The organism is Neobacillus drentensis (genome assembly GCF_021560175.1).
In the GTDB taxonomy this organism is placed as follows: domain Bacteria; phylum Bacillota; class Bacilli; order Bacillales; family Cytobacillaceae; genus Neobacillus; species Neobacillus drentensis_A.
On sequence record NZ_CP091110.1, the window covers coordinates 4,563,130 to 4,620,622 of the forward strand.

Sequence of the window (57,493 nt, forward strand, 5' to 3'; positions counted from 1 at the left end):
CTTTACCTTTTGTAATGATGTGCACAATCTCTGCTTTAGAATACTTGCTGCCGACACCTTTTAATGTTGGCCCTACTACCCCTTGATACTGATCCCCATGACAGCCAATACAGGTTTGCTTATAAATGTCTTCTGGCTTTGTTGCTGCAACCTCTGTAGTCTCGCTGCCGCTTCCTTTTCCATTCTCTTTGGCGACTTCTTTCATGTCTCCCAGGCCTTTGAAGGAAAGAATAAACACTAATACGATCCCAAAAACCATGACAAGAATGTAAGGAATAACCGGATTCCGTTTCATGATCTTACCTCCCTTATGTACGAACGCATCTTAAAAATAAATAGTCTACAAACAACTACTATTTTACTTGAAAAATAACAGAAGGAAAAGCCCTAAACTTATTTTATCACTATAATCTTTTTAATATAGAAAAAAGAGACTGAAGAATTTGACCAATTATCTCTACAGTCTCTCCATTTAGCCCTTCATTTATTAGCAGCCGATGAGGCGGGATATGACCATTCTTTGTACTTCGGAGGTGCCTTCCCCAATCTCAAGGAGCTTTGCGTCGCGCATCATTCTTTCTACCTGGTACTCCTTCATATAACCGTAACCACCATGGATTTGCACGGCCTGGTCTGTCACTTCCATACACATTTCGGATGCATATAACTTACACATGGCTGCTTCCTTGGAAAACAGCCTGCCTTGGTCTTTTAACCAGGCAGCTTTATAGACCATATTTCGTGCTAATTCAATTTTCATGGCCATATCGGCTAGTTTAAATTGGATAGCCTGAAAGGAAGAAATGGATTTACCAAATTGTTTTCTCTCCTTTGCATAGGCTAACGCCTTCTCATAAGCGCCTTGAGCAATCCCTACAGCCATTGCCCCAATTCCAATACGTCCACCATCTAATGTGATTAAAAACTGTCTAAAGCCCTCTCCACGCTTCCCAAGTAGATTATCAACTGATACCTTTACATTTTCTAATACTAGTTCCGTTGTATTGGAGGCGTTCAAACCCATCTTTTCATAATTATCCATGATGGTAAACCCCTCAGCGTTTGTAGGAACGATAATAGCACTAATCTCCTTTTGTCCATTCTTCTCCCCAGTTACAGCGGTTAAAGCTAAATGGTGCGCATAACTGGCATTGGTAATAAAGCACTTATTTCCATTTATAATAAATTCACCATTTTCTTCTTTGGCCGATGTCCTTGTTCCCCCCGCGTCTGAGCCGGCATTAGGTTCTGTTAGACCAAATGCGCCCAATGATTCTCCCTTACAAATTGGAATTAAATAGTTACGTTTTTGCTCCTCCGTTCCAAACAAATGAATTGGTGCACCGCCTAAAGATATATGTGCAGAGTATGTGATCCCAGTCGAGCCGCATCCCCTGCTTAACTCTTCGACCACTATGGCAAAACTGATTGTATCTGCTCCTCCGCCGCCGTATTTTTCAGGAAAAGGAAGCCCCATCATCCCCAAACTACTTAGCTTTTTAAATATCTCTACTGGAAACTGCTTTGTTCGATCACGCTCTAAGGCCCCTGGTGCCACTTCTTCATCTACAAATTGTTTGATCATATGTTTAATCATTTGTTGTTCAGATGTTAAGTCAAAATTCATTTTCATCCCTCCAAAACAACATTGTATACGCTTTCTTTTTTATTATATAAGGAATCACGATTAATTCATAACATTTAAAATTTTAAAATATATTATATTATTGAAATATATAAATGGGATTTTTCAAATTGGGGGATGGAATGAATAGGATTACCGCTAAGCTTGCTGTTGCTTAAGATGATGTAGTAGCCATTTTTCCTTTTGTAAGAAAGTAAAGAAATATAAAAAACGCAACAGATGTTGAAAAGCCTATTTGCAAAATGAGAGACAATTCAGTAAAATAACAATACAGAAAGTGCTTACATTCATTAAAAGATTTGTGTTTGGAACAAAAAAATAGTCTACCTCTGATTAAGAAGTAAACTATAATTGGCAACACATTCAGTTATTCTAAGAAGTCTTTTAAACGTTTACTGCGGCTTGGATGACGTAACTTTCGCAGTGCTTTTGCTTCAATTTGACGAATACGTTCACGAGTGACACCGAATACCTTTCCAACTTCTTCAAGTGTACGGGTCCGGCCATCGTCCAATCCAAAACGCAATCTGAGGACATTTTCTTCTCGGTCAGTTAACGTATCGAGAACATCTTCTAATTGCTCTTTTAATAATTCATAGGCAGCATGCTCTGAAGGGGACGTTGCGTCCTGGTCTTCAATAAAATCACCTAAGTGTGAATCATCTTCTTCACCAATTGGAGTTTCGAGTGAGACTGGTTCTTGTGCTATTTTAAGGATTTCTCGCACCTTATCAGGGGTTAAATCCATATCTTCACCGATTTCTTCCGGTGTTGGTTCACGCCCAAGATCTTGAAGAAGCTGACGCTGAACGCGAATTAGCTTATTAATGGTTTCAACCATATGAACGGGAATCCGTATCGTTCTTGCTTGGTCAGCAATTGCACGGGTGATCGCTTGACGAATCCACCAAGTAGCATACGTACTGAATTTAAAGCCTTTTCGATAATCAAATTTTTCAACAGCTTTAATGAGGCCCATATTCCCTTCTTGAATTAAGTCAAGAAATAACATACCCCGGCCAACATAACGCTTTGCAATACTTACAACAAGCCGTAAATTTGCCTCAGCAAGACGACGTTTAGCTTCTTCGTCTCCTTCTTCAATCCGATTAGCAAGTTTAATTTCCTCTTCCCCAGAAAGTAAGTCAACACGGCCAATCTCTTTCAGATACATGCGGACTGGGTCATTAATCTTAACTCCTGGAGGTACACTTAAATCATTTAAATCGAATTCTTCATCATCTTCTTTTGCCAATTTTTTAACGTCTGGATCTTCTCCATCACTTTCGCCTACTAATTCAATTCCTTGCTCAGTTAAGGACTCATAAAATTCATCCATATGTTCGGAATCTACCTCAAAGTTAGCCATTTTCTCAGCAATATCATCATAGGCAAGGACACCGATTTTTTTACCCAGTTCAGTTAACTGGTCTTTTACTTGTTCAAGGGTTAATTCATTTTCAACCTCTTTTGAACGGGCTGATTTTTCAGCAGCCATATGTCCCCCTCCTTCCAAAAATCAAAACAATAAATTAGAATTTATAACAATTTACGCAAGTGATTCATTTCAGTAGCAATCGCTGCGGCCTTACTAAAGTTCTTTTCACGTTCAGCTTCTTTTAGTTCCACTTCTTTTTCTTTTATCTTTAACAACTTTTGATAATTCAACACCTGTTTGATATAATCAGTTAATTCCTGATTTGTCAGTTCATCATTTATAGCCATCATTTCAATGTCTGCAACTATTCTTCTAAGATTATCATCTTGAATATAGGTTAAAAATGCGCTGGTGTCAGGTTCTGCATGGTCCTCAAAAAATCCTAACAGATAGGTTATTATTGCCTGATGTTCATCCATATTAAACGTTTGTCCTGCAAGTAATTCCTGAACCTTATATGCCACATCTCGATCTTTAAGCATATGGGCAATTAACCGTCTCTCGGCTGTAAGATATGCCGGTTTAAGTCCTTCTGCCGGTTTAATAACTACCAAAGGCTTATGAGCTGGTTCTTTCGACCCGCTTGATTTTCTCTTTTCAGCAAAATATATTTGCTGCTGTTGCTGCTTTAATGCCTCGAGCGACAGGGAAAATTCAGCTGCCAGCTGTCTTAAGTAATGATCCCTTTCAACAGCCTTATCGAGTTTGCTGATCTCTTTGATTATTTGTTCGATGTAAGCGAACTGATCTCCTTCAAGCTGAAGATTTTTTCCGCGGCGAAAGTAAAGAAATTTAAAGGCCATCCAGGTTAAACTTGCGCCAATTACTTCATTACGGAACTTATCTGTACCATTCTTTTGAATATATTCATCAGGATCCAGACCATCTGCCATCATCGCGACCTTTAGTTGAAAGCCAGCTTCTTGAAGGTGATTCCCCGCCCGATATGCAGCCTCGATACCGGCCTTATCAGAATCATAGCAAATCGTTATTGTTTGAACATTTTGTCTTAACAGAGTGATATGCTCCTCTGTTAATGCTGTACCCATTGTGGCAATCCCATTTTCTACACCAGCCCGGTCGGCTGCAATGACATCGGCAAATCCCTCAAATAAAACAGCATATTGCAATTTTTTTATACTTGGTTTTGCCAAGTGATAATTATATAAAATTTTACTTTTATTAAAGATTGCTGTTTCGGGACTATTTAAATATTTTGGCTCATCAGCCCCAAGTGATCTCCCAGAAAAAGCAATCGTATTACCATGACGGTCAAATATAGGAAACATAATTCGATCCCTGAAACGATCGAAGTACGTTCCATCCCGCTCTCGTTTAATAATTAAACCGGCTTTTTCCATCCATTCAGGTGAAAAATCCCTTTTAGTCAGGAATTTATACACGAAGTCCCATGAATTTAATGAATACCCGATTTGAAACTTATCAATCGATTCCTGGGTAAAACCTCTGTTTAGTAAATACTCAAGTGCGTGTTGACCCTCTTTTGTATTTACCAAAAGATGGTGGTAAAATTTTCTTAAAAGCTCATGGGCATCAATCATTGCTTGAAGCTCTTTAGAAAGTTTTTTTCCGCCCAATGTTTGCGGCAAGTTTATACCTAATTCTATATTTACCTTAGCCGCTAGTTTAATGGCTGTCTCTTGGAATGATATTCCTTCAAGTTCCATTAAAAAAGAAAATACATTTCCTCCCGCCCCACAACCAAAACAATGAAAAATTTGTTTGTCAGGTGATACTGAAAATGATGGGGTGCTCTCTCCATGGAATGGACATAATCCGAAGTAATTTCGCCCCTGTTTTTTCAGTTGAACATAATCGCTTATTACCTCGACAATATCAACAGCCTGACGAATTTGGTCAATCTTTTCTTCGGCAATAAGGTCTGCCATGAAAACAACTCCATTTGTACTACAGGTATTCGGCAGGCAATAGTTAAATTCCTGCAAATTTCGACATTTTTTTTGTTAACTCCATCACAAATTTTGCTCGATCCTCAGATTAATAGGTCTTGGTCCTTTCGGTATTCTCCTCTTTGACAACAATATCTCCTTTAGTGGGATTGTTTACCAGATATAGGTCTGTTCTTCCTTACCTGAGTCAATGTGTATTTCCAGATTGCACATTATGTAATGTTTTTTCTTTCACAAGATGATCACAGGTAGCAGCAAAACAAAACGTCAACGGAAAATATGGCTGTGATTTTCGACAATTTCCTCTTTAACCGGGCAAAACTCTGCATCGACAAAATAGCCTATTTGCCTTTTCCATAAGTATAAATTCTACATCACTCCGCATATTCCTTCTTAAAGAAACAACTTTTATAAAAAGGATTTATGTCGAATTTTTTTAGGGGGGCTGCCTTGACATCTAACAATAAATAGTTTATTCGTTCCAATGCAACTCTAAACCTAAAAAGATATATTTTTATCACAATTTTTTATTATAGTATATTCGTTATCATTTTACCATAACTTTTTTTCATTTTTTTTGTTTAAAAAACACATAATCAATTGATTATGTGTTAGAATCTGCCCTTTTGAATATAATTTAAGATAACATTTGCTGTTTCTTCAACTGCTTTATTGGTCACATCAATCACTGGACACTTAATTTTCTTGACTATCTCTTCAAAGAAGGTTAATTCCTCTTTAATTCGTTCAATATTTGCATAACTTGCTTGATCGTTTAATCCCAAAGAAAGCAACCGTTCCCTTCGGATATTATTTAACTTTTCCGGACTTATTTTCAAACCAAAGCACTTTTCGATCGGAACCTTATATAGTTCTTCAGGAGGATCTACTTCCGGGACTAGCGGCACATTGGCCACCTTTAACCGTTTATGTGCCAAATACTGTGATAATGGTGTTTTAGAGGTTCTAGATACTCCAATTAAAACGATATCTGCCTTTAAAAGCCCTCTTGGGTCTCGTCCATCATCATATTTTACGGCAAATTCAATCGCTTCTACCTTTTTAAAGTAATCCTCATCAAGTTTCCTTACCAAACCTGGTTCACAAAGGGGTGTTTTCCCGCTGAAAATTTCAATTTGATCAATGATCGGCCCTATTAAATCTACTGCTTGTATACCGTCCTGATCGGCCCTCTCCTTCAAATATGTACGCATATCAGGTTTAACCAGGGTATAAGCAATCATCCCCTTATCATGGGAAACCAATGATAAAACTTCTTCGATATGTTCTTTGTCCTCCACATAAGGAAATCTCTTTAATGTCATACCTGACCCATTGAACTGGCTAATCGCTGCTTTCGTCACTAATTCAGCTGTCTCCCCAACTGAATCAGAGACCACATAAATGATTGGCGTACTCATTCTCCCCCATCAGCTCCATTTCCTATTTATCTTTCTTCATCACCTATCGCCAAAAAGGCTTTGGTAATGTTTGTTTTTGTGACTCTGCCAATAACCTCATAGCCTTGTTCTGATTTTTTAACGACAGGTAAGGCATCGATTTGTTTTTCAATTAATTTCTTAGCCACATCAATTAATAAATCTTCACGTTCGCATGTGGTTATGTTGGGCATCCTAGTCATAATGATATTGACAGGGATACTGGTAAGCTCTTGCTTGCCAATACTGGCCCTCAATAAGTCTTTCCTTGATAATACTCCGACTAGATTAGATAATTGATCGACTACAAATAATGTGCCCACATCTTCAAGGAACATTGTACAGATCGCATCATAAACTGAAACACTTTCACTTACTACTACTGGGATTGATTGATAATCCGATACATAAATTTTCTGCAGGTTCTCAGTCAATAACTGAGCTCCCGACTTTCCTGTATAAAAATAGCCAACCCTCGGCCTTGCATCTAAAAACCCGGCCATTGTTAGGATTGCCAAGTCTGGCCGTAATGTAGCACGGGTTAAACTCAATTGGTCCGCAATTTGTTCACCTGTAATTGGGCCATTCTCTTTAACGATTTGTAAAATATGCTCCTGGCGTTTAGTCAGTTCGATTGTCCTCACCACCTAAAAAAATACAATACGATTTGCCATAATTGATTAAGAAATATTATATACTACTTAGCGGCTATTTTAAATCATAATGGTTATAGATAAAAGGTGCGGATATCCGCACCTTTTTTCCCTAAAATACCATCTTATCTTGTAAAAAGCTAACTAATTCCGAGATAGGGAGGCGGGTCTGTTCCATTGTATCCCGGTCACGGACTGTAACCATGTTGTCTTCTTTTGAATCAAAATCATAAGTGATGCAAAATGGTGTACCGATTTCATCATGACGGCGGTACCGTTTACCGATCGATCCTGCTTCATCATAGTCAACGGTAAAGCGTTTAGATAGATCAGCAAATACCTCTCTGGCCTCTTCAGACAGTTTTTTCGATAATGGCAGCACTGCAGCTTTATAAGGGGCTAGTGCCGGGTGAAAATGCATGACGGTTCTAGAGGTACCATCTTCAAGCTGCTCTTCATCATACGCATCAATTAAGAAAGCTAGTGTTACCCTGTCAGCACCAAGCGATGGTTCAATACAGTATGGTACATACTTTTCATTTGTTTCCGGATCTAAATAATGGAAATCTTCGCCTGAAAATTCCATATGCTGTTTCAAGTCATAATCTGTTCTTGAAGCCACGCCCCACAATTCGCCCCAGCCAAACGGAAATTTAAATTCAAAATCAGTTGTCGCGTTACTATAATGGGAAAGCTCATCTTCTGAATGGTCACGAAGTCTGATATTTTCCTTTGTAAGACCTAGAGATGATAACCAGTTCTCAGCAAATTGCTTCCAATAATCAAACCATTTTAATTCCTCACCAGGTTTGCAGAAGAATTCAAGTTCCATTTGTTCAAATTCTCTGGTTCGGAAGGTAAAATTCCCAGGTGTAATTTCATTACGGAAGCTTTTACCGATTTGCGCAATACCAAACGGCAATTTCTTTCGCATTGTCCGCTGAACATTTTTAAAGTTAACAAAAATACCCTGAGCAGTTTCTGGACGCAGGAATATTTCATTTGTACTCGTTTCCGTTACGCCTTGGAACGTTTTAAACATTAAATTGAATTGACGGATACCCGTAAAATCGTGGCTGCCACAATCAGGACAAGCAATATTATGTTCCTTAATTAATTCTTCCATTTTTTCAAAAGGAAGACCATCTACTACCAACTCTATTCCTTTTTCATCGAGAGCATTTTCAATTAACTTATCAGCACGATGACGAGCTTTACAGTTTTTACAGTCAATCATTGGATCATTAAAATTACCAATATGACCTGACGCTTCCCAAGTTCTTGGGTTCATTAAAATACTTGCATCTAAGCCAACATTATAGGGAGACTCTTGAACAAACTTTTTCCACCAAGCTTGTTTGATATTATTTTTAAATTCAACACCCAATGGACCGTAATCCCAAGTGTTTGCTAAACCACCATAAATTTCTGATCCAGGAAAGATAAATCCTCTGTGCTTTGCATGTGAAACGATTTGTTCCATTGTTACCTTCATTGTTTTTTCGCTCCTTTTTTAAAAATAAAAAGTGGAATTTCGTCATAATACGGCAGCTAGACAATAAAAAACTCCCGTCCCTATGCTTGATTAAGCATAGGGACGAGAGTTACCCGCGGTTCCACCCTATTTGCTGCTATGAAAGCAGCCTCCTTAAATTGTGTTTCTTCAACACGATTGCTCAGGAATGCCTTCATTAGTGCTCTATACCCTAGCTTCCACCATCCTAGGTTCGCTTTTATAGAGAAATCTAATTACTACTTTCCGTCACCGCAAATATTTTTTATTAAAGAAATAGTAACGAAAACTTCTTACATTGTCAACAAGGCATTTATAACAGATTGCGAAAATGATCCATTGAATTAAGAAACTTTTTAGATTTAAGGTGGAGACCTGAATATTCATCATAATAGGCGGTGATTATTTTTTTCAATTCAGCCTTCGTTTCGTCTTTAACTGAAATATTTCCTAATCTGGAAAGATCAAAATAATAAAATAGCCGTAATAATTTAACAGTCGCTGGTAATAATGGAAAATGGTAAGGATCCTTTTCCTTACAGCGATGACAGATAAAACCGCCTTCCCGAATTGAAAATGAAAAATGACCGTCTGTACTGCCGCAGACAGAACACTTATCTAAAACCGGGTAGAGTCCCATGACATTTAACATCTTCATCTCGTAAATATTCATAAGAATATCGGGATCGAAACCTTCATTCAGATAATGAAGGGTCTGATTGAGTAATTCAAAATGATAGGGGTTTGGTTTTTTATCTTCCGTACATCTATCTGTTAATTCAACAATATAACTGGCATAAGCTGTTAAAAAAATATCTTCCCCAATCGAACGCAAGGAAGTAATGATTTCTCCCTGCTGCAAGCTCCCTAAACCAGTACCTATTTGCAGGAGAAAATATCCATGCGTAAAAAGCTGGGAAATGGAGGAAAGGCGGCTATTTGGCTTTTTGGCTCCGCGTGCCATTACGCCAATTTTACCACCTTCCCTAGTATATAACGTGACTATTTTATTTGTTTCTCCATAATCTGTGGTTCTAATGACAATGCCCTCATATTTCTGAAGCATTTTTTGCCACCTTCTATCATACGTGCGAAAACAAACTTATGAAACGGGAAAATCAATTTGTGCTAGATCTTCATTCTGATTTCCGGGTATTTCTTGGTTTTCCTTCTCAAGTTCTTTGAAGAGAAGATATGTGTCAATATTACCTGTTTGGAGGAATACTTTCCACGTAAAATCCATCATCGAAAACCCCACCTTTCATTATTTAGACTAGCCTAATGTTAAATCCCAAACCTTATCATTATCATAGCCTGCCTTAGCCAAAATATAAGACGAAATAATTGTTAATGTTGTCCATGCATAATCTTGTTTAAGAGTTAATATTTTAATTAGGGTTTACTTAATATTCATCTTCATTGAAGCCATAATCACGGAGTTGGGACATTTTATTACGCCAATCTTTCTGTACCTTAACCCAAAGCTCCAAAAATACTTTCGAGCCAAGGAGATTCTCAATATCTACTCTGGCGCGTTTACCGATTTCTTTAAGCATGCTCCCTTGCTTGCCAATAATAATACCCTTTTGTGAATCTCTTTCTACAATCACCGTAGCCATGACATGAATAATATCCTTATTTGGCTGGCGTTCCATTTTATCCATCACGACTGCCAAAGAGTGGGGAATTTCCTCCCTTGTTAAATGGAGTGCTTTTTCCCTAATTAATTCTGTAATAATAAACCGCTCCGGATGATCGGTTACTTGGTCTGCAGGGTAATATTGCGGCCCCTCAGGTAAGAATCCTTTAATTTGCTCTAATAATCGTTCAACATTATTTCCTTCCAATGCAGAGATTGGAACGATTTCTTTAAAGTCATATTTTTCTTTATATGATTCAATAATAGGCAGCAATTCATCAGGGTGAATTTGATCAATTTTATTAATTACGAGAAAGATAGGAGTATTGACAGTTTGGAATTTCTCAAGTATAAATTCTTCACCCCGGCCAAATCCTTCTTCAGCATTTACCATAAATAAGACTAAATCAACTTCTTTGAGTGTATTCTGTGCTACCTTCATCATGAAGTCGCCCAATTTGTGTTTCGGTTTGTGGATACCTGGTGTATCAATAAAGATCATTTGAGCATCAGGCAGGGATAACACCCCTTGAATTTTGTTTCTTGTTGTTTGCGGCTTATCACTCATAATGGCGATTTTCTGGCCAATTACCCGATTAAGAAAAGTTGATTTTCCGACATTTGGTCTTCCTATGATGGAGATAAATCCTGACTTGTATCCGTTTTCATTCCCTTTAGTTTGCATGTAAATCCTCCGGAGAAAAGGCACCAGGAAGTAACTCCGCTACCGTCAATTCTTTTACATCACCTTTTAGGTTGGTTAAAATGATTTTCATGTCACTTGGGCATAGCTCAGATATTACCTGCCTGCAAGCCCCGCATGGCGAACAAGGGCGGTCCGTATCAGCAACAACGGCCATCATATGATAATCCCGGTCACCTTCAGAATAAGCCTTAAAAAGGGCTGTACGTTCTGCACAATTACACATACTATAAGCGGCATTTTCAATATTGCAGCCATGATATACTTTTCCATCAGTCGTTAACAACGCTGCCCCCACTCCAAACTTAGAGTATGGAACATATGCTTTTTCTCTTGCTTTTTTTGCTTCTTCCATTAATTGTTCAATATTCACAAAAACGTCTTCCCTTCCAGCAGGAATCTGCTGTTTCTTTATTTTACCGCAAATTTTAGAGAAAATCATTACTTGTAGCGAAATAGTAATAAAAAATTTTAAAAAGTTAGAATTTTCTCATAATGTAACTTGTCTTTTTAAAACAAATTATTTTAGTTATTTTACCGAAATGATCCTTACATTTCAAATTGATTAAAATTAGGTTTATTTTTACCTCTTTCTAGAACTGTTTCAGGACATAGGGTAAATAGATAATGATACCCACAATAACCGCCAAAACCGCATAAACAAACACAGCTCCAGCAGCAATATCTTTGGCTTGTTTTGCAAGCGGGTGATATTCGGCGGTTACAAGATCTACTACCCGTTCAATGGCTGTATTCATTAATTCCAGGGCAAACATTCCCCCAATCGTGAAGAGAATGAGGAGCCACTCTATTTTAGAAATTGAAAAATAAAACGATAACCCTAGAACGAGTATCGAGCTTATCAAATGGAACCGCATATTTCTTTCCTTCTGAATCGCTGTGAGAACTCCTGCAATTGCAAACGAAAAGGAACTCACCGAGATAAACCGTTTCCTTTTATCGTGTGAGTCCATAATCGTTCAAAATTTCCTTTTGCAAAGTAAACATTTCTTTTTCATCTTTTTCTGTCATGTGATCATAGCCCAAGAGGTGGAGGAATCCATGAACAGCCAAAAATCCTAGCTCCCGCTCAAAAGAATGGCCATATTCTTCAGCTTGCTCTTTTGTTCTTGGAACCGAAATAATAATATCGCCTAAGATGCGCGGCATATCTATTCCAGATAGTTCCACCTCACCCTCACCAAGTTCTTCCATCGCAAAGGAAATAACATCTGTCGGGGCATCTTTATCACGATAATCACGGTTAATTTCATGAATCCGCTCATTTGAAACATAGCTTATCGATACCTCACTATGCTCTTCAATCTGCTGGGTTTTAGCTGCAAAATTGATTAATCTTTCTATTTCAAGCATTTGCTGCTCGGTCAATTCATTTGTTTCGTCAACACTGTCAATAAGTAAGGTCATGCTTGCTTCACCTGCTTTGTATTTGTTAATTCTGGATACTCAATCCTTGAGTGAAAGATCCCTTTTAATGTCTCACATAATGTGTGGGAGACCGTTTCAATTTCTTTCATCGTAATATCGCATTCGTTTAACTGCCCATCTTCAAGCCGTTCCGTAACTATTTTTTTTACAAACGTATCGATTAATTCCGGTGTAGGCTGTGATAAAGACCGTACAGCTGCTTCAAGACTGTCCGCAATACCAACAATCGCAGATTCCTTCGTTTGCGCTTTTGGGCCTGGATAGCGGAATTCCTCTTCTTTCATAGTTGATTGACCTTGAAGAGCTTTATGGTAAAAGAATTTTAGCAATGTGGTTCCATGATGCTGCTCGGCAATATCAATAATTTCTTTTGGCATGTGGTATTTCCTTAATATTTCCGCCCCATCTAAAACATGAGCTATAATAATAGTTGCGCTTTTTTCAGGAGGCAGCTTATCATGGGGATTTTCATGATTTATTTGGTTTTCTATAAAGAAGTTTGGCCTTTTGGTTTTCCCAATATCATGGTAATAACTCCCCACCCTTGCTAAAAGACCATTAGCTCCAATCGCTTCACATGCTGATTCTGCTAAATTAGCAACCATTACACTATGATGATAGGTTCCTGGTGCCTCCATTAGGATCTTCCTTAGGAGTGGATGATTTGGGTTAGACAATTCAATCAGCCTGATGGTTGAAAGTATTCCAAAGCTTGCTTCAAAGAAAGGTAATACCCCAACAGTCAACACAGCAGAAATGACCCCGGATACAAGTGCTGTAATTAGATAATAGCCGTACTCAATCCCAGAGTACTGTCCATTTGGAAGGAGCATTAACGCAGCAATCGTTAATATATTAATCAGTGATGCGATGATACCTGCTTGGAATATTCTTGAACGGCGATTTTGGCTGTTTAAAAACAGAATAGCCGCAATACTGCTAAAAAGGAAGTAAATTCCTACTGAAAAATTAAGTGTTCCAGTAATCCCTTCATTAAAAAGGATACTCCCGCAGACAGCCATAAGAACGGACATAAAAATGGCCAGCTTTTCATCAATTAATATTTTAATCAACATTCCGCTCATGGCGGCCGGAAAAATATAACCGATCCCATCAAAATTAAAAACCTGAAGCATACTAATAATTTTCATTATAAAAATCGAGAAAATGAAAATAATCCCATACAACAATAAGTAGGTCTGCCGCTTTTCAGGGAGCGATTTCATTTGATGAAAATAGTAATAAATAGCCGAAAGGGTAATGGAAATTAACAGGACTAAGCCAATCAAGGGCTTATATGAACGATCATTGTTAATCAGCCCTACCAATTTCAATCGCCGATAGATATCCTGATTAATTAATTCTCCTTCTTCGGCAATTATTTGTCCTTGAAGAATTTTTACAGGTTCCACATTTTCTGCAGCCTGTTGTCTTAGTTCTTCTGTTGCGTTAGAGTCATAAAATTCGTTTTGGATAACAGCATATCTTCCTAATTCAATCGCTGCTAATTTTAATTCATCATTTAAGGTAGTGTATTTTAATTCTTCTTCTACCCTTTTCTTAGCATTTTCCACCTCATCAGCAGAAATTCTTTTGGTCATCACATTATTGATGGCGGTGACCGTTAAATCTTTTGCGATCGCTAGTTCATCATTATTGGCGTGAATTAAGGCGGCAAAAACCTGATTAGAAAGCTCTTTCGATACACTAGATGTTAATTTTGCTTTTAATTGTGACTCTTTATCAGAATCACTGGGCTCCTCATTGGTGGTTGATTCATCAGAACCTGCTTCTTCCTGTTTTTTCATTGCTTCCTTAATTTCATTATTAACCTCGTTTGCTGCTTGGAAGATAGACGTGATTAAATCCACCCGATTTTGCGTATACTCATTTTTCAAAGCGTATACAGGCTGTACCTGATTAATGGCCTCTTTGCGCTTGGTTTCGGTACTTTCCTTATCTTCTACTGTTGCAGGTGAACGAATCGTATTTTCTGCGACTGAGAACAAGCTTAACTCTAGTTTTTCGGGTTTCACATGGTTGTAAAGCGCCCCGACTAAAACAATTCCTAGTACAATAAAAAATAAAATGCGAAAAAAAGTAAAGTCAAGTAATTTTCGTATCCGTATGAAGTTCTGCTGTAGTTTATCCAACTAAATCCCCCCAACCACGGCCCATCGATCATTGTTATAGTAAAAGACTAACAAAAATACTACTAGAAAATGCGCTTTATGTAAAATCATATCAGTTTTGCAGGAAATTTTCACCTTTAAAAGAAAAATTTGTTTAAATATGGAAAAAGGATAAACCCATAAGGTTTATCCCAACTTCTTTTTTTAGTGCTGATTACCCTTTTTTTCGTACGCTTCAATGATCCTGCCGACAAGGGGATGCCGAACAACATCACTTTGTTCTAAAAAGATAAAGGAAATCCCTTTTACATTTTGCAAAATCTCTTCTGCTACAATTAAGCCGGATTTGGCGCCTTTAGGTAAATCGACTTGCGTTTGGTCACCGGTAATCACCATTTTTGACCCAAAACCCAACCTAGTCAAGAACATTTTCATTTGTGCCTGAGTCGTATTTTGTGCCTCATCTAAGATAACGAAAGCATCATCTAATGTACGGCCACGCATGTAGGCAAGAGGAGCAATTTCAATTGTTCCCCGTTCAATAAGCCTTTGGGTATGTTCTGCCCCTAAAACATCGTTTAACGCATCGTAGAGAGGTCTTAAATAAGGGTCCACTTTCTCCTTTAAATCACCTGGCAGGAAACCGAGGCTTTCCCCTGCTTCCACAGCAGGTCTTGTTAAAATGATTCGATTTACTTGCCCTGATTTTAGAGCATTCACGGCCATGACAACTGCAAGATACGTTTTTCCGGTCCCGGCTGGTCCAATTCCAAACACCAAATCATTTTTCTTTATGGCTGTGACATAGTGTCTTTGTCCAAGCGTCTTAATTCGAATTGTTTTCCCTTTAACATTTTTGCCGATTTCTTCTTCATATAAATTCACAAAATAATCCAAAGTACCTTTCTGTGCCATTTGAATGGCATATAGGACATCTCGTTGACTTATATTTATACCTTTCCGGATTACAAAAATTAACCTGTCGATTATTTCGCCTGCTAAAGTGACTTGCTCTTCATCACCAGATAAACTGACAGATTCTCCTCTTGTAATAATCGATACATTGAGCGCTTCTTCAATTGTTTTTAGGTTTAGGTCAGAATTTCCGAGCAGCGTTATAGCTTCTGCCGGATTTTCTAACTGCACATTAATGGTTGTTAATTTCTCTGTCATCAGGAGTCTCCTTGGAAATCGGTTGTCCGACTGCAATGTTTTCAATTATCTTAAAATGGATATCTAGTATAACTTTACCATTTTCTATTGCTTTGTGTAAAATTTTTTCATCTTTTATCATAGCATCCTCATCTAGACTGCTTTTTATTTGTTTTTTTGCAAGTTCTACTGCCATTTTTTCAGCCTCGCTAGTAGAATAACTCCGTTCGTACACTTCTCGCTCTCGGATTGTTTTATTCACATAAGAAATAGGCAAATCCCAATTTAAAAAACGAATTTTATGCACATTCTTTTCTGTCTCATAATGCTTATACTCAGGTTTCCCAAAACCCCAAATAGGTACTTCTAACTTCCCTAATAAAAGGGAATGTTTTTGTTCTTCCTTCCCATTATAGACGTTAAATTTGGTGACGAGCGGAAGCTCAACATGACTTTTATACCATGTTTCTCCCCAAACTTCACCTTTAGCAGCAGTAATTTCAGGTTGATCTTCTTTTCCAAATGCACCAGAAACGAGTAACTGGCCTTTTTCAACATGATCATGAATATCAACCATCTTTTGCCCGCTTTCCACAAACATTTTTACAATGATGGCCTTCTTTTTTGCAATAAGATTTTGTGGCGAAGATTGCTCAGGTTTTTTAGGTTCATTTTTTTCTACTACTTGCAGATGGTAGGTTGTCCCCTTTAATTCCACACCAACCCATGTTAAGGCGCCAATATTATTGGTCAATTGTCTTTGGATTCCCTCAACGTTGGCAACAAGAAATTGGACTTTTCCAATTTTAACGCCCATCTTGTCCAATTCTTTACGAATTTGATACTCAGTTGCTGGTTTTGCCCCCTTAATTTCAATTCCCCAAATCATATTAGACAGGAGCAAAATAATAAATAAAAAGGCGGCGGCTCCCAACATAAAGCCGCTGTTTTTCAACAACCTTTTAAGTAGAAATGGGGCACCGCTACGCTGTAAAAAAGTAATTTTGCATTCACTTTTCCTTGCAAACCTTCTTATCTTAAGGGCATCTTGAACCCGCATCTTGAATGTAATGGTCTCAGTGCCATGCCGTTTGACATGCCAAATATGTAAACCGTTTCTTGTTAAAACATTTAAAAAACGTTCGAGCCCTTTGCCAGATACTCTTACGGTAACTCTGCCATAGAGAAATTCAATCCACTGGTTTTTCATTTTGTGCCTCCCGCATCTTCATTTATATAAATGACCTGATCTATCTTTCCTTGCAATAAAATTTCTTCAGGCAGAATGGTTTTTATGACAAACCCCTTACCTTTTATTAACAATTGGCCCTGTTTTAACAACAAACGGAGTTCTTTATCAGTAAAAGACAGCAGGCCGCGGTGATTTTCTACATATATATGGATATGTCCAATCATTGTAATTCGTGGCAGGTCCATCATGACATCTTGAGGAAGATCCATTTTATTAGCCATCCAATTTCGAACACGCTGGCCCCATTTTTTTGCCATAAAAAAGAACCCCCTTTCATCTCATATTTATGAAATGAAAGAGGGTTCTAGCACCTTTTTTATAATAAAACTCCCAACCTAGCCGGCTATTATAGGCTGCGTAAAAAGGGGGCGCGGGATTTTCCCGCAGCCGCTGTGTCAGAATAGCCTCAAAGGTGTTGAAAATACAATTTTATTTACACCTGATAGTTGATTATTGTATATTTTATAATCCACACTATTTATCACTGTTTTCATATATCTTCCCTAGAAAGAATCCATTTACTTCAGTGAGTTTACCTCTCCAGAGTATGTCCCCCTTTGAAGGTGTCGGTTTGCTGTCTCCACAGTATACCTTGGTTTCTTTCATATGGATGAAGTTCGCTTCCGAGTCGATATCAGATTGGGTTGATTTTCCGGCATTACTAAGCTGTTCGCTTAACATTATCGCAATATCATCACCATCTTTAAATATTTCACTCAATGTGTCAAAATATTCCTTGGCTGATATTATAGTTCCGGTAATAACCGACCCATTTACATTTAGGGTAATATCTAAGGAGAAATTATGTTTATTCGCTGCTTGTACGAAAAACTCAAGAATGTTGTCTTTTGTTGGACCAGAACCAATACTCATTATTAGCTCTCCTTTCTCAATCCATTTAGGAGAAGATAGGTATCCTCATCCTCGTTAAGAACTGTGTAACTATCCTTGTCCGCATTGGCTGGCTTAGTGGATTTTGATCCTTTGTTACCTGAGTTACCTTTATTGTTTTTGCTGGATTTAGTATTCTTCTTACTATTATTTGGATTTTCATCCTGTTTACTTTCTTCTTGATTTTTATCGTTTAGTTTTTTTTTACCTTCATATTCGCTTTGGTCCTGGCTTACTTCCTCATCATCAGAGTCAGCGTCGTCTTCAGAGTCAATATTTTCGCTGTCCTCTTGATCTTCTGCGTGAGAGTTTTCTCCGCTGGAACCTTTTTGTTGTGAATCTTTTTTGAGTTCATCTTCATTTCCTTCATTTGAAGATTCTTCGTTTTTACTTTTACCTTCTTTATCTGGGTTTCCGTCTTCCTCATCTTGGTCAGATTCTTGGCTTGCTGAGTTCTTTGTACTATTACTCTGGCCTATTGCTAGGGTACTGTTCGTCTCGTTATCTCTATTACTCTTTTTTTGGCCCGCTTGAGAATGATCTTTGTTTTCTAAGTGATCAAGTTGGCCATTCTGTGTGCCTGCCTCGGTTTCTCCTTTACTTTGACCTTCCTGTGTAACCTCTGCCTTTTCTGAACCTTCTTTTTTTTGGCTTTGTTGGGAACCTTCTTGGTTTTCTTTCTCATTAGCGGTTAGCTGTCCTTGTGCTTCTGAGTTTTCTTCTGTTTCATTCGAATTTCCTTTATTTCTATCAGGCTTTTGCGTGCCACCCTGTTTTTCTTCAAGCATTTTAGCCAGCAACTCTTCAATTTTGCCTAATCGACCCTGTAATTGTTCATTTTCTTTCTTTACAGCTTCATAATCACTGTTTTTTGGTTCATCTTCGTTACTGGACTCACCTTGGCCTTTAACTTGGGTTTGTCCACCACCTTCACTTTTTGCTAGGCCCTCGGATTGAGATTGCTCTTTTTCGCTATCCATTGGGCTCTCGGACTGTGATTGAGATTCCTCACTTTCCTTCTGGGCCTTTGATTGAATCTGTGTTCCCTGTCTATCCCCTTTGGTACCTTCTAACTTAGATTGAGATCCTTCACTATCCTGACCGCCGGATTGAAATACCGTCTCATGTCTTTTCAAAGGTCCCTGTAAATGAGATTCTGATTCCTTGCCACTCTCTTTGCTTGCAGACTGATTTTGAGATCCTTGATTACTCTTTAATTGTTCAGATTCCTCACTATCCTTCTGACCCTTTGTTTCAGATTTCCCCTTGCCGCTGCCCACCTGGTCTTGTTGTGTACCTTCCTGTTTTGTGCTCATTACATTTGATAAGGAAGACCCTTTTCCTGATTCGCTGTTTTTCTCTTCCTTCATTTGGACTTGGCTCTGGCCATTTCCATCCATTAGCTTCATCAGCATTCCTTCTAATCTATCAAGTCTGTCATTAAGACTGCCGCTTTCTTGATTGGATTTCTGTTCATTCTTATTCGAAGACTTATTTTCAGCCCCCGCTGACATTCCATTGCCGTTGGTTTCCTCTATTGAATCCCCATCTTGTTTGCCAAACAGTTTTGAAGTTGAATTTTTAATGGTAACAACGGCATTCTTTGATTTCTCCTTCACTGCCTGTCCAATCCCGGATCCGGAGCTTTTTAATTTATCCACAGAAATCGTTTCCCTAACCTTTTTGCCGTTCTCAGGGGTTGCCAAATATCCAACAGCTGCACCAATCATACCGCCTGCGATTGAACGTTTAAGCGTGCCGCTGTTTGAGCTGTTTGTGTTTTGTGTTTCCTCTGCTTCATTTTGAGTGTTGTTTGTTTCATCTGTTTGGTTTTCCATTTTTTTAGTTTCTGCCATTTAAAAAACCCTCCAATTTTAGTTTGATATATATATAGAAAAAAATCTTACAAGCCTGGGCGTTACCTATGCTGATTTCTGGCCTACTTTTTGTTCAATCAGCTTCGAAAGCAATTCTTCTAAGCGATCTAACCTTTCATTGACGTTTTCATTGCCTTCCTTTCGAGACGATTTCTTTGATTGTTTCGCACTTTTCTTAACACCGGACTCAACACTTGTTTCATTTTCAGCCGTTCCATCCTGTACTTGGGAGTATCCTTCTACTAAAACATCATCTTTTTTATGAAATAGCTTGCCGATAGAGCCGACTGCTTTTTTTGATTTTTCCTTTACGGCCTGTCCGATGTCAGAGCCAGTGCTTTTTAATTTATCCGTTGGTACCATCTCCAGCAGTTTTTTTCCATTCTCAGGAGTCGCCAAATATCCGACTGTTGCTCCAATCAAGCCGCCTGCTAAAGAACGTTTGATCTGGCTGCCGTTTGTTCCTTTCTCGTTTTTGGTTTCATCTGTCTTGTTTTGTTGGTTGTCTGTTTCGTCAGTTTGGTTTTCGTGGTTTTTGGTTTGTTCCATGATAAAATCCTCCTTATTAATAATTGAAGTCTGGTGAATTTAAGCGGTTCGTGGAGATACTTTTTTCAAGAGATTCAACCCGTTCCAGAAGCCTCTTATTCTCTTCCTCAAGCACTTTGTTTGTGTGTTCTGAGGCTTTAGAGGTTAAATATGGATCGGTTTCCCACCAGTCCATGCCAATTTCTTTTGCCTTATCAACAGAAGCTACAATCAGGCGGATTTTAATGGTAAGCAGTTCGATATCCGCAATCCCTACTGTAATATCACCAGCAATGACAACACCCTTGTCCAGTATTTTTTCAAGTACGTCTACAATAGTACTTGATTGCATGGAATGTTCCATTTAAAATTCCTCCTTTCCTGGTTTAAAGTAAGCTTCCTAAAGGACCCAAATCGATGTTCAAATCTTTATCATCAAGGCCAAAAATTTCTTTTAATTCTTCCATTTTTTCTTCAAGATTCATTAAAGCGACACCCAGGTTTTCAATTTGCTCATCTGTCAGCGTCCCGCCTTCAACCCTTCTAATGGCATGCCGTTCTACAATTTGCCGCAGCAGCTCAATGACAGTTAACACTAACTGTGCTAATCCATGTTCTGCATTATCCGGATCCAGATTAATCTTTCCATTTGGTGTTTGGCTGGCCGGTTGCATCAATCAATGCCTCCCTCTGTGTATCAAATTCTTCTGAGGATACAGTTTTACGGTTTTGAGCTTGAACCAAAGATTCAACCGACGCAATTAGGAGCCGCAAATCCAGGTAAACAAGATCAATCCCGGCAATAGAGATAACTAAATCTGCTTTTATCGCTACACCCTTATCAAGAATGACATCCAAAATATCAATTAACGCGATATCCTTGTTTTCAATTGATTCCATTACAGACATATGCTTGGCCTCACTTATGAAACGCTGGAAAAATGGTAAGCAGGCCATGGCCCCGTTGCCACAAACAGCCATCCTCTTTCCTGCATAAAATTTTGATATTGTTGGATTTTTTCCCTGAATGGCTCCACTTGCGATTTAGTAACAAGATAGACACCGTTCCATGGCATCTTCTCTTGCCTGCCTGTCACCTGGCTGCTCCAAGCTCTTTTCACATTAGCTTTTAGCGCCAACTTAGCTAAATCCGAGTGGACTTGCTCACTCACCTTGTTTTTCTCTTCCTCAAGCTGCAAATCTACCAATTTTTCAAGCTTTTTCTTTTCGAAAAATTGCCGTCCTTTTGGCAGCTTGCTGATTTCTTCCCGTTTCGCCTCTATCACGGTGTTGCTTTCACTTACTTGTTTTTTTAGGAGTTCATCCTGACAGTAAATTTTCAAATTCCATTCTTCATTTCCGGAAATTCTGTCAAACGTCTCCAGTATTTTGGGTTCATTCGCCTTTACCGTCGTCTCCAAATTGGCTTTATTTTTATAAAGAGTACAAAACTTCAATGGGATCACCGTGATCATCGTTGATAGATGCATTAACGTTTCATGATGATGAAAGGCCTTTTCCTGCAGCCATTCCATATCACTGTTGATCAGGTCTTGAATACTGTCTTCCGAGTATTGTCCCGATTCAAGGTTACAAACAATTGCGGTAATTTCGTCTAACTGAATCGTGTATAAATTACTGGTACCATCAAAGCCTTTTAAAAATGATATCGAGTTCTTAACTGCTTCGGCGGTGGGAATTAATCCATATAAATAAATTAGACCGTCCATCTTCTTTGCCTCACTTTTTCTTTGTCATCTGTTCCCATTGTTCCATTTCCCTTCGTTTAGCTACTTCGTATCTTATTAACAGCTCTTCTTCCTTTGCTTTATAGGCATCTTCTGGAATATCACCAAGTTCAAACATCATTTGAAGTTGAATCAGCTTTTGTTGAATGGTGGGAAGGTGGTACAATTCTTTATCAGCCTCTTCTTTCACCTTTTCCGCGATTTTGATCACGAGGTTAATCGGTGCAGAAACTAACTTGTGAAGCATCAGGCATCGACGGTTAATCTGATATTCACAAAGTTATATGCAGGCCATGGGCCGCTATAGCTGAATTCAACTTTATCGTCCCATTTGTCATGTGCTTCATTTACTTTTTGGTCAAACAAAGCTTCTTTGTCCCGATCTACCAAAAAGGACGCATTTAACAGCATCTTCTCACTTGTTGGCTCAGTGGTTTTGGCTGCAACTGCCAGTTCCTTTAAAGGCTCGAACACCTTCTGTGCTGCATCCTGCCTTAGCGAGGCGACAATTTTCTGGGCAGCTCCTCCTAATTGCACCCGCTCGTAGTAGCTAGCGGCTTCTGATTTGCCCTGAACCGCCTTCGTCAATTTTTCAATCTGTGTATTTCCGTTCACCTGTGATTCCAGCCATTCTTTTTTTCCAATTACTTTTAATCCAAGTTCTACCTTCCCTTTGATTTCAGGAAACAGTGTTTCAAATTGCGGATACAAGTTTTCGAGCAGCACCCCTACATCTTCTTTCGAATGAAATACATTCCCAAAGCTGACCGGGATAACCGTGTCATTTCGTTTCATTACGTGCGAAACCGCATTTTGGTGCATCAATAAATTATCTTTGTTAGGGTGATAGATTTTCATTGGCACTTCGGCTGCCACCATTGCGGAGTCTTTATAGCGAATCGTAAACAGTTCTCTTTTTTCACCTTCGATTTCAATTTCTCCGAAGTTCTCATCCGAAGCTGTCTGTATTCCGCAAAAGATATAAATTCCCACTTTTTCCTCTTGGCTCATGGTAAAACTCTCCTTTACTCCATGTTTTGGCAAGCTTTAATAATCAATTGTTCAGCTTCTTTAACAGGATCTTCCCCTTCAATACAGCGGCTGATCTGGTGACCTAATATATCGAGGCAGAGACGCTGAAAAGCAGGGTCTGACCCCTCTATTGGAATTTGCTGCTGAATAGCCAATTGGGCAATCATTAACGATGCCCGGAGACTCGGTCCGCTGTCACCTTTACATACCTTGCGAAGCTCGGCCACAAGGGAGGTAATCGCAGCAGCTTGCCCCTTATCAATTTCGGCCTGGTTCGAGACGATCGCCGCCTCTCGGTCACTGTCTTTATGGTCAACAAAGATGGTAATCAACCGATCTAATAAGGCATCCTGGGTTTGATAAACACCGGCATATTCCTCAGGGTTGCTGGTGAAAACCACAGCAAATTCGGGATGAACCCGGACAAATGGTTCTGTCATTTTGGTCCCATATAAAGGAAGGATTCCTTCTTCTAATATTGATAAAAAGATATTGTTGGTGGTGGGTTTGGAACGGGTGAATTCATCATAGACCAGTGTATAGCCATTTTTGACTGCTTCGAGCAGCCGCCCGTTACGCCAGATCTCAGTGACGTTTTCTTCCTGTTTATAAACTGAGCGGACGTAATTATCGACCACCTTTTTACTCGTATATCCGGTAAAATCACCAATCAAATCTTTATTATTTAACTCGTGATTACCGTGGATGAGCATGGCCGGTTTCTTTCTTCTTTTTGCAAGCTCCAAGGCCAGTGAGGTTTTCCCCGCGCCTGAAGGGCCTGTGAAATGAATAGGATAGCCGGCTTTTAGGTATTGTAAGGAGCGGGAAAGTAAATCTTCTGTTTTCTCATCTTCTACTATTGTTTTAGAATTCCTGTTGATCTTACTCTTTAAGACCGTCACACTGTTTTCCTCCTACTCCCACATCACTCTTATCCAATCGAACTCCTATAACGAAAATCCATTCTTTTATAGGAGGTTACTACTTTTTGTTCGTTTAAAAATACTTCGTACACACCAATCATTTCGTCTTTGGCATACTTTTTCATATATTCCTTTTCCTCAATTACTTCTACCGTGAGCTTCCAGCCACCATTTTCTCCTTCTTCTACTGAGGTAATTTTATGTACTGGAGCCACGAATTCATTGAAGAAATCAGTCACATTGGCAATAATTTCTTTAATTTCCATACTTGCCTCCCGCTATTAAGGTGGCAGGCCAGGGTTGTGGAACCCCGGCTCTGAACCTTCTTTCCTCTAGAAACTAAATCGTGCACTGTTTTGTTCATTTGATTGGGTTGGAAGTCCATTTTCTTCCACCGCATCAGTAAGCAATCCGACCGCTTCTGCATAACGCAGCCAGGTATCTACACTTGCGATAACGACCCTTGCTTCGACTGTTAAAATTTCAATCCCGACGACTGAGACCCTAACAAAGGCATCAATTACAATCCCTTTGTCCAAAATTCGGTCGATAACCTCCGCCAGGCTGGAACTATCTGCTGTTTTTTGAACTGCCATGTTACATTCTCCTTTCGTCATGCCATTTAAGAATTGATTATCTTAATGTCATTTGAGGATTTAATTTTTTTATAGCTTTTGATTTTAGTCGCACCTTTAATGTCCTTAGATGTTTTAATATTGCTAACATGCTTTATATGATTGGCACCCTTTATCTTTTGTTGATCATCATGTTTATGTGATGACGAAATGTTCTCTTGAAGTTCCTGACCAGCTTCTACTACTTTGCTAAGTTTATCTCTGGCTGTCTCCAGCACCTTCTGGGTCTTTTCTTTTGCCTCGCCCGCTTTATCTTGGATTTTGTCAGAAAATTCTCCCTGGCCCTTCTGAAGCTTATCAGTAAACATCTCAGCCTTATCATGAACATGCTCCACTAGTTTTTCTTTGGCTTTGTCGAACACCCAATCCTTTGCCTTTTCCTTTATTGGCTCTGGCGTGTGTTCAATCGCCTCTTTGGCAATTTTTCCAACTGCCTTTTTTATCGGTTTATTCATAAGGTCGGGTCGCCCCTCCTGTCTTACTTCGTGTTAACTAAGTCATTAAGCATTTTTTCAATGCGTTCAAGGCGTTCATTCATATTTTTGTTGTCCTCCTTGATTTTTTCGTATTCTTCGGATTGGGGCTGTTCAGTTTGAGTTTTTCCCTTAGAACTATCGTTCTGGCTGTTCAGCTTTTTAGTTGTGAACAGTCCAGAATCCAGCTTGCTGATCGCTCCGTCCGCTAAGGATCGGATACTGTTTTGCGCCTCTCCAGCGAGGAGTTCTTGTGCAGTCTTTTTAAATTCTTCACCTGCCACTTTGACAAACTCGGATTCTCCCAAGTTTTTAAACACCTTCTTGCTGGTTTTAGGGTTCATCAGCAAGCCAATCCCAGCGCCCAGAACCCCGCCTACTAATGCCATATTTAGCGAATAATTGGTGCTGTCGCTCATCTGTTCGGATTGCTGGCTGCCTTTTAACTGTTGATTTCCTTCAGATTGTTGGACTTGCTGGGATTGCTGGTTTTGCGTTCTCTGCTGATCTTTTACATTCGTGCTTTCAGTGATAACATCGGTTGTCATGCAATTACCTCTTTCCCTTTGTTTTTTTAAGCTAAATCTCATGTTTATCACGTGGAGAGGGCAGTAGGACAAGGTTTACTATGGTATTACCTTCATATGCGGCACTAAAACTGGTTAAATGAACCTATGCATCCTTTTTTATCCATCATTTAGCACTCTACTTTAGTTTGTAATATTATAAATGTGTTAAGAGCAGTACCTGAAAGTGCATTTTTACAGAGGTATTACGAATTTTAAAAATAAAAAAAGAGCACAAAACCCAAAGGTTTCATGCTCTCTCAATATTCTCGTTTCCATTCACCGAGAACGTTGTTTCATTTTATAAGGATTCTTTGAACGCGGATCACCAAGTATTTCAGACCAAATTATTCCATCTATCACTGTGCGTTGATCTGGATTCAAGGTTAAATCAGGCGTTACTTCTTCCTGGTTTTTAATAAAGTCCCTATTTGCTGGTTGGTTTCGTGCAGCTGCCATCCCAATTCTGCTAGCTTGAGACTCTTGTCTTACCTGCTCGTATTCTGCTTCAAGTAAATTAAGACTGCTTTGTAGTTTCGGCTTATTCTCCGTCCTCAATGGCTTTGTTTCTGTAGTAATATTGTCAGTTATTTCTTTGAACAGGGTTTGAATCTCTCCCAGCGGCTTGCCAGAAGGATTCCTCCGTGTCTGTCTTGAATTGTTTTTGTTTTTACGGAAGATCATTGAGACTATTCCAGCAATTATCATAATTACTATGGTTTCCAAAGCGACATCCCTCCTTTTAAGGAAAACGGGGATTATTTATCATTCTTTTTATCATCTGTCATTTTTCCGATTGAACCCCTCATATCAGTATCAGCGGAAATATTTTTAAAATTCATATAATCCATGACACCGATATTCCCTGATTTAAGCGCTTCAGCCATTGCAAGTGGTACTTCTGCTTCTGATTCTACCACTTTGGCTCTCATTTCTTGTACTTTTGCTTTCATTTCCTGCTCAAGAGCAACAGCCATCGCCCGCCGTTCCTCTGCTTTTGCCTGGGCAATCTTCTTATCTGCTTCCGCCTGTTCTGTTTGCAATTCTGCTCCGATATTCTTACCGATGTCAACATCAGCAATATCAATCGAAAGGATTTCAAATGCCGTTCCGGCATCAAGACCCTTAGACAAAACGGTTTGTGAAATTAAATCCGGATTTTCAAGAACTTTGCTGTGGCTATCAGACGAACCAATGGTAGATACCACACCTTCCCCCACCCGAGCTACAACTGTTTCTTCACCCGCACCACCGACAAGCCGCTCTATATTGGCACGAACGGTAATTCTTGCTTTTGCTTTTACTTCTATTCCATTCATCGCAACACCAGCAATAAACGGCGTTTCAATGACCTTAGGATTTACACTCATTTGCACGGCTTCTAGAACATCACGTCCTGCCAAATCAATAGCAGCGCAGCGTTCGAAGGATAATTCAATATTGGCTCGATGCGCCGCAATTAACGCATTAACCACTCGATCGACATTACCGCCTGCAAGATAGTGACTTTCAAGCTGATTAATGGTGACATTTAAACCGGCTTTATGGGCTTTTATTAGCGGATTTACCACCCTGCTTGGGGTTACACGTCTAAGCCTCATACCAACTAATGTAAAAATACTTATTCGGACTCCTGCAGCCAGTGCGGAGATCCATAGCATAACTGGAACAAACGATAATAAAATCCCTAAAAGAATTAGGGCAATGATAACAACTACGATGATTAAAATAGTTCCGCCTGTTAAAATATCCATTTACAAAACCCTCCTAACATTTTATTGAACTTCCCTCACAACAATTCGTGCCCCTTCAACCTTAACGACTTTCACTTGAGCGTTTTTCTCGATAAAACCTCCTTCAGTGACAGCATCCACTCGTTCATTGTTAATAACAATAGTGCCTGACGGCCGTAGGACCGTGAGCGCACGGCCTTCCATTCCTAAGAGATCAGTACGGTTAATATTTGAAACATACCCATCCTCTTTTCTTGCAGAATCTGATAGTACCATCTTATTAAATAAAACAAGCTTTTTTCCAAGGGTCTTAATCATCAAAAAGAATATAAAAATCGAAACAGCAATGGCTATTAAGATGGAAACACCCATTTGTAAAGCATCTTCGCCCGCTAAAAACAGACTCAATAGTAAGGCAGTGAATCCGAGTGTACCTGCGATCGCCCCAGGTAAAAAAAACTCCAAAAAAATAAGCAGGATTCCGGCAACAAATAAAATTAATGTTCCAAATCCAGCTAAACCTGCTTGAAAGTGACCATAAAAGAATAAGATTAATGCCAATATCCCTATTAAACCAGCAATACCAAATTTGGCTGTAAAAAGCTCCAAAACGATTCCTACTCCAGCAATGGTTAAAAGGATGGTTACAACAACCGGATTTGTTAGAAACTCAATCATTCAAACTCCCCCTTTCCATCTGAACTTTCTGACTATCTGTTTTACGTTTCAGGCCATAAAAAGTTTCAAATGAATCAAAATATGTAAAAAGACTACTGGTATTTACCAGCAGTCTTTATGTCAGAATACTTATGAAAGGTGTTGTTGTACAAATTTATTAACGAGCGAACCATCTGCTTTACCTTTAACTTTAGGCATAATAGCAGCCATCACTTTTCCCATTTCTGCTTTTGATGTTGCGCCGACTTCAGCGATTGTTTCTTTGACAATCACTGACAGTTCCTCTTCCGATAACTGTTGCGGTAAATACAGCTCTATATTTTCAAGTTCTGTACGCAATTTATCAACTAGGTCTTGACGACCAGCCTTATCAAATTCATGGAGGGAGTCTTTGCGTTGTTTTACTTCGCGAGAAAGGACTGTTAACTCTGCATCTTCAGAAAGCTCTTTTGTTCCGAGCTTGATCGCTTCATTTTGAAGTGAAGCTTTCACCATCCGAATAACTGAGAGTTTGTCTTTTTCCTTGTTTTTCATCGCTTGTTTCATATCATTGTTCAAACGCTCGAGAAGACTCATATAATACACCCTCTCTTAAAACTTACGTTTTCTTGCAGCTTCAGACTTTTTCTTACGTTTTACACTTGGTTTTTCATAAAATTCGCGCTTTCTAGCCTCTTGCAAAGTACCAGTTTTTGATACTGTACGTTTGAAGCGACGAAGAGCATCTTCAAGCGATTCGTTTTTACGAACGACGGTTTTAGACATTCTCTTTCCCTCCCTCCGAAACACAACACACTTACATTCAATCCATGTACCTTGCAATTATAATATAACCTTGATACAAGGTCAACTTAAATTCACACAAATAAACGCAAAACTCGATAAAATGTTTATCTAAATAATTGGCATGTCCCATCAGGCGCTGCCATACAATGAAGGGAGGGGGCCAAACATATGCTATACATACTATTATTTATACTTTGTATTTTAGTATTTATCTTTGGAATGACGATTATTAGATTCGGTCTATTTAACTTGTCAGCCAATAAATTAAAAACATGGTTAATTAAGCTGACCAGTACCCCATTAAAAGGGATGTTAACGGGTACATTTATTACTGCTCTATTACAAAGCAGTTCGGCGGTAATGGTTATTACCATTGGTTTAATTTCGGCGAGGATCATGACCTTTCCTCAATCAATCGGCATTATACTCGGCACCAATATTGGGACAACCTTTAAAACTGAGTTAATTACGTTTGATATAGATAGAATTCTTGTTCCATTAGCCATAAGCGGTGCGCTGCTTATATTATTCAAGAATAAAAAAGCACGAAGCATTGGAATGCTTCTTTTTGGGATTGCTTCCGTGTTCACAGCGATGAAGGGTTTCGAATTATTGGCCCAGCCTCTTACAGTCATGCCGTTTATCAACAAATTTATATTATCCATCAATGACAATATTGTCTTAAGCCTGCTCACAGGGGCAGTTATCACTTCGATCATCCAGTCAAGTACTGCCATGACGGGGATTGCAATGGGATTTTTAACTGCCGGCCTGCTGCAGCTTGATGCAGGGATTGCGATTGTTCTTGGTGCAAACATTGGGACGTGTATTACGGCTGTGATTGCATCAATTGGGGGCGGCAGAGAGTCAAGATTAGCAGCATTTGCCCATGTTTGGCTTAATGTTTTTGGAGTATTACTTTTTATCCCGCTCATCCCTTTTTTAACGGAGAATGCAAAGCTTCTCGCAAGTCAAACAGATATTCAGTTAGCTCATATAAGTGTTATTTTTAATGTTGCTACCTCTTTAATCGTTTTGCCGTTCGCTACTAAATTTGGCGAAATGATTCTCTTTTTACATGATAGAGCTCCCAAAAAACCGATTTCTTAACTTATCCAAAATAAAAAGGACCTAGTGAGGTCCTTTTCTACTTAAATTGCTGCTTCTTCTTTGTTAAAAATTACTTCTTTCATTAATTCTCGATCTTCCATTACCTTGACAAATTGCCCTTCATTATAAGGATATCCGGCTTTGGTAATTTTAACTTTAACAATTTTCCCAATCATATCTTCTGTTGCTGGAAAGACAACTTTTAAGTAATTATCAGAGTATCCAACATACAGCCCCTTGTTGGCTTCTTCCTTGTACTCCTCTTCCGGAATGACCTCTAATACTTCCCCTTCAAAAAGAGACGCGTATTCTTTTGCAAGTTGATCTGAAAGAGAAATTAAACGGTGTACCCGTTCATTTTTGACTTCCTCATCGACTTGATCCTCCATCCTTGCTGCGGGAGTACCAGTACGCTTTGAATATGGGAATACATGAAGCTCAGAAAATTTATGCTCTTTTATGAAATTATAAGTTTCCATGAACTCTTCTTCGGTTTCACCTGGAAAGCCGACAATGACATCAGATGTAACTGCAAGCCCTGGAAGTACTTCCTTAAGTCTATCTAATCTTTCCGCAAAAAATTCCATGGTATACTTACGACGCATACGTTTTAAAACAGAATTTGATCCAGATTGAATAGGAATATGCAGATGACGAACAATCAGATTGGATTGATTAATAACCTCAATCACTTCATCGGTAATTTGACTTGCTTCAATCGATGAAATCCGCAATCTTTCTAGACCTTTTACACCTGCTTCTAAATCACGAAGCAAAGCAGCAAGATTATAGTCTTTCATGTCTTCACCGTAACCCCCAGTATGAATACCAGTTAAGACAATTTCCTTATAACCTGCATCAACAAGCTGCTGGGCCTGATGAATAACTTCTTTAGGGTCACGGGATCTCATCAGCCCTCGTGCCCACGGTATTATACAAAATGTACAAAAATTGTTGCAGCCTTCTTGAATTTTCAAAGAAGCACGCGTTCTGTCCGTAAAAGCCGGAACATCAAGCTCTTCGTAAACTCGACTTTTCATGATATTCCCTACACCATTAATTGGCTGGCGTTCTGTTTTAAATTGTTCAATATAATCCAGCATTTTTACACGATCCTGTGTTCCTACCACAATATCAACACCAGGGATGGCCATGATTTCAGCTGGAGAAGTCTGAGCATAGCATCCAGTTACACAAATAACGGCATCTGGATTTTTTCGAACAGCACGCCGAATGACTTGACGGCTTTTTTTATCGCCCGTATTTGTAACGGTACAAGTATTAATAATATAGACATCGGAAATGGATTCAAAATCAACCCGTTCGTAACCTTCTTGTTTAAACAACTGCCAAATGGCTTCTGTTTCATAATGATTCACCTTACAACCTAGTGTATGAAACGCAACTGTTGCCATTTAATCTCACCTCAATAGTTCAAAATGATAGGAAATAGCCGCAAGTGAATATAATGGGGCCGTTTCTGTTCTTAAAATACGCGGTCCTAAACCACATAGCCCAAAACCATATTCCTTTAATTGCTGAACTTCTTCCTCAGCTAGGCCTCCTTCTGGTCCAAATACGATTAGGAGGGTTTCGCCGCTTTTTATCTGTTTTAACGTGGAAGAAAGCACCGAGGTCTCACCTTGTCTGCTTTCTTCCTCATACGCTGCTAATTTATAATCAAAGTCCCCGCTCATTTTCAGTAACTCTTTAAAGGACATCGGATTAATAATGGTCGGTACTACCGTCCGATGGGATTGTTCTGCCGCTTCCTTAGCAATCTTTTGCCATCTATCTATTTTTTTTGCCGCTTTTTTTTCATCCCATTTTACAACCGAACGAGCAGCAGAAAAAGGAAGGAACTGCTGGGCACCTAATTCCGTCCCTTTTTGAATAATCCACTCCAGCTTGTCCCCTTTAGGCAACCCGCTTGCGATGGTAATCGAAATTGGAAGCTCGGGACTTTCATCTATCCATTGTACAACGTCTGCAACGACACTTGAATTGGTAATTTCTGAAAGCTTACAAACAGCCTGTTTGCCGTTCGGATCAACGCAAATAATTTGATCATCGATTTGCATCCTCATGACCTTTACAATATGGTGACGGTCCTCTTCATCGATAAAAAATTGATTATCATTTGCTTGATGTTGAACAAAGTAGCGTTGCATACATTGCACCTCTCTTAACATTTTACTCTTTATTCTACTACTTTTAAGAAGTAAGGAAAATAAAAAGGGGTTTATCCCACCCCTTTTTCAGCCATTATTTCCTTTTTGCAATAATCGCAACCCAATCTTCCATTAAAATGGTTTCAAGGATTTCAAAACCTGAATCCATTAGTGCATCTTTTACTAAATCTTTTTTAGGCTGGATAATTCCTGACGCTATAAAAGAGCCTCCCGGTTTTACCACACGAGCCACATCATTTGTGAATCGTAAAATAACTTCAGCTAAAATATTAGCAACAATAACATCAGCGGAATTTTCTTCCACTCCGTCTAAAAGGTTGTTTTGTGAAACCACTACCCTCTCATTGACCTTATTGAGCTTAATATTAAGCTTTGCGGATGCGACTGCCACTTCATCAAGATCATAAGCCCTGACGTCTTCCGCCCCTAGCATAGCAGCTGCGATACTAAGTACACCTGAGCCAGTCCCTACATCGATTACCCGATCACCAGGCCGCACGGTCTTTTCTAGCGCTTGAATACACATAACCGTTGTTGGATGTGTTCCTGTCCCAAAGGCCATACCAGGGTCCAGTTCGATAATTAATTCATCGCTGCTAACAGGTTCGTAGATCTCCCATGTTGGCACGATCGTGAATTTTTCTGATATTTTAACTGGATTATAATACTTTTTCCAGGCTGTGGCCCATTCTTCTTCATTTACTTCACTTATGGTAACCTTATTTAACCCTAAATCAATATCATGGATGATAAGATTGTTAATGGATTCTTTAATTGCGTCGACCGTCTCTCCGAGGAAACTGTTAACAGGTAAATAGGCTTTGATCATAACGCCCTCTTCGGGATAATCATCTGGATTAAGTTGGTAGATTTCTCCGAATTGATCTTCCCTTTCCTTCGTCAATTCAAGGGGATCTTCTATAACTACACCGCTCGCCCCCGCTTCATGTAAAATATTTGAGATAGGTTCGATCGCCTCGTTTGTTGTGTGGATACTAATTTCTGACCACTTCATCTCTACCAACTCCATCCTTACTCGCTTTTAAAAGCTCTTTTTACTTTTGAGAAAAAACTTTCTTCGTGTTCACCGATTGGTGAGGAACCACTAATGTCCGCAAATTCCTTGAGAAGCTGTTTTTGTTTATCAGACAGCTTTGTTGGAGTAATAATACGGACGATTATATACTGATCTCCTACACCATATCCACGAACGTTTGGAATTCCTTTCCCTTTCAGGCGGAATTTTTTACCTGTTTGTGTACCAGCAGGGATTTTAAGCTTCACTTTGCCTTTTAAGGCTGGAACCTCGATTTCATCACCCAAGGAAGCTTGAACAAACGTAATTGGCATCTCACAATATATATCATCGCCGTCACGTTCAAAAAATTCGTGTGAACGAACCTGGAATACCACGTAAAGATCGCCAGCCGGACCGCCGTTTGCTCCAGCTTCACCCTGACCCGACATGCGCAGTTGTTGTCCATCATCAATACCGGCAGGAATTTTTACATGGATTTTTTTGCGTTTTTGAACTTTACCTTTTCCGGCGCATGTTGAACATTTATGTTTAATCTCTTTGCCTGTACCATTACAATGATGACAAGTTCTGCGGTTAACAATTCTCCCAAATGGAGTGTTTTGTTCCACATTTAACTGTCCTGTACCATGACAATGCTGACAAGTCTCTGGTTGAGTGCCAGGTTTAGCACCGGAGCCATGACAGGTTTCGCATGTTTCTTCTCTTGGAATTTCTATATCTGTTTCTTTTCCAAACGCCGCTTCTTCAAATGATACCGTCATCGTATATTGCAAATCAGCACCTTGTCTAGGGGCATTCGGGTCACGTCTTCTCGAACCGCCGCCACCGCCAAAGAAGGTATTAAAGATATCTTCAAACCCTCCAAAACCGCCGCCAAAGTCACCACCACCACCAAAGCCTCCGAAGCCTTGGTTTGGATCTGTATGGCCGAATTGGTCATAATGGGCCTTTTTTTGGTCATCGCTTAGCACTTCATAAGCTTCAGCAATTTCTTTAAATTTTTCAGCCGCATCAGCCTCTTTATTAATATCTGGATGATATTGTTTAGATAATTTTCGATAGGCTTTTTTTATTTCATCCTTAGAAGCACTTTTACTAACACCTAGTACTTCATAGTAATCCCGTTTACTCATGATTACCACTCCCGAATCTGTCACATAAAGATTATTCTAACACCAATTAGAAGGCTATTGCAATAAAAAAGCCAAAGCCCGTAACTTTGACTTTGACTTTTTTACAAGAATAAAAATTACATAAGATTTTTACTTATCATCTTTAACTTCTTCGAACTCTGCATCGACGACATTGTCATCTTTAGGACCTGCAGCGCCTGGATCTTGTGCGCCTTGTTGAGCTTGTGCAGCTTGTTCATAAAGCTTAACTGTTAATGCTTGAACGATTTCCTGCAAGGCATCTTTTTTCGCACGGATTTCATTTAAGTCGTTTTTCTCAATGGCTTGCTTTAAGGCATCTTTTGCTTCGTTTGCATTTGCAACTTCTGCCGCATCCACTTTACCTTCTAGGTCTTTTAATGTTTTTTCTGTTGTAAACACTAGCTGGTCAGCCTCATTGCGAACTTCAACTTCTTCTTTGCGTTGTTTATCTGCTTCTGCATTTTCTTCAGCTTCTCTAACCATTTTTTGAATTTCTTCATCAGAAAGTCCTGTTGAAGACTTAATAGTGATTTGCTGTTCTTTATTTGTGCCAAGGTCTTTTGCTCGAACATTAACAATACCGTTTTTATCGATATCAAATGTAACTTCGATTTGTGGGATTCCACGTGGTGCTGGCGGAATATCAGTTAATTGAAAGCGTCCTAATGTTTTGTTATTAGCGGCCATTGGGCGTTCACCTTGTAAAACATGAATATCAACAGCTGTTTGGCTATCAGCAGCAGTTGAGAACACTTGTGATTTTGAAGTTGGGATCGTTGTGTTACGGTCAATTAACTTCGTGAACACACCGCCCATTGTTTCAATACCAAGTGATAGTGGAGTTACGTCAAGTAAGACAACATCTTTAACATCACCTGTGATAACACCGCCTTGAATGGCTGCTCCCATTGCAACTACTTCATCTGGGTTTACTCCACGGTGAGGTTCTTGACCTGTTGCTTTTTTGATAGCTTCTTGAACAGCTGGAATTCTTGTAGATCCACCAACTAGGATTACTTTATCAATTTGTGATGGTGTTAAACCTGCATCACTTAATGCTTGACGAACAGGTCCCATTGTACGTTCAACAAGGTGTGCAGAAATTTCATCAAATTTTGCTCTTGTCAATGATACTTCTAGGTGAAGCGGGCCAGCTGCACCAGCAGTGATAAATGGTAAAGAAATCTGTGTTGTAGATACACCAGATAAATCTTTTTTCGCTTTCTCAGCTGCATCCTTAAGACGTTGTAATGCCATTTTATCTTGAGAAAGATCAATTCCATTTTCTTTTTTAAACTGCTCTACTAAATAATCAATAATAACTTGGTCAAAGTCATCTCCGCCAAGACGGTTATCACCGGCAGTTGCTTTAACTTCAAATACACCGTCACCTAATTCAAGGATTGATACGTCAAATGTACCACCGCCAAGGTCATACACAAGAATGGTTTGGTCTTGGTCAGTTTTATCTAGACCATAGGCAAGTGCAGCTGCTGTTGGTTCATTGATAATACGTTCTACTTCAAGACCTGCAATTCTGCCGGCATCCTTTGTTGCTTGACGCTCTGCATCGTTAAAGTAAGCTGGTACCGTAATAACCGCTTTCGTTACCGGTTCACCGAGATAGTCTTCTGCGTATGATTTTAAATATTGAAGAATAATAGCTGAAAGCTCTTGTGGAGTGTAATCCTTTCCTTCAATATTTTCTTTGTAATTTGTACCCATGTGACGCTTAATTGAAATGATCGTATTTGGATTTGTGATTGCTTGGCGTTTTGCCACTTCCCCTACTTGGCGTTCGCCGTTCTTAAACGCAATTACAGAAGGAGTTGTACGGTTTCCTTCGGGGTTTGGAATTACTTTTGGTTCTCCGCCTTCTAGAACAGATACACAAGAGTTTGTTGTTCCAAGGTCAATACCAATTATTTTACTCATTTACCTTTTCCTCCTAATAAATATGTAGATTATTGATTTACTTTAACCATTGAAGGGCGAATAACTCGATCCTTTAATAGATAGCCTTTTTGAAACTCATCAGTAACAACGTTTGCTCCATAATTCGCATCTTCTCCCTGCATAACTGCTTGATGCAGGTGCGGATCAAACTCTTTGCCAACCGCCTCAATAGGTTCAACACCTTCTTTTTTCAGTGCATCAACCATACTGCGGTAAACCATGTCCATTCCTTGTAGTAAAGCCTTAGTTTGTTCATTGTCAGCTTCTACTTTCATGGCTCTTTCAAAGTTATCTAATGCTGGCAGTATATCGGTGATTAATTTTTGAGCTCTATATTTTTCGCTCGCTTCTTGGTCGATTCTAGTCCGGCGGCGGAAATTATCAAAGTCTGCCTGAAGCCTTAAGATTCGATTGTCTGCTTCTTCTAACTTAGCTTTAAGCTGCTCGATTTCTTGCAGATATTCATCAACTGGGTTAGACTCAGCCACATTTGTTGGCTCACTTTCACCAGCAATAGGTTCACCTGTATTTTCTTCAGTAAGTTCAACTTGTTCATTATGCTCAATTTCAACTTCTTCGTTGATGGTATTATTCTGTTCTTTTGTCAACTTACTCACCTCCCTTAAAGGATTCATAACAATTTATCGTAACTGATCGATACAAAGGAAAAGGGGGGGCCTAAAAAGGCAATTCACCCTTACTCAATATTACCAGCACTAGTTACTTTGATACAGTTTAGTTAAAACAGTGGTTAAATCTCTGCTCAAAAATTGAAGCAAGCTGATTACACGCGAATATTCCATTCTTGTAGGTCCTAATATCGCAATCGTTCCTAATTTTTCAACACCCACAGAGTAGGAAGCAGTAATTAAACTGCAATTATCCATCGCACTGACATTATTTTCCCTGCCGATTTTAACATGAATGCCTGCAGATTCGTTTCGGATTAAATTATAAATCCATTCCTCTTGATCAATCATGGTCAATAAACTGCGGATTTTGGTGATATCGTGAAATTCCGGTTGGCTTAACATATTGGTTTTTCCACCAAAAAACAGCTTCTCTGCTACGGGCATTTTAAAGGATTCCCCAATCATATGGAGCATTAAATCGTAATTATGGATATGCTGGCGTAATAGCATTGCGACTTCCTTATAAATCTTATCATTTAACTCTTCTAGCGGTACACCGGATAAACGGTCATTAAGAATATTCACCGTTTTTTCGATATCACTGGCATCCACCATATCCGGCAGCGAAAAAGTCCTGTTTTCCACATGTCCTGTATCCGTGACAAATATAGCGACTGCTGACTCCCTGTTTAAAGGAATAATTTGTATTTTCTTTAACTTATTTATACTAACCGCTGGTCCTAGAACGATGGATGTATAATTGGTTAACTCTGATAAGATTTTTGCGGATTTTTGGATGATTGCTTCGAACTCAAAGATCCTTTCAGCAAAAATCGATTGAATGATCGAGATATCTTGCTTATTTAATGCTTGAGGCGAGAGTAAATGATCCACATAATACCGGTATCCTTTTTCAGAAGGCACACGTCCTGAGGAGGTATGTGTCTTTTCAATATACCCCAATTCTTCAAGGTCGGCCATTTCATTTCGAATGGTAGCGGAACTAAAGGAAATTTCCTCTTTTTTCGACAAACTTCTTGAGCCGACTGGTTGGGCAGATCGAATAAAGTCATCAACAATTACCTGAAGAATCAACAACTGCCGATCTGTTAGCAACTTTCATCACCTCTGTTAGCACTCTTTGTTAACGAGTGCTAATTATATTAATAAATTATCAAAAAAGGTGGGATGGTGTCAATTAAAAAGAACACAAAATGGCACATCAGCCTAAAGACTTTGCTTTAGATTACTCCCAAAAAGGCCTGGAATACTTCGTTGCCCAACAAACGGCCCTGTTTAGTTAAATATATATTATCGTTCTGCACTTCTATCCATTGTTTAGCCCTTAAATCCGTAAGTTCATTAGCAAATAATTTTAAAGGATCAGTGGCAAATTTTTCATAGAAGTGGGCAATGGAGACTCCATCCGTTTTTCTTAGACCCAGGAACATTTCTTCCTCCATTTGTTCTGCTTTTGTCACCTGATGATTTTCAAAAACAGGCAGCAAATGATTATCAAGTTGGTCGATATACTTTCTTAATGGACCCGTATTGGACCGTCTCCATCCGTTTACATAACTATGCGCCCCTGCACCAAACCCATAGTAGTATTCATTATTCCAATAGGTTAAATTATGCTGGCTTTCATATCCTGGTTTTGAAAAATTACTGATTTCGTATTGATTAAAACCGTGTTTTTCCATTTCTTCCATTAACATTTCATACATGCTCGCTTCGACATCTTCCCCGGGAGTTGGCAGCTTGCCCTTTTTTAATAAATTATAAAAAACGGTTTTAGGCTCGATAATGAGCGAGTAAGCAGAGTAATGAGGGATATCAAGTGAAAAAGCCTCCGTTAAGGACTCTTTAAAATCCTGAACAGTTTGAGTCGGTAAACTGAAAATCAAATCGATACTGATATTTTCAAAGCCAACCTTTTTGGCCTGATCAACTGTCTGGTAAACATCCTTTGCTTGGTGGACACGGCCGATCTTTTTTAAAAGCTCGTTATTGAAGGTTTGTACCCCAAGACTTATTCGGTTAACCCCAGCATCTTTTAATATTTGTAATTTCTCTTTGGTCAAATCACCAGGATTGGCTTCAAACGTAAACTCTAGCTTTTCACTTTTCGGTAGATTTGTATGAATACTTTCACAAAAAGTGTAGAGCTGCTGCTCATTTAAGGAGGTCGGTGTCCCGCCGCCAACAAAAATGGTGTCTAGTGAATCAGTTGGAAATTCACGAAGAGTAAGTTTCATTTCCTGATCAAGTGCCTTTATATAATCATCAACAGGCTGTCCCTTTAAAAAGACTTTGTTAAAATCACAATAGTGGCAAATATGCTCACAAAAAGGGATATGGAGGTATGCTGCTTTAATCATGTTTCTTCCTCTATTCTGTAATAAAAAGAGGCTAGGAGAACCCGCCTTAGGCAATCCCTAACCCCTTTACGTTGTTATTTTTTCGTATTGTTATCGTCCATTTTCAATACGGCCATAAACGCTTCTTGCGGTACTTCAACAGAACCTACTTGTTTCATCCGTTTCTTACCTTCTTTTTGCTTTTCTAACAATTTACGTTTACGGGAGATATCCCCGCCATAACATTTAGCTAATACGTTTTTGCGCATCGCTTTAATCGTGGAACGAGCTACAATCTTTTGCCCGATTGCCGCTTGAATAGGCACCTCGAACTGTTGTCTCGGAATGAGTTCTTTCAGTTTCTCAACGATTATTTTGCCTCGTTCATAGGCAAAGTCCTTATGAACAATAAAGCTCAAGGCATCTACTTGTTCAGCATTCAGTAATATATCCATTTTAACCAGACTTGAAGGCTGATAACCAATCAACTCGTAATCAAAGGAAGCATAGCCTCTCGTACTAGATTTCAGTTGATCAAAGAAATCATAGACGATTTCAGCCAGTGGAATTTGATAAACAATGCTGACCCGATTTTCCCCTTGGTATTGCATATCAATAAAAATTCCGCGCTTTAATTGGCAAAGTTCCATTATAGCGCCCACATAGTCATTTGGTGCCATCATCGTTGCTTTCACATATGGCTCTTCGACACGGTCAATTTTTTGCGGTTCTGGCATATCAGATGGGTTGTCAACACTTAGTTGAGAACCATCTGTTAAATGGACATGGTAGATAACACTTGGTGCCGTTGTAATTAAATCAATTTTAAATTCACGTTCAATCCGTTCTTGAATGATTTCCATATGAAGAAGGCCAAGGAAGCCACAACGGAAACCAAAACCGAGTGCTTGAGATGTTTCTGGCTCAAATTGAAGCGCAGAATCATTCAATTGTAATTTTTCTAACGCTTCACGGAGATCATTAAATCTGGCTGTATCAATTGGGTAAAGTCCACAGTATACCATTGGATTTAATTTTCGATAGCCTGGGAGCGGTTCAGTTGCACCATTTTTTGCGTTGGTAATGGTATCACCAACACGTGTATCACCAACATTTTTAATAGAAGCTGTCAGGAAACCAACGTCCCCTACTGACAACTCATCACGCATCACTGCTTTAGGTGTGAACACACCAACTTCGTTTACCTCAAATTCTGCTCCAGTAGCCATCATCTTAATTTTATCACCCACTTTGACCCTGCCTTCAACGACGCGGATATAAGCAACAACACCGCGATAGGCATCATAAAGAGAGTCAAAAATTAAGGCTTTTAATGGGGCTTCTGGATCACCAGTTGGTGCAGGCACTTTTTCCACAACCTGTTCGAGAATCTCTTCAATCCCTATGCCTGCCTTCGCAGATGCAAGAACGGCTTCAGAGGCATCCAGACCAATCACTTCCTCGATTTCGCCGCGGACTCTTTCAGGTTCGGCACTTGGCAGGTCAATTTTATTAATAACAGGTAAAATTTCAAGGTCATTATCCAGGGCTAGGTATACGTTTGCTAGTGTTTGTGCTTCAATTCCCTGTGCAGCGTCTACCACTAAAACTGCCCCTTCGCAGGCTGCTAGACTTCTTGAAACTTCATACGTAAAATCGACATGTCCTGGTGTGTCTATTAAATGGAAAGTATATTCTTCCCCATCTTTTGCTCTGTATTTTAGTTGTACAGCATTTAACTTAATCGTTATTCCGCGTTCTCTTTCTAAATCCATGGAGTCCAATAGCTGATCTTTCATTTCACGAGAGGATAAAGCATTCGTTTTTTCCAAGATCCGGTCAGCTAAAGTTGATTTCCCATGGTCAATATGGGCAATAATAGAAAAATTTCTAATTTTTGATTGTCGTTTAAGTCTTTCTTCTCTATTCATGGTCTTCCACTCCTACTATACTCGCACATGTACACTATTTTTGATTATATCAGTAGGGCTAATAAGATTCAATACAGAATGCCAGTCCTGATTTTAGGCATACTTGGCGGGCTATGATAAATGATCCATCTGCAAGCGGCTTATTTATCAAAATTATTTCCTCCAATTAACAAAATGAAAGACGGCAAAAACATCTGCCGCCTTACCTTATTCCGCAATGAGGTCAATTAGTTTTTCCGAAGCCCCAGAAATCCCTTCCGACATTTTTCTGCCCATTGAGGAAAAAAGATTAAAGGCGCTTATTTCCTCCAATTTTTTCTTCTTTGCTGCAATATCGTGGCTGGAAATATCATTCCCAAGGAACGATGCCCTCACATTATGGTCCTTATCATGAATGCTGACAGCTGTTTCTAGATTGGGATCGTCATATCCTTTCATTTTTTGAATCCCGTTATTCGCTAATTGCATCCCTGTTAGAACAGCAATTAACAGTAGAGCCGCTAAACAGAAGCTTTTAAACATAAACATTTTCATAAAAATGCTCCTAACCACTATTGTTTAGTAGACGGTTGCTGTGTATCCTGATTTACTTTTTCTGCCTGCCAATAGAAATCACTAAACACATCGGCAAGCGCATCAGCGGAGCGGTTTAATTCTTCAAATGTATTATCAACACCGCCAAATTCCATCAGAATCGCATTTTCCGAAAGGTTCTGATTATAGATGCTATTCGATCCGGCAGCATTCTTAATAATGACTCCCCTGCTTAAACCTTTATATTTTTTCTCCAGTCGATCATGAAGTTCTTTTGCTAGTTTTGCATTTTTTTCGTAGTTTGGATTTTTTCCGCCGATAATAAACGCAACCTTTGCATAGGACTTTCCATTAATCGTAACCGTTGTTTTATCCCTGCGTTGGGAATCACGATGAATATCAATAAAATAATGCAAATCATGATTACCGGTCATCGCGGTCTGAACCACGGTCCGCGATTCATCATAGGACTTCCAGAATTTCCACCCTTTTTTATTTAATGCCGCTTGAATATCTGTCTTATCGATAAAACTGCCAATTCCTCTGTCAGCCAAGCTGGTCTTTAATTGGTCACCAATCTTTGTGACATTTATTTGCGAGTGATACGCTAAATCCGGGTTGGTTACTCCCTTAAGGTAGGGAAGATAGGATTCGCGATTATGAGAGAAGTACACATAGACAACCTTCCTTCCTCCAGTAGTCTGCCCTGGTGCGGGAGAGGAATTTTCATCCGAAGGCTTGTCCAATCCTTCTAAATTTTGTAAGGCTGCTTCTCGTTCCTCTTTCATAATTTCAATCGGTGGTGCTGACTCAACCGGCATATTTGTATAATTTGTCCCTTCTCCAGCCACAAGGATTTTTCCATCAAATTGATAAAAGCCCGGAAGTTCTCTGCCAAGAAGGCTGCGCGGATCATTTAGATTAATATTGCTGGATAGGGTAAATATCAAATTGGTAAGCTTCGGTGTAGTCACCCAGCTATTTCCTACTTTTAAAAAATGATGATTTTCCCAGCCCATAAATTGGTATAGTAATTCACCATTTACATTCGTAGCAGCTTCATTTACGGATGTTGACATAAGTCTATATTGTGGTTTTAAAGACGTTAAGAGACCGCTGATAGAAAAAATTAATATAATAAATAGGGAAAGTGCGGCAAAAGCTTTCAGGATGCTTGTCCCTTGGACGATTAAAAAGGCACTTGACGTTTTTGTGTTTTTCATAGTTCCACCTCGCTTTAAACGATTCTAGTAAATACTATGTCATTACTAGAAATGGTAGAACTAAAAATTATTTTAATAGTTGACGTAAAGAGGGCTATTGATGGAACAGCCCCCTTTAATTTGGTTTATCTTGTATTAAAACCAGCATTCTCTTGATCGATAGCAGTATGTAACGCTGAGTTTAATCCATTGGCAATAAGGTTCGCCATATCCTCAATGAACACATCTACTTCTTTTGGTGTTACCATTAAATTATGACCAATTGGTGAGAGGACTTCGTAAATTAGTTTTCTTTTTTCCTCATCCGGGAGTGTGCCGATCATACCCAAAAAGGTTTTACGATGTTTTTCCTCGGGCAAATCCTCATCGGTTAATTTTCTTTTCTCGCCAAAGGTCATACCTGCGGGTGCAAGAGCTCTTGAAGGACGATTTCCTTCCCTTAGCTCTTTCCCAAAATGTTTTAGAATGAAATCTATCGTATCACTTGTTATTGAAACAGCGTCTACGACGGTTGGAACTCCTATGGCGATAACCGGAATCCCCAAGGTCTCCTTACTTAATTCCTTTCTTTTGTTTCCGACCCCTGAACCAGGATGGATACCGGTATCAGAGAGTTGGATGGTTGAATTGACTCTTTCTATCGAACGTGATGCTAATGCATCGATGGCAATGACAAAGTCAGGTTTCGTTTTTTCAACCACCCCAAAAATGATGTCGCTTGTTTCAATTCCGGTCAGGCCCATTACACCTGGTGATAAGGCACTAACAGATCGGTAACCTTCTTCAACATTCTCAGGCTGAAGCTGAAATAAATGCCGGGTGACTAAGAGATTCTCACACACCATTGGACCAAGAGCATCGGGAGTTACATTCCAATTCCCCAACCCTACCACGAGGCAGGAATCCGTTTTTTTTATTCCGGATCCTGTTAAGAAATGGGCAAATTCCCGGGCAAAGATTTCTTGCACCTTCTGTTGAACCTCGGAATTCTGCTGTCTAATCCCCTGTACCTCTAACGTTAAGTATCGGCCTGCTTTTTTGCCAAGCTGTTCTTCTCCTTGTTTTGTTACCTCAACTAGAGAAATTTTTATATCGTCAACATCTTTTTCTTTAATAATGACCCCTTCGATTTTCGAAAGGTTTTCTTCTTCTCCGACAGACTTTCCCGCAAGTACCATTTCTCTAGCTTCAATCGCTAAATCCGTTCGAATCGAATACTTGCTTAAATCAATAGACTCATTCATGAAATCCACCCCTAATAGAAAATCCTAAATAGAAACTATTTCCTATTTTTGCCCTTAAGCCTGTAAAACATGCATTTTAAATTCGGTTACCTTTGAATTGTGTATTGCAATCTGGCCTTCTGTTTGATAAAATACTTCTTGTTCTGAATTATTATGGATGAATGTAAAGTCGAGTTCATATAAGTCTCGATTCTTTGTAGGAGGTGAATGGAATGCCTAACATTAAATCTGCAATTAAGCGTGTGAAAACAGCTGAAGCTCGTAATGCTCAAAATACAACTGCTAAATCTGCAATGCGTACGGCTGTTAAAAAAGTAGAAGCTGCTGTTACTCTTAACGATGCTGCTGCTACAAAAGAAGCATTAGTTGCTGCTGCTAGCAAATTAGACAAGGCTGCTGCTAAAGGTCTTATCCACAAAAACGCTGCTGCTCGTAAAAAATCACGTCTTATGAAAAAGTCTAACGCTCTTTAATTAATAGCGTAAAAAAAACGATTCCGATTCGGAATCGTTTTTTTATTGCTCCAGCCCCTAGCCTTTGACCTTGCTTTCGCCGTTCAGTCGACAAGTCGCCCTATATCGGGGCTGACCAAGACCGCTTCCGCTTTTGGTATTACCGTTTTAAACGGAACAAAAGCATTTCAATCAGTAATGATTTATTCATTCCGCCGGTTTTCATCTGATAGTCTGCCTCTGCTAACATCTCCATTAGGTTAGCTAATTCTTCATCCCTAAAACTTCCTGCCTGACCAAGGGCAAGCTTTACCCGAAACGGATGAATTTTTAAATAGGCGGCAATTTGCTGCTGCCCGTAGCCTCTTCTTGAAAGTTCCTTTACCTGATAGATGAGACGAAATTGACCAGACAATAGCGCTAATATCTTAATGGGCTCTTCATTTTGTTTTAACAAGTCATAATAAATCCGCAATGCCTCATCTAATTTTCTTTGAACTACTCTCTCAATAAGGGAAAAAATATTTTGCTCAAGCGTCCTAGCAACCAATTTTTCTACTAGCCCGCTATCAATACGTTTTTGCTCAGCAGCGAATAAGGACAATTTGTCCACCTCGCTGGCAAGCATAAACATATTAGTACCTGCTAAGGAGAGTAATAGGTCAATCGCATTTTCTTCAAATTCCATCCCATTACTTATTGCTCGATCTCTTACCCATTTTTTCAACTCATATTCCGATAACTTTTTAGCCTCAACTAATTCAGCATTCCGTTTAAGCTCTTTGGTTATTTTTTTTCTTTCATCCAATTTTTCATATGGAGCCGAAATGACCATTACCGTATATGGAGCAGGCTCTTTCAGGTATGCTTCCAATTTTGCCAGATTGTGTTCTACCTTGGCCTTCGTTTTTTCTGCAGTTAAGAAAACGGGATTATGTAAAAAAACAACCTTTTTCTCTCCCAAAAAAGGAAAGGTCTCAGCGTCCTCTAAAGCGAAATCAACTGAAGTCTCTTCTAAATCGTAAGCTGAAAAATTAAAATCCTTTTCTTCTTCGTCTAGAATATGGTTCAGAAGTAATTGTTTTGTCTCATTGATTAAAAATGCCTCTGTTCCATATAATAAATATATAGGAGCTATATCCTTTTTTTTAATTTTTTTCCATATCTCTAATACCATTTTGTCCAGCGCTCCCCTAAATTTTCACTCATATCTTATCGTAAAGAAGCTTGGACCTTTTGACAAGTACTTAAAGGGAATTAGCACGTTTATCCAACAATGCCAATTCCCGAATCTATTTGAACGCCAGCAATATTGGCCCTAGGATCTTTTATTGCCTGGCGGGATTCCTCTACTTATAGTTTTGCCCTTCCTGAGTTGAACTATTTTGACAACTCTTGTCAGTACAGGAAAGAAGCAAATAGCAGGCTGGATTTTTTCAGACGAATAGCTTATACTATACTTGAAAATAGGAGGGGTATAGCGTGAATCATTTTGAAAAAGACGTGCAAAGTAAACGTAATGATGCGATTGATTCTGGGGTAGGTTTTGGAGTTTCTTTCGGCTTTTTTGCTATAATCTTTATTATTGCAACAGTCATTAAGCTAATTGGTTCCTAATGAATGCTACATAATTTAGTAAAGAGGCTGCAGCGTTGCAGTCTTTTTTTTATGGCTGTTTTAATCTTGAAAGTTAATTTCCGCTCCAGGCGGCTTCGCTTTCCTCGGGCGTGCCGGGGAGCCTCCTCGGCGCTTAAGCGCCTGTGGGGTCTCCCCAGCCCCGTACTCCCGCAGGAGTCTTCGCCGCCTTCCGCTCCAATCAACGATAATCTTTAACACAGCCTTTTTTATTAGAAAAGTCCACTATAGATGTGCTGCCGTCTAGGGCGCTTGGGCTTTCTTCTTGAATTACTATAACTTATGGCAGATAGGTTAAAAAGGTTCCGTTTCCACGAGAAAAAAGATAGGTAATAGCCCCTTGCTGGTCAGTACGGTATATTTTTGCTTTAACCGCTGCCAAACGATCTAGTACCTCCTGATGAGGATGTCCAAAACGGTTATGTTCACCGACTGAGATGAGAGCCGCCTTTGGCTTAATTTGATTGATAAACACCACAGCACTAGACGTTTTACTGCCATGGTGGCCAGCTTTTAATACATCAATCGTTAAATTTGGATACTGTCTTATAATTGCCTCTTCTCCCTCTTGGTCAAGATCCCCGCCAAAAAACCAGCTAAGACCTCCAATCTCGGCAACGATCGCGATTGAACCTCTATTTCGCTCACCTGTGAAGTTCTTTTTCGGAGACAGAATATAAAAATTATTTTCACCTTGTTGCCAATTATCTCCAGATGATACTTTTATAACAGGTATCCCTTGGCTCGCTGCTTCTTTTGTGATAAGCTGTTCTGTTTCAGAAGGCTCAGTAACCGATGGCATTAAAATCTGCTTGACCTTAAGCTCTGAAAGTATGGAGTTTGCACCGCCAATATGATCCATGTCCCCATGGGTCAGGATTAATTTATCAATCTTAGTAATACCTTTCGCATTCAAAAAAGGAACCACTACATCCCGGCCAACTTCATATGGTCTGGCCTGCTCTTTCCACCTTTCCTCAACAAAATTTATGGAACCGCCTGTATCAATCAGATAGTCGCCCCTTCCATGTGGAAAATGGATGAAAATACTATCACCTTGTCCTACATCAATCATTGTCACTTCCCCAGAAGGATTCAACCAATTCCAGCACGGCTGAATGGTAAGAAGCATGACCATAATTATAAATACATGCACCCTCTTTTGAGGATAAGCCCCTCTTTCCCATATATAAAAGGATGAAACGATTAGGATGATGTAAAGAATGGTGATCAAGTTAGGAGGTCTTCCCGGAGTAAAATTGGTGAAAGGCACATTCCCCAAAACCTGAATAAGCTTATTGGATAACTCAATCGTCTTTTGTACGAGGAAGATCAGTATCCCCGGGGTTGTTCCAGTCAGTAATTGAATCATAAATAGGACATAAACGGCAGGAAGATAAACGAAAGAAAATAGGGGGATATACAACAAATTAGCCGCAATCCCTATAAAGGAAAGTTGAAAATAGTGGTAAAGCAATAGCGGCATCGCGGACAGTTGTGCTGTCACAGAGGTAGCAATCATTTTCGCCCCATTCCCTTGCTGCCGTTTGAGAATCTTGGGGGCAGCAAGAATGATCGCAAAACTGACTAAAAAGGAAAGCTGGAAGCCATTATCAAAAATGATCATTGGCGAACCAAAAATATAAAGGAGAAAGGCCAAACTTAGAGCATCAATGGTTAAAAGCTTAAGATGATGCTTCCATTTTTCAGCGATTAAAATCAGGGCAATCATTAGCGCCGATCGTATAACAGAGGGGGAACTGCCTGTTAAGAGGACATAAACAGGTAAGAGGCCCAAAAGAAAATTTGTCATAAACTGTCTAGTCAGTCCGCATCTAAGTCCAATATAAAAAATCATCCCAATGAACAAGGAAACATGAAGACCGGAAATGGCCAATAAGTGGACAATTCCCGTCCGTTGGTAGTCACTTAATAATTCAGGGTCAAGGATATTGGTATCACCGAATATTAAGGCTGCAGACAACCCTGCAATTTCTGATGGAAAGTTCTTTTCTAGGTAGTTAATCCCTGTATAGCGAAGCTGTTTTACGAATGCGGACGGAGAGGATTTAATGGGTTTGCAATGATGAAAAGGGTTTTGTTGAAGATCAACGATCCAAAAAATTCCTTTCGTGGCCAAATAGCGCTGATAATTAAATCCATTCGGATTTTTAGCCACAGCCGATTTCTTTAATGTGCCTGTAATTTGGCAAATGCAGCCATAAGGGCTGTGACTTTGCAAAAGCTGTTTTTCCTCCTCCGAATTTATTTGGTAACGAAGCAGAACCTTTTCATTATAGAGTTGTTCCTTTCCTTGTACTTTTAATAGATTGCCATCAATGATGGGGTCTTTTATATATTCTATATAAAAGTTAGTCTTCGCAGGCGGAAGCTTTGAATGATTATGGACATAGACCCACTCTCCTTTAAGATAAAAGATAAAACCGATCAGGATGATCAGGACTATTTGGGATTGTTTGAACTTTTTAAGTTTAGCTAATGTAAGGAGAAATAGACAAGTTACGATAAGAAATGAAAAAATTGAAACAAGTGAACATAAAACACCTAAGAAGGCACCTAGAGCAATATAAATATATTTTCCGCTCATTTTTTTCTCCGTTTTTTGGGAATTTGTAGATACTGGGGAATCGTTATCGATTGATGGGTGGACGCCGGTCATTTTCCGGCGTCTTATAAAGAAGATTATTTACCAAGTTGAATCATGGGTTCTTTCAATTCAACCTTTTCAATTTTTACCTTGGCTTGTTCAAACAGTTCGATGGCGTAGGGATGATTTTTATAATCCTCCGCATAATAGACCGTTTTAATCCCTGCTTGAATAATTGCCTTACAGCATTGAAGACAAGGAAAATGGGTTACGTAAATTTCGGCATCAGAGGTCGGAACACCGAATTTTGCACACTGCAACAGTGCGTTCATTTCCGCATGAACCGTCCGCACACAATGATGATCAATCACATAACACCCTTTGTCAATACAATGATCTCCGCCAGCAATAGAACCATTGTAGCCGCCGGCAATAATTCGTTTATCTCTGACAATCGTTGCACCCACGGTTAATCTTGTACAAGTGCTTCTTAGTGCGAGCAGATGGCTTTGTGCCATAAAATATTGGTCCCAAGAAATTCGCTCCATGTTTCCCACTCCCTGCATAACTTTTCTTTTAAGTTTACTGGTACAGCCCTTTCAGGTCAATGGAAGTTTCATTTTACTACAATCAAATCCTTTAGCTTTTCAAACGTCTTATCCCCAATTCCAGTTATATTTTTTAAGTCGTCAATCGTTTTAAATGGGCCGCTTGTATTTCGGTATTCGATAATGGCCGCTGCCTTAGCCGGACCGATTCCAGGGAGATTCTGCAGCTCTTGTTCATCCGCTTTATTAATATTAACTTTCCCTTGCTTTTGACCTGTCCCGCTCAATCCAGATCCGCCGCTGCCAGCTGCTGTAGGTAAAGTACTTTCCGCTTCTCCCTTGCCTGGAATGTAGATGACCATTTCATCCTCCACATGCTCAGCAAAGTTAACTTGTGTTTGGTCGGCCTGGTTCGTTAATCCACCAGCTCGTCCAATTACATCAATGACTCTTTCTCCCGTGTTAGCTTGATAAACCCCTGGATGAGTTACTTGTCCCTTTACATCTACCATGATACTTTCAGGCTGATTAGCCGCTGGTGTGTCTTTCTTTTCAGCAGGTGCTTCGACAGCTTTTGTTAGGACCTCATCTTCCTGGCTGAGAGAAGTCAATGGGGCCGACTCCTCAGGACCTTGTATATAAAAATAATACAAGCCGCCAACAACCAGCAATAACACAACTGCAAAATGAATCTTGTGTTCCAGTAACCAATCTTTCATGATAATCCATCCTTTCTAAAGGTATATTTCACATTTCATTTTCATAATCTTATAAAAGAATACTGATGCGAAGGAGGGTCGATTATGAATATAGGCATTATCGGTACCGGTAATATGGGAAGAGTCATAGTGGAGGCTTTGATTGACGGAAAGGCCGCTTCCCCTTCTTCCTTGATGATAACGAATCGAACCAAATCCAAAGCCATGCTGCTTAAAGATAAATATAAGGACATATTAATTGGAGCAAATCCAGAAGAAGTTGCTGCACAATCTGATTTAATCTTTATTTGTATAAAGCCATTAGACATACGGAATATGCTTGATCAAATCAATCCCCATTTATCTCCTGATAAGTGTCTTGTTTCAATAACTAGTCCTGTCAGTACAAGCCAGATTGAAAATAGGGTATCCTGTTCAACTGTCCGAGTAATTCCTAGTATTACAAATCGGGCATTAGCGGGGGTTTCACTGGTTACGTATGGGGAAAATTGCAGCGACCATTGGAAAATGAAACTAGAAAAACTCATTTCGAAAATTTCTGTTCCGGTTTGTATTGATGAACGAATAACGAGGGTAGCTTCTGATATTGTTAGCTGTGGACCTGCTTTCTTTAGCTATTTGCTTCAGAATTTCATTAAAGCTGCGGTTAAGGAGACTGAAATTGATACAGAAACAGCGACTGTTTTTGCAAGTGAAATGATTGTAGGACTTGGAGAATTAATTAAACAAGGGCATTATACCCTGCCATCTTTACAAGAAAAGGTTTGTGTAAAGGGCGGAATCACAGGGGAAGGAATTAAGGTGTTAGATAGTGAGCTCGGACCAGTATTTGAACACGTCTTCCAAGCTACCCATGCTAAATTTAAAGAGGATTTAGAAAAGGTAGAAATTCAATTCTCAAAACAATAATTCGCTAATCATTTACAAATTCCTCTAATAAATCATAAAAAAAGCCATCTTTTTTGTAAAAAGATGGCTTTTTTTATTTTTTCTTGGCAACAAAGAAAATTCGTTCCGATTCCTTCGTTGGTTCGAACTGTTCAAAATCGGCACTAATCTCAAGTAATTGAAAGCCGGCAGTAGTTAACCAGTCAGAATATTGGCCGATCGGATACGTACGCTGATAATGAAGTTCGTCGATGCGATCATATTTCCCGGTCCGTTCGTCTAAAACAAAAAAACTTAATTCATGTTCAACGCTATTAGGATCTTCCCCGGGGAAACTATTCCAAATATAAGAAATTTTATCCTCATTTAAGGCGAAGGTTTGATTAATGAACACGTCTGTCATTTTATAGATCGAATGTACATCAAAAATAAACAATCCATGATCCTGTAAATGTTGATGTACATTCAAGAATGTTGATAGTACCTCTTCTTCTGTTTGTAAATAATTTAATGAATCACAAAAGATGCCTATGACATCAAATTGCCCTTGTCCTTCCAAATTTGCCATGTCCTGTTGAAAAAACGGGATTTTGACACCCTCTGCCTCGGCTTTTACCTGGGCTACTGATAGCATATCTTCTGATAAGTCTACCCCTGTAACATCAAGGCCTTGTTTGGCAAACCGAACAGAAAGTTCCCCTGTCCCGCAGGCTAGATCCAAAAGGCGGGTTGCTTCCACCTCATATTTGGCAAGCCTGTTTTTAACAAATGATACCCATTGATCATATGGGGCATCCTTCATAAGTTCATCGTACAGGTAGGCAAATTGCTCATAGCTCATGAATTTAACTCACTGAGGATATCAACATGCGGCGCATCGCCCCATAACCGTTCTAAATTGTAATAGCTTCGTTCATCACGGTGGAATACATGGGCAACTACATCTCCTAAATCAATTAGCACCCATCTTGCTTCGTCAAACCCTTCGATTCTTTTTACATCATAACCGTTCTCTTGGGCCTTGTCCTTCATTTCTCGTGCAATAGCCTGTACCTGTTTGTCCGAATTACCATGACAAATAATAAAATAATCGGCAATTAACGAGATTCCTTTCATATTTAAAGCTAATATATCTTCAGCACGTTTATCGTCGGCTGCTTTTACCGCAATCTTGAGAAGTTCTTGATTATCCATTCATCAGTCCTCCAGTTTTTGAATTAAATCATTATAGGTATAAAATGTTTCCGGATAAATCGTTTGATTTTTTTTCATTAAGAAAAGAATGGTATTTTGAATGGCCTTTACGAGTGCCTTTTCTAAACTTTCCTTTGCTATTTCTCTTACTTCCTCTACACCGGGGAAGTGTCTGCCCGGCTCAATATAATCCGCTAAATAAACGACTTTTTCCAGTAATTTCATATTAGGTCTTCCAGAAGTATGATAGCGGATCGCGTCCAATACTTCAGGATCACGGATACCGGCCTCTTTTTCTACCAGGTAAGCACCCACTGGAGCATGCCACAATTCAGTATTATATAAAAGTAAATCCTGCGGCAGTCCTTGTGACATGATCATTTCTTTCATTTCATCCTTTGGGCGAAACTTGGCATAATCATGAAAAATAGCCGCTATTTCTGCTTTCTTCACATCTGCTCCATATTTTTCTGCCAAGCTAATAGCTGTTTCCATTACCCCCAGCGTATGCTGGTATCGATGTTCCGTTAATTGGACTTTAACTATGTCTAAAGCTTTTTGACGTTCCATATAAATGTTTCTCCTCAATATAATCAATAACCGGATCTGGCAGCAAATAACGAACCGATTTACCTTTTTTTACTCTATCCCTGATCATACTAGAGGACACATCAATGGCTGGTACATCCACATATAGAACAGGGTAGTCCGTTTGGCGGCTGTATGAAGGTCTCTCAACCCCAACAAATTGGACAAGGTTAATAAGTATATCAATATCATGCCATTTCGGCAAATATTCAATCATATCGGCACCAATTATAAAGAAAAATTGATGGTCAGAATACTCAGCGTTAAGTAATTTCATTGTATCAACGGTATAAGAGGGCCCGTTACGATCGAGCTCGATAGGTTGAATGCTGAAGGCCGAATTTCCTGCAATAGCTAACTCGAGCATCCTGAGACGGTCCTCATCTTTAACCGACTCCGGTTTTTTCTTGTGCGGCGGTTCATGGTTTGGCATAAACCAAATTTTATCAAGCTCAAGTGCCGAAAGAACTTCATTGGCAATCAAAAGATGTCCATAATGGGGCGGATCAAACGTGCCGCCCAATATTCCAACTTTCTTCATGCAGTCGCCATCCTTTTCCTTGTTTAAGGTCCTTTTTTTATGGAAGAGTGATTGTTTTCTTTTCTGTAGACTCTTTATACAAGACAATCGTATTTCCGATAATTTGGACGATTTCTGCGCCTGTGCCGTTTGCCAGTTGCTCGGCTACTTCCGTTTTGTCTACCTCACAATTTTGCAGGATACTTATTTTAAAAAGTTCTCTTGCTTCCAAGGCATCTGCTATTTGCTTAATCATATTCTCATTTACTCCGCCTTTACCTACTTGAAAAATCGGATCTAAATGATGTGCCTTTGACCGTAAAAATCTTTTTTGTTTACCTGTTAACATTATTTTCCTCCTAGTTGTCCCAACACATTTTCTTTCATTCTTTGTATATCTGGAAATATCCCTGTCCATTTTTCAAAAGCTAGTGCGCCCTGATAGACAAACATATCAATACCGTTCTGTACGGTTGCCCCTATTTCACTCGCTTCATGTAAAAACCTTGTTTCAAGGGGGTTATAGATGATGTCACAAACAACAGTCTGCTTACTTAAATTTTTGAGACTTAAGGGCTGTTCCGTTATTTTTGGAGACATTCCGATCATCGTTGTTTGGATAAATAGATCATATTCACCTACAAGTTTGCCTGCTTCTTCAATGGTAAACGCCCTTGAGGAATTCGGATACGGACATTCCGCAATGAGACCGACGGCCTTTTCAACCGTGCGATTAGCGATGTCGATTTGAATAGGGTTTTCTTTGGCTAAGGTAAAGTAAATAGCTCTAGCAGCGCCACCTGCTCCAATCACTAATATTCTTTTACCTTTGACTTCAGAAACAATACCATTGAGCCCTTCTAAAAAACCTTCCCCATCCGTGTTGTAACCAATCAATTTTCCATCTTGATTAACTACGGTATTGACAGCCCCGATACTAGCGGCTAATTCATCCACTTCATCCAAGAAAGGGATGATGTTACTCTTGTGGGGAATGGTGACATTAAAGCCAACGGCTCCTAATGCTCTTAATCCGTTAACTGCATCGTGTAAGTCCTCATCCTTTACTTGAAAAGGAAGATAGATGGCATCCATGTTATAAAGCGAAAACAAATCATTGTGCATTGCCGGCGACATGGTATGCCCAATCGGATTCCCCAAAACTCCAAATAGCTTTTTCACCTGTTTCTCCACCCTGTTTACATATTCTCTTTAGATTAATGACCTTCGCATTAAAGTTTGGACGCCTTTTGGCACATAGGCGGCCACTTTTGCCCCCGGTTCATTAATCGTAATCCATCCCAGTCCAGAAAAAACAATATCTGTTTTTGCCTCTTTGACGGTAAATTCCTGTTTAACCAACTCCGGAAATGATTCTAATTCATCCGGTCCTGGTGGTGTCAGCAATTCCCCTACATGTTTTTCATAGAGACTGTCCGCATTTTCGATTTTTGTCCGGTGAATATTTATTTCGTTTGAAACGTAACAGACAAATGATCTTCGGCCACCCGAAATATAATCAAAACGAGCCAAGCCCCCGAAAAACAATGTTTGTCCTTCATTTAATTGAAATACCTTTGGCTTTATTTCCTTCTTAGGCGTAATAATTTTTAAATCCTTTTTATTAATAAAATGTGCCATTTGATGGTGATTGATGATTCCCGGCGAATCAATCAACGATTTTTCATCATCGAGCGGGATTTTGATAATATCTAATGTGGTACCCGGAAAATGAGAGGTTGTAATGACATCTTCTTCCCCCGTTACTTCTTTAATAATCCGATTAATAAAAGTTGATTTTCCAACATTCGTACATCCAACCACATAGACATCCTTACCATTTCGTAAAACATCAATGGCTGCGGCCGTTTCCCTAATATTTAATCCTTTTGCGGCACTGACTAAAAATACTTCTTCCGGTCTGAGCCCTAATTCTCTTGATTCATGCTTCATCCACTGAACTAACTTGGCATGCTTGACGGACTTTGGTAATAAATCGACTTTATTTCCCACAAGTATAACCTTATTGTTACCTACGAACCGGTGTAATCCTGGAAGCCAGCTTCCGTTAAAATCAAAGATATCGACGATCATGACAATAAGGGCATCCGTCCGGCCTATTTCATTTAATATTTTTAAAAAGTCATCATCGGTTAAATTAACATCCTGAACCTCGTTATAGTGTTTTAACCGAAAACATCTTTGGCATATAATTGTTTCCTTCTCTAATGCGGAAGAAGGGGCATAACCCATTTCATTTGGGTTTTCAGTTTGGACTTTTATCCCACAGCCCATACAGATATATTCTTGATCACTCACTGATTAATCCTCCCATTGAAGCATTCCTTTTTTACGGAACCAATTTAAAATCCTTCGTTCCGCAAACCGATTGAATTTTGTCCAAAACCCATCGGATGAGGCGACAGGAACAACCAAGATCGTATGAAATCCGCTGCGGTTTCCACCCAGTACATCCGTTAATAATTGGTCTCCTATAACAACTGCCTCTTCCTTTTTAATTCCCATTTGTTGAACAGCCCGGTGAAACGCAGGCCCCATAGGTTTCCGTGCTCTATAAATAAACGGTATCTTTAGCGGGTCTGAAAAAAACTTGACCCTTTCTTCATTGTTATTGGAAACAATGGTTACCAGGATATGATGTTTTTTTACTTCATCAAACCATTTTATTAATTGAGGAGTGGCACTAGGACGGTCCCATTCCACCAAGGTATTATCCAAATCCGTAATAATCCCTTTAATCCCTCTTGCTTTTAATTCTTCAGGTGAAATATCGAGAATGCTTTTCACATGTTCATTCGGTAAAAATTGTTTCAACACTAAGCGTACACCTCATTAGCTCTAAATAAAATGATGGATGTAGGACCACCATTTTCTTTTCTTGTACCATCATAACCAATTTCCCCCCTTGTTTCAAAAGAAAAAGTGAAACAGGACGAATTTAATCAACAAAAACACTTTATATCTTATTATCCTTCATATATCGACAATACATGAGATTCAAATACAATTACTTTTTGATTAATTTAAAGGATTTGCCTTTTGCAGGTATTTATATAAATACTTTTCGACAAATTCCAACATTCCCACCTTCTGTGGATAACCTTATTAACATTATACCCATTGAATAATTTACATTTTATTACTTTATAAACAAATTAATCACAAGTTATCCACTTGAAACTGTGGATAACGAGAACGATTGTTCTAAAGGAATTAATTTGGTAGATTTAGGTTACAGCATTTGAACTTACCAATTTATGTTTTGTTCTTATAAAATAGAACCATTTATTCTAAATCGGAAGGGGATTCTGATATGCGGAACCTGTCAGATGAATTATTAATTGAATCATATTTTAAAGCAAGAGAGCTAAACTTAAGCCCGGAATTTATCGGTCTCATTGAATCTGAGATGCACCGACGCTCTTTATACAATAAAATTAAAAAGTCTTCTTAATTGTGATACCTGCCCCTTTTGAGGGCTTTTCTTTTTTTACAGCGTAAATAACTACAAACGAACAACGGCGCCAGTAAAGCGCCGTTTTGAATTACTTTACTAGCATTCCGAGTCTTTCCCCAACCTTTAGCTCTTGCGGGGTATGAAGGGTTTCATCCATTTGAAAAGTACCTTTTTCAAATAAAAGGACCACTGTCGAACCAAAACTAAAGTAAGCCATTTCCCCGCCTTTTTCCAGCTCACTGCCTTTATGAGTGGTCTCAATTGAATTTACAAACATTGCTCCAACCTTCACGATGGCAACATGACCACCGTTTGTTTTCACTTCGGTTATGACTCGATAGTTTTTAGATAGGGCTTGCCGTCCGTATTTTAATCCCCATTTATTAACTGGGTATGATTTTGAGCCAAGCTGCCATTGTTTAGTAACAGTCCCATTGACAGGACTATGGATTCGATGGTAGTGGCTTGGACTCAAATATAAAACCATATATGTACCATTCAGATACTTGACCAAGGTATCAGGATCACCGAGCATCTCACCAATTGAATAGGTTTTCCCTTTGACAACGATGTCACTGGTTTCTTTAATGTTCCCTACATCTTCCAAAACGGCATCAACAGGGCTGACTACTGAATCAGCCTGTTGGTCAATTGCCCTGGCCTCTTTTTTTA

At 39.2% G+C, this 57,493-nt stretch carries 66 protein-coding genes and 1 other annotated feature (2 of these 67 running past the window's edge); of the genes, 5 read left to right on the plus strand and 61 right to left on the minus strand.

Features of this window, described 5'->3' with window-relative positions; genetic code table 11:
• The 36 genes from cccA to rpsU form a co-directional block, all read right to left on the minus strand.
• On the minus strand, positions 1-295 hold the 5' portion of the coding sequence (gene cccA, locus L1999_RS21740) for a cytochrome c550 (RefSeq protein ID WP_235740467.1). The gene continues 74 nt to the left of window position 1, outside the view; the window shows 295 of its 369 coding nt (coding positions 1-295); the start codon lies at positions 293-295; its stop codon lies off the left edge, out of view.
• 192 nt (positions 296-487) lie between these two features.
• On the minus strand, positions 488-1,627 hold the full coding sequence (locus L1999_RS21745) for an acyl-CoA dehydrogenase family protein (RefSeq protein WP_235740468.1): 1,140 nt from the start codon (positions 1,625-1,627) through the stop codon (positions 488-490).
• A gap of 385 nt (positions 1,628-2,012) precedes the next feature.
• Positions 2,013-3,143, minus strand: coding sequence for an RNA polymerase sigma factor RpoD (gene rpoD / locus L1999_RS21750; RefSeq protein WP_235740469.1), 1,131 nt, complete (start codon positions 3,141-3,143; stop codon positions 2,013-2,015).
• 41 nt (positions 3,144-3,184) lie between these two features.
• Positions 3,185-4,993 (minus strand): DNA primase, encoded by a 1,809-nt coding sequence (dnaG, locus tag L1999_RS21755; RefSeq protein WP_235740470.1) that lies wholly within the window; start codon positions 4,991-4,993, stop codon positions 3,185-3,187.
• A gap of 632 nt (positions 4,994-5,625) precedes the next feature.
• Complete coding sequence (locus L1999_RS21760; protein WP_235740471.1) at positions 5,626-6,435, minus strand: pyruvate, water dikinase regulatory protein; 810 nt, start codon at positions 6,433-6,435, stop codon at positions 5,626-5,628.
• Positions 6,436-6,461: 26 nt separating this feature from the next.
• A complete protein-coding gene (locus L1999_RS21765) occupies positions 6,462-7,100 on the minus strand; it encodes a transcriptional regulator CcpN (protein ID WP_275677195.1) in 639 nt (212 codons plus the stop codon).
• Positions 7,101-7,218: 118 nt separating this feature from the next.
• Entirely contained in the window at positions 7,219-8,601 is a 1,383-nt protein-coding gene (locus L1999_RS21770; protein ID WP_235740472.1) for a glycine--tRNA ligase, read from the minus strand.
• A gap of 95 nt (positions 8,602-8,696) precedes the next feature.
• Positions 8,697-8,881: a binding site (T-box leader), on the minus strand.
• A 51-nt stretch (positions 8,882-8,932) separates the two neighbouring features.
• Positions 8,933-9,685 carry a DNA repair protein RecO gene (gene recO, locus L1999_RS21775; RefSeq protein WP_235740473.1) on the minus strand — a complete coding sequence of 251 codons (753 nt, stop codon included), beginning with the start codon at positions 9,683-9,685 and terminating at the stop codon, positions 8,933-8,935.
• A 36-nt stretch (positions 9,686-9,721) separates the two neighbouring features.
• Positions 9,722-9,865, minus strand: a complete 144-nt coding sequence (locus L1999_RS21780; RefSeq protein WP_098529956.1) for a YqzL family protein — start codon at positions 9,863-9,865, stop codon at positions 9,722-9,724.
• A 157-nt stretch (positions 9,866-10,022) separates the two neighbouring features.
• Positions 10,023-10,943, minus strand: coding sequence for a GTPase Era (era, locus tag L1999_RS21785; RefSeq protein WP_215043684.1), 921 nt, complete (start codon positions 10,941-10,943; stop codon positions 10,023-10,025).
• Positions 10,933-11,316 carry a cytidine deaminase gene (gene cdd / locus L1999_RS21790; protein ID WP_430540051.1) on the minus strand — a complete coding sequence of 128 codons (384 nt, stop codon included), beginning with the start codon at positions 11,314-11,316 and terminating at the stop codon, positions 10,933-10,935. The genes era and cdd overlap by 11 nt, the downstream gene beginning before the upstream one ends.
• A 238-nt stretch (positions 11,317-11,554) precedes the next feature.
• Positions 11,555-11,935: a diacylglycerol kinase family protein gene (locus L1999_RS21795; protein WP_235740475.1), complete on the minus strand. Its 381-nt coding sequence runs from the start codon at positions 11,933-11,935 to the stop codon at positions 11,555-11,557.
• On the minus strand, positions 11,919-12,389 hold the full coding sequence (ybeY, locus tag L1999_RS21800) for an rRNA maturation RNase YbeY (RefSeq protein ID WP_235740476.1): 471 nt from the start codon (positions 12,387-12,389) through the stop codon (positions 11,919-11,921). Before ybeY ends, L1999_RS21795 begins: the two co-directional genes overlap by 17 nt.
• Positions 12,386-14,563 (minus strand): HD family phosphohydrolase, encoded by a 2,178-nt coding sequence (locus tag L1999_RS21805; protein WP_235740477.1) that lies wholly within the window; start codon positions 14,561-14,563, stop codon positions 12,386-12,388. Before L1999_RS21805 ends, ybeY begins: the two co-directional genes overlap by 4 nt.
• A gap of 183 nt (positions 14,564-14,746) precedes the next feature.
• Positions 14,747-15,715, minus strand: coding sequence for a PhoH family protein (locus L1999_RS21810; RefSeq protein WP_235740478.1), 969 nt, complete (start codon positions 15,713-15,715; stop codon positions 14,747-14,749).
• On the minus strand, positions 15,690-16,904 hold the full coding sequence (gene yqfD, locus L1999_RS21815) for a sporulation protein YqfD (RefSeq protein WP_235740479.1): 1,215 nt from the start codon (positions 16,902-16,904) through the stop codon (positions 15,690-15,692). Before yqfD ends, L1999_RS21810 begins: the two co-directional genes overlap by 26 nt.
• Positions 16,901-17,203 (minus strand): sporulation protein YqfC, encoded by a 303-nt coding sequence (gene yqfC, locus L1999_RS21820; protein WP_215043698.1) that lies wholly within the window; start codon positions 17,201-17,203, stop codon positions 16,901-16,903. Before yqfC ends, yqfD begins: the two co-directional genes overlap by 4 nt.
• A 217-nt stretch (positions 17,204-17,420) precedes the next feature.
• Positions 17,421-17,819 carry a gas vesicle accessory protein GvpU gene (gvpU, locus tag L1999_RS21825; RefSeq protein WP_235740480.1) on the minus strand — a complete coding sequence of 133 codons (399 nt, stop codon included), beginning with the start codon at positions 17,817-17,819 and terminating at the stop codon, positions 17,421-17,423.
• 2 nt (positions 17,820-17,821) lie between these two features.
• Complete coding sequence (gene gvpT, locus L1999_RS21830) at positions 17,822-19,693, minus strand: GvpT/GvpP family gas vesicle accessory protein (RefSeq protein ID WP_235740481.1); 1,872 nt, start codon at positions 19,691-19,693, stop codon at positions 17,822-17,824.
• 66 nt (positions 19,694-19,759) lie between these two features.
• Positions 19,760-20,263, minus strand: coding sequence for a YtxH domain-containing protein (gvpT, locus tag L1999_RS21835; protein WP_235740482.1), 504 nt, complete (start codon positions 20,261-20,263; stop codon positions 19,760-19,762).
• Between the two features lie 16 nt (positions 20,264-20,279).
• Positions 20,280-20,606, minus strand: a complete 327-nt coding sequence (locus tag L1999_RS21840; RefSeq protein WP_235740483.1) for a gas vesicle protein — start codon at positions 20,604-20,606, stop codon at positions 20,280-20,282.
• A 22-nt stretch (positions 20,607-20,628) separates the two neighbouring features.
• Positions 20,629-20,916 carry a gas vesicle protein K gene (locus L1999_RS21845; protein WP_235740484.1) on the minus strand — a complete coding sequence of 96 codons (288 nt, stop codon included), beginning with the start codon at positions 20,914-20,916 and terminating at the stop codon, positions 20,629-20,631.
• Complete coding sequence (locus tag L1999_RS21850) at positions 20,879-21,151, minus strand: gas vesicle protein (protein WP_235740485.1); 273 nt, start codon at positions 21,149-21,151, stop codon at positions 20,879-20,881. The genes L1999_RS21845 and L1999_RS21850 overlap by 38 nt, the downstream gene beginning before the upstream one ends.
• 14 nt (positions 21,152-21,165) lie before the next feature.
• Positions 21,166-21,972 carry a GvpL/GvpF family gas vesicle protein gene (locus L1999_RS21855; RefSeq protein WP_235740486.1) on the minus strand — a complete coding sequence of 269 codons (807 nt, stop codon included), beginning with the start codon at positions 21,970-21,972 and terminating at the stop codon, positions 21,166-21,168.
• A gap of 10 nt (positions 21,973-21,982) precedes the next feature.
• Positions 21,983-22,237 carry a gas vesicle protein GvpG gene (locus L1999_RS21860; protein ID WP_235740487.1) on the minus strand — a complete coding sequence of 85 codons (255 nt, stop codon included), beginning with the start codon at positions 22,235-22,237 and terminating at the stop codon, positions 21,983-21,985.
• A complete protein-coding gene (locus L1999_RS21865; protein ID WP_235740488.1) occupies positions 22,237-23,001 on the minus strand; it encodes a GvpL/GvpF family gas vesicle protein in 765 nt (254 codons plus the stop codon). Before L1999_RS21865 ends, L1999_RS21860 begins: the two co-directional genes overlap by 1 nt.
• Positions 23,002-23,015: 14 nt before the next feature.
• Positions 23,016-23,924, minus strand: a complete 909-nt coding sequence (gene gvpN / locus L1999_RS21870) for a gas vesicle protein GvpN (RefSeq protein ID WP_235740489.1) — start codon at positions 23,922-23,924, stop codon at positions 23,016-23,018.
• A 29-nt stretch (positions 23,925-23,953) separates the two neighbouring features.
• On the minus strand, positions 23,954-24,211 hold the full coding sequence (gene gvpO, locus L1999_RS21875; protein ID WP_235740490.1) for a gas vesicle protein GvpO: 258 nt from the start codon (positions 24,209-24,211) through the stop codon (positions 23,954-23,956).
• Between the two features lie 66 nt (positions 24,212-24,277).
• Complete coding sequence (gene gvpJ / locus L1999_RS21880; protein WP_235740491.1) at positions 24,278-24,541, minus strand: gas vesicle protein GvpJ; 264 nt, start codon at positions 24,539-24,541, stop codon at positions 24,278-24,280.
• A 26-nt stretch (positions 24,542-24,567) separates the two neighbouring features.
• Entirely contained in the window at positions 24,568-25,035 is a 468-nt protein-coding gene (gene gvpQ / locus L1999_RS21885; protein WP_235740492.1) for a gas vesicle protein GvpQ, read from the minus strand.
• Positions 25,036-25,058: 23 nt separating this feature from the next.
• Positions 25,059-25,601 carry a YtxH domain-containing protein gene (gene gvpT / locus L1999_RS21890; RefSeq protein WP_235740493.1) on the minus strand — a complete coding sequence of 181 codons (543 nt, stop codon included), beginning with the start codon at positions 25,599-25,601 and terminating at the stop codon, positions 25,059-25,061.
• A gap of 297 nt (positions 25,602-25,898) precedes the next feature.
• Entirely contained in the window at positions 25,899-26,345 is a 447-nt protein-coding gene (locus tag L1999_RS21895; RefSeq protein ID WP_235740494.1) for a hypothetical protein, read from the minus strand.
• Between the two features lie 32 nt (positions 26,346-26,377).
• On the minus strand, positions 26,378-27,373 hold the full coding sequence (gene floA, locus L1999_RS21900; RefSeq protein WP_235740495.1) for a flotillin-like protein FloA: 996 nt from the start codon (positions 27,371-27,373) through the stop codon (positions 26,378-26,380).
• 21 nt (positions 27,374-27,394) lie between these two features.
• Positions 27,395-28,030 (minus strand): NfeD family protein, encoded by a 636-nt coding sequence (locus L1999_RS21905; RefSeq protein WP_235740496.1) that lies wholly within the window; start codon positions 28,028-28,030, stop codon positions 27,395-27,397.
• Between the two features lie 129 nt (positions 28,031-28,159).
• Complete coding sequence (locus L1999_RS21910; RefSeq protein ID WP_235740497.1) at positions 28,160-28,606, minus strand: GatB/YqeY domain-containing protein; 447 nt, start codon at positions 28,604-28,606, stop codon at positions 28,160-28,162.
• A gap of 15 nt (positions 28,607-28,621) precedes the next feature.
• The gene (gene rpsU, locus L1999_RS21915) at positions 28,622-28,795 is read right to left on the minus strand and encodes a 30S ribosomal protein S21 (RefSeq protein ID WP_007087607.1); all 174 of its coding nucleotides are present in this window, start codon (positions 28,793-28,795) and stop codon (positions 28,622-28,624) included.
• A gap of 189 nt (positions 28,796-28,984) precedes the next feature.
• Here rpsU and L1999_RS21920 point away from each other — a divergent pair, with 189 nt between their 5' ends.
• Positions 28,985-29,926, plus strand: coding sequence for a Na/Pi symporter (locus L1999_RS21920; protein WP_235740498.1), 942 nt, complete (start codon positions 28,985-28,987; stop codon positions 29,924-29,926).
• 41 nt (positions 29,927-29,967) lie between these two features.
• Here L1999_RS21920 and mtaB read toward each other — a convergent pair whose 3' ends face one another.
• The 12 genes from mtaB to gpr form a co-directional block, all read right to left on the minus strand.
• Entirely contained in the window at positions 29,968-31,341 is a 1,374-nt protein-coding gene (mtaB, locus tag L1999_RS21925; protein ID WP_235740499.1) for a tRNA (N(6)-L-threonylcarbamoyladenosine(37)-C(2))-methylthiotransferase MtaB, read from the minus strand.
• 6 nt (positions 31,342-31,347) lie between these two features.
• Positions 31,348-32,097 carry a 16S rRNA (uracil(1498)-N(3))-methyltransferase gene (locus L1999_RS21930; protein WP_235740500.1) on the minus strand — a complete coding sequence of 250 codons (750 nt, stop codon included), beginning with the start codon at positions 32,095-32,097 and terminating at the stop codon, positions 31,348-31,350.
• Positions 32,098-32,191: 94 nt separating this feature from the next.
• Positions 32,192-33,133 carry a 50S ribosomal protein L11 methyltransferase gene (prmA, locus tag L1999_RS21935; RefSeq protein ID WP_235740501.1) on the minus strand — a complete coding sequence of 314 codons (942 nt, stop codon included), beginning with the start codon at positions 33,131-33,133 and terminating at the stop codon, positions 32,192-32,194.
• A gap of 17 nt (positions 33,134-33,150) precedes the next feature.
• A complete protein-coding gene (dnaJ, locus tag L1999_RS21940) occupies positions 33,151-34,290 on the minus strand; it encodes a molecular chaperone DnaJ (RefSeq protein WP_235740502.1) in 1,140 nt (379 codons plus the stop codon).
• 129 nt (positions 34,291-34,419) lie between these two features.
• A complete protein-coding gene (gene dnaK / locus L1999_RS21945) occupies positions 34,420-36,246 on the minus strand; it encodes a molecular chaperone DnaK (RefSeq protein ID WP_235740503.1) in 1,827 nt (608 codons plus the stop codon).
• Positions 36,247-36,275: 29 nt separating this feature from the next.
• Entirely contained in the window at positions 36,276-36,875 is a 600-nt protein-coding gene (grpE, locus tag L1999_RS21950; RefSeq protein ID WP_235740504.1) for a nucleotide exchange factor GrpE, read from the minus strand.
• Between the two features lie 108 nt (positions 36,876-36,983).
• On the minus strand, positions 36,984-38,015 hold the full coding sequence (gene hrcA / locus L1999_RS21955; RefSeq protein WP_235740505.1) for a heat-inducible transcriptional repressor HrcA: 1,032 nt from the start codon (positions 38,013-38,015) through the stop codon (positions 36,984-36,986).
• Between the two features lie 125 nt (positions 38,016-38,140).
• On the minus strand, positions 38,141-39,280 hold the full coding sequence (hemW, locus tag L1999_RS21960; RefSeq protein WP_235740506.1) for a radical SAM family heme chaperone HemW: 1,140 nt from the start codon (positions 39,278-39,280) through the stop codon (positions 38,141-38,143).
• Positions 39,281-39,354: 74 nt separating this feature from the next.
• Entirely contained in the window at positions 39,355-41,190 is a 1,836-nt protein-coding gene (gene lepA / locus L1999_RS21965) for a translation elongation factor 4 (protein WP_235740507.1), read from the minus strand.
• A 207-nt stretch (positions 41,191-41,397) separates the two neighbouring features.
• A complete protein-coding gene (locus L1999_RS21970; RefSeq protein WP_235740508.1) occupies positions 41,398-41,724 on the minus strand; it encodes a DUF3679 domain-containing protein in 327 nt (108 codons plus the stop codon).
• A gap of 17 nt (positions 41,725-41,741) precedes the next feature.
• Positions 41,742-42,947: a stage II sporulation protein P gene (gene spoIIP / locus L1999_RS21975; RefSeq protein ID WP_235740509.1), complete on the minus strand. Its 1,206-nt coding sequence runs from the start codon at positions 42,945-42,947 to the stop codon at positions 41,742-41,744.
• 125 nt (positions 42,948-43,072) lie between these two features.
• Positions 43,073-44,191 (minus strand): GPR endopeptidase, encoded by a 1,119-nt coding sequence (gene gpr, locus L1999_RS21980; RefSeq protein WP_235740510.1) that lies wholly within the window; start codon positions 44,189-44,191, stop codon positions 43,073-43,075.
• 212 nt (positions 44,192-44,403) lie between these two features.
• Between gpr and rpsT the strand changes: the two genes are divergently transcribed.
• Positions 44,404-44,664: a 30S ribosomal protein S20 gene (rpsT, locus tag L1999_RS21985; RefSeq protein WP_235740511.1), complete on the plus strand. Its 261-nt coding sequence runs from the start codon at positions 44,404-44,406 to the stop codon at positions 44,662-44,664.
• 139 nt (positions 44,665-44,803) lie between these two features.
• Here the strand turns inward: rpsT and holA are convergent, their stop codons facing one another.
• The gene (holA, locus tag L1999_RS21990; protein WP_235740512.1) at positions 44,804-45,820 is read right to left on the minus strand and encodes a DNA polymerase III subunit delta; all 1,017 of its coding nucleotides are present in this window, start codon (positions 45,818-45,820) and stop codon (positions 44,804-44,806) included.
• Positions 45,821-46,125: 305 nt separating this feature from the next.
• Between holA and L1999_RS21995 the strand changes: the two genes are divergently transcribed.
• On the plus strand, positions 46,126-46,260 hold the full coding sequence (locus L1999_RS21995) for a YqzM family protein (RefSeq protein WP_215043760.1): 135 nt from the start codon (positions 46,126-46,128) through the stop codon (positions 46,258-46,260).
• Between the two features lie 298 nt (positions 46,261-46,558).
• Here L1999_RS21995 and L1999_RS22000 read toward each other — a convergent pair whose 3' ends face one another.
• The 3 genes from L1999_RS22000 to L1999_RS22010 all read right to left on the minus strand — a co-directional run bounded on the left by L1999_RS22000 (position 46,559) and on the right by L1999_RS22010 (position 50,153).
• Positions 46,559-48,886, minus strand: a complete 2,328-nt coding sequence (locus tag L1999_RS22000; RefSeq protein WP_235740513.1) for a DNA internalization-related competence protein ComEC/Rec2 — start codon at positions 48,884-48,886, stop codon at positions 46,559-46,561.
• A 95-nt stretch (positions 48,887-48,981) separates the two neighbouring features.
• Positions 48,982-49,434 carry a ComE operon protein 2 gene (locus tag L1999_RS22005; RefSeq protein ID WP_235740514.1) on the minus strand — a complete coding sequence of 151 codons (453 nt, stop codon included), beginning with the start codon at positions 49,432-49,434 and terminating at the stop codon, positions 48,982-48,984.
• A gap of 68 nt (positions 49,435-49,502) precedes the next feature.
• Positions 49,503-50,153: a helix-hairpin-helix domain-containing protein gene (locus L1999_RS22010; protein ID WP_235740515.1), complete on the minus strand. Its 651-nt coding sequence runs from the start codon at positions 50,151-50,153 to the stop codon at positions 49,503-49,505.
• 84 nt (positions 50,154-50,237) lie between these two features.
• On the opposite strand from L1999_RS22010, the gene comER reads away from it, so the two are divergent.
• On the plus strand, positions 50,238-51,062 hold the full coding sequence (gene comER / locus L1999_RS22015) for a late competence protein ComER (RefSeq protein ID WP_235740516.1): 825 nt from the start codon (positions 50,238-50,240) through the stop codon (positions 51,060-51,062).
• A 73-nt stretch (positions 51,063-51,135) separates the two neighbouring features.
• Here the strand turns inward: comER and L1999_RS22020 are convergent, their stop codons facing one another.
• From L1999_RS22020 to L1999_RS22055, 8 genes are read right to left on the minus strand one after another with little or no spacing between them, the layout of a single operon-like run.
• Positions 51,136-51,882 (minus strand): class I SAM-dependent DNA methyltransferase, encoded by a 747-nt coding sequence (locus tag L1999_RS22020; RefSeq protein WP_235740517.1) that lies wholly within the window; start codon positions 51,880-51,882, stop codon positions 51,136-51,138.
• Positions 51,879-52,235 carry a ribosome silencing factor gene (gene rsfS / locus L1999_RS22025; RefSeq protein ID WP_235740518.1) on the minus strand — a complete coding sequence of 119 codons (357 nt, stop codon included), beginning with the start codon at positions 52,233-52,235 and terminating at the stop codon, positions 51,879-51,881. The genes L1999_RS22020 and rsfS overlap by 4 nt, the downstream gene beginning before the upstream one ends.
• Positions 52,236-52,238: 3 nt before the next feature.
• Positions 52,239-52,805, minus strand: a complete 567-nt coding sequence (gene yqeK, locus L1999_RS22030; protein WP_235740519.1) for a bis(5'-nucleosyl)-tetraphosphatase (symmetrical) YqeK — start codon at positions 52,803-52,805, stop codon at positions 52,239-52,241.
• On the minus strand, positions 52,774-53,364 hold the full coding sequence (locus L1999_RS22035) for a nicotinate-nucleotide adenylyltransferase (RefSeq protein ID WP_235740520.1): 591 nt from the start codon (positions 53,362-53,364) through the stop codon (positions 52,774-52,776). The genes yqeK and L1999_RS22035 overlap by 32 nt, the downstream gene beginning before the upstream one ends.
• 37 nt (positions 53,365-53,401) lie before the next feature.
• Positions 53,402-53,692: a ribosome assembly RNA-binding protein YhbY gene (gene yhbY, locus L1999_RS22040; protein WP_235740521.1), complete on the minus strand. Its 291-nt coding sequence runs from the start codon at positions 53,690-53,692 to the stop codon at positions 53,402-53,404.
• The gene (aroE, locus tag L1999_RS22045) at positions 53,692-54,525 is read right to left on the minus strand and encodes a shikimate dehydrogenase (protein ID WP_235740522.1); all 834 of its coding nucleotides are present in this window, start codon (positions 54,523-54,525) and stop codon (positions 53,692-53,694) included. Before aroE ends, yhbY begins: the two co-directional genes overlap by 1 nt.
• A 30-nt stretch (positions 54,526-54,555) precedes the next feature.
• Complete coding sequence (gene yqeH / locus L1999_RS22050) at positions 54,556-55,662, minus strand: ribosome biogenesis GTPase YqeH (protein ID WP_235740523.1); 1,107 nt, start codon at positions 55,660-55,662, stop codon at positions 54,556-54,558.
• 3 nt (positions 55,663-55,665) lie between these two features.
• Entirely contained in the window at positions 55,666-56,181 is a 516-nt protein-coding gene (locus tag L1999_RS22055) for a YqeG family HAD IIIA-type phosphatase (protein WP_215043783.1), read from the minus strand.
• Positions 56,182-56,677: 496 nt separating this feature from the next.
• Between L1999_RS22055 and L1999_RS22060 the strand changes: the two genes are divergently transcribed.
• Positions 56,678-56,818, plus strand: coding sequence for a sporulation histidine kinase inhibitor Sda (locus L1999_RS22060; RefSeq protein WP_215043785.1), 141 nt, complete (start codon positions 56,678-56,680; stop codon positions 56,816-56,818).
• Between the two features lie 91 nt (positions 56,819-56,909).
• Here the strand turns inward: L1999_RS22060 and L1999_RS22065 are convergent, their stop codons facing one another.
• A protein-coding gene (locus L1999_RS22065; RefSeq protein ID WP_235740524.1) for a phosphatidylserine decarboxylase crosses the window boundary here: on the minus strand, positions 56,910-57,493 show its 3' portion. 199 nt of this gene lie beyond the right edge of the window; only the last 584 of its 783 coding nucleotides appear in the window; its start codon lies beyond the right edge, outside the window — the gene reads right to left on this strand; its stop codon occupies positions 56,910-56,912.

Bases quoted from the DNA above. Each gene is read 5' to 3' on its own strand.
- gpr (WP_235740510.1), bottom strand. From the start codon at position 44,191: ATGAATGAGTCTATTGATTTAAGCAAGTATTCGATTCGAACGGATTTA.
- gvpU (WP_235740480.1), bottom strand. From the start codon at position 17,819: ATGAGTATTGGTTCTGGTCCAACAAAAGACAACATTCTTGAGTTTTTC.
- L1999_RS21920 (WP_235740498.1), top strand. From the start codon at position 28,985: ATGCTATACATACTATTATTTATACTTTGTATTTTAGTATTTATCTTT.
- gvpT (WP_235740481.1), bottom strand. From the start codon at position 19,693: ATGGCAGAAACTAAAAAAATGGAAAACCAAACAGATGAAACAAACAAC.
- era (WP_215043684.1), bottom strand. From the start codon at position 10,943: ATGCAAACTAAAGGGAATGAAAACGGATACAAGTCAGGATTTATCTCC.
- rsfS (WP_235740518.1), bottom strand. From the start codon at position 52,235: ATGGATAATCAAGAACTTCTCAAGATTGCGGTAAAAGCAGCCGACGAT.
- L1999_RS21860 (WP_235740487.1), bottom strand. From the start codon at position 22,237: ATGCTTCACAAGTTAGTTTCTGCACCGATTAACCTCGTGATCAAAATC.
- ybeY (WP_235740476.1), bottom strand. From the start codon at position 12,389: ATGACCTTACTTATTGACAGTGTTGACGAAACAAATGAATTGACCGAG.
- L1999_RS22010 (WP_235740515.1), bottom strand. From the start codon at position 50,153: ATGAAAGATTGGTTACTGGAACACAAGATTCATTTTGCAGTTGTGTTA.
- dnaG (WP_235740470.1), bottom strand. From the start codon at position 4,993: ATGGCAGACCTTATTGCCGAAGAAAAGATTGACCAAATTCGTCAGGCT.
- L1999_RS21770 (WP_235740472.1), bottom strand. From the start codon at position 8,601: ATGAAGGTAACAATGGAACAAATCGTTTCACATGCAAAGCACAGAGGA.
- yqfC (WP_215043698.1), bottom strand. From the start codon at position 17,203: ATGGCAAAAAAATGGGGCCAGCGTGTTCGAAATTGGATGGCTAATAAA.
- L1999_RS21745 (WP_235740468.1), bottom strand. From the start codon at position 1,627: ATGAATTTTGACTTAACATCTGAACAACAAATGATTAAACATATGATC.
- L1999_RS22020 (WP_235740517.1), bottom strand. From the start codon at position 51,882: ATGAGCTATGAGCAATTTGCCTACCTGTACGATGAACTTATGAAGGAT.
- yqfD (WP_235740479.1), bottom strand. From the start codon at position 16,904: ATGAAAAACCAGTGGATTGAATTTCTCTATGGCAGAGTTACCGTAAGA.
- L1999_RS21760 (WP_235740471.1), bottom strand. From the start codon at position 6,435: ATGAGTACGCCAATCATTTATGTGGTCTCTGATTCAGTTGGGGAGACA.
- dnaK (WP_235740503.1), bottom strand. From the start codon at position 36,246: ATGAGTAAAATAATTGGTATTGACCTTGGAACAACAAACTCTTGTGTA.
- L1999_RS21850 (WP_235740485.1), bottom strand. From the start codon at position 21,151: ATGTCTGTAATGGAATCAATTGAAAACAAGGATATCGCGTTAATTGAT.
- L1999_RS22000 (WP_235740513.1), bottom strand. From the start codon at position 48,886: ATGAGCGGAAAATATATTTATATTGCTCTAGGTGCCTTCTTAGGTGTT.
- L1999_RS21930 (WP_235740500.1), bottom strand. From the start codon at position 32,097: ATGCAACGCTACTTTGTTCAACATCAAGCAAATGATAATCAATTTTTT.
- L1999_RS22060 (WP_215043785.1), top strand. From the start codon at position 56,678: ATGCGGAACCTGTCAGATGAATTATTAATTGAATCATATTTTAAAGCA.
- lepA (WP_235740507.1), bottom strand. From the start codon at position 41,190: ATGAATAGAGAAGAAAGACTTAAACGACAATCAAAAATTAGAAATTTT.
- hemW (WP_235740506.1), bottom strand. From the start codon at position 39,280: ATGATTAAAGCAGCATACCTCCATATCCCTTTTTGTGAGCATATTTGC.
- L1999_RS21910 (WP_235740497.1), bottom strand. From the start codon at position 28,606: ATGAGTCTTCTCGAGCGTTTGAACAATGATATGAAACAAGCGATGAAA.
- cdd (WP_430540051.1), bottom strand. From the start codon at position 11,316: ATGGAAGAAGCAAAAAAAGCAAGAGAAAAAGCATATGTTCCATACTCT.
- spoIIP (WP_235740509.1), bottom strand. From the start codon at position 42,947: ATGAAAAACACAAAAACGTCAAGTGCCTTTTTAATCGTCCAAGGGACA.
- L1999_RS21810 (WP_235740478.1), bottom strand. From the start codon at position 15,715: ATGACAGAGAAATTAACAACCATTAATGTGCAGTTAGAAAATCCGGCA.
- gvpO (WP_235740490.1), bottom strand. From the start codon at position 24,211: ATGGAAATTAAAGAAATTATTGCCAATGTGACTGATTTCTTCAATGAA.
- L1999_RS21840 (WP_235740483.1), bottom strand. From the start codon at position 20,606: ATGGAACATTCCATGCAATCAAGTACTATTGTAGACGTACTTGAAAAA.
- gvpJ (WP_235740491.1), bottom strand. From the start codon at position 24,541: ATGGCAGTTCAAAAAACAGCAGATAGTTCCAGCCTGGCGGAGGTTATC.
- L1999_RS21845 (WP_235740484.1), bottom strand. From the start codon at position 20,916: ATGCAACCGGCCAGCCAAACACCAAATGGAAAGATTAATCTGGATCCG.
- comER (WP_235740516.1), top strand. From the start codon at position 50,238: ATGAATATAGGCATTATCGGTACCGGTAATATGGGAAGAGTCATAGTG.
- prmA (WP_235740501.1), bottom strand. From the start codon at position 33,133: ATGAAGTGGTCAGAAATTAGTATCCACACAACAAACGAGGCGATCGAA.
- L1999_RS21780 (WP_098529956.1), bottom strand. From the start codon at position 9,865: ATGATGGATTTTACGTGGAAAGTATTCCTCCAAACAGGTAATATTGAC.
- rpoD (WP_235740469.1), bottom strand. From the start codon at position 3,143: ATGGCTGCTGAAAAATCAGCCCGTTCAAAAGAGGTTGAAAATGAATTA.
- yhbY (WP_235740521.1), bottom strand. From the start codon at position 53,692: ATGTTAACAGGTAAACAAAAAAGATTTTTACGGTCAAAGGCACATCAT.
- floA (WP_235740495.1), bottom strand. From the start codon at position 27,373: ATGGATATTTTAACAGGCGGAACTATTTTAATCATCGTAGTTGTTATC.
- gvpQ (WP_235740492.1), bottom strand. From the start codon at position 25,035: ATGAATAAACCGATAAAAAAGGCAGTTGGAAAAATTGCCAAAGAGGCG.
- yqeK (WP_235740519.1), bottom strand. From the start codon at position 52,805: ATGGAACGTCAAAAAGCTTTAGACATAGTTAAAGTCCAATTAACGGAA.
- recO (WP_235740473.1), bottom strand. From the start codon at position 9,685: ATGCTTCAGAAATATGAGGGCATTGTCATTAGAACCACAGATTATGGA.
- gvpT (WP_235740482.1), bottom strand. From the start codon at position 20,263: ATGGAACAAACCAAAAACCACGAAAACCAAACTGACGAAACAGACAAC.
- L1999_RS21795 (WP_235740475.1), bottom strand. From the start codon at position 11,935: ATGGACTCACACGATAAAAGGAAACGGTTTATCTCGGTGAGTTCCTTT.
- L1999_RS21970 (WP_235740508.1), bottom strand. From the start codon at position 41,724: ATGAAAATGTTTATGTTTAAAAGCTTCTGTTTAGCGGCTCTACTGTTA.
- gvpT (WP_235740493.1), bottom strand. From the start codon at position 25,601: ATGACAACCGATGTTATCACTGAAAGCACGAATGTAAAAGATCAGCAG.
- L1999_RS22005 (WP_235740514.1), bottom strand. From the start codon at position 49,434: ATGGAGCGAATTTCTTGGGACCAATATTTTATGGCACAAAGCCATCTG.
- L1999_RS21855 (WP_235740486.1), bottom strand. From the start codon at position 21,972: ATGGACGGTCTAATTTATTTATATGGATTAATTCCCACCGCCGAAGCA.
- mtaB (WP_235740499.1), bottom strand. From the start codon at position 31,341: ATGGCAACAGTTGCGTTTCATACACTAGGTTGTAAGGTGAATCATTAT.
- dnaJ (WP_235740502.1), bottom strand. From the start codon at position 34,290: ATGAGTAAACGGGATTACTATGAAGTACTAGGTGTTAGTAAAAGTGCT.
- holA (WP_235740512.1), bottom strand. From the start codon at position 45,820: ATGGTATTAGAGATATGGAAAAAAATTAAAAAAAAGGATATAGCTCCT.
- L1999_RS21905 (WP_235740496.1), bottom strand. From the start codon at position 28,030: ATGATTGAGTTTCTAACAAATCCGGTTGTTGTAACCATCCTTTTAACC.
- L1999_RS21865 (WP_235740488.1), bottom strand. From the start codon at position 23,001: ATGAGCCAAGAGGAAAAAGTGGGAATTTATATCTTTTGCGGAATACAG.
- rpsT (WP_235740511.1), top strand. From the start codon at position 44,404: ATGCCTAACATTAAATCTGCAATTAAGCGTGTGAAAACAGCTGAAGCT.
- L1999_RS22035 (WP_235740520.1), bottom strand. From the start codon at position 53,364: ATGAAGAAAGTTGGAATATTGGGCGGCACGTTTGATCCGCCCCATTAT.
- rpsU (WP_007087607.1), bottom strand. From the start codon at position 28,795: ATGTCTAAAACCGTCGTTCGTAAAAACGAATCGCTTGAAGATGCTCTT.